The organism is Caulobacter sp. DWR3-1-2, assembly GCF_049896225.1.
GTDB lineage: Bacteria > Pseudomonadota > Alphaproteobacteria > Caulobacterales > Caulobacteraceae > Caulobacter.
This window is the reverse complement of sequence record NZ_JAFCTW010000013.1, coordinates 26,535-80,743: the sequence shown is the minus strand read 5'-3', so window position 1 is coordinate 80,743 and position 54,209 is coordinate 26,535. Positions and strand designations below refer to the sequence as shown.

The following is a 54,209-nucleotide window of genomic DNA, read 5'->3' as shown; positions in this document are numbered from 1 at the left end:
GTCGGTAATGTCGGAAATCACGCAAAGGGTCGAGGTGGTGAGGCGCGCCACCATCACGGCAGGATGCAGCGCGCGGACGCGCGCCCCGACTTCGGTCACCAGTTGAGTGAACAAGGCGTAGCCGATGGCTCCGCGCAATAGAGTGAAGCGGTCCAGGCCCAAGGCGCCGACCACCACCTGCTGGCCGGGTTTGAGGCGGGCCATGCGGGCCTCGATCTCGCGTTCGGCCGCCAGGCGGTTGGGCAGGCCGGTCTCGGCGTCGTGCAGGGCTAGCTCGGTGATCCGGTGCTCGCGCTCGCGAATCTCGGCGGCCATCAGGTTGAAGCTGTCCGACAGGCGGCCGATCTCGTCGCTGGAGCGCACGTCCACATGAACGTCCTCGCCCCGTTGCAAACGCCGGGCGGCGTCGTCCAGGGCGATTAGCGGCTTGGCGATGTCGCGCGACAGGGCCCAGCTGGCGGCGACCACCAGGGCCGCGCTGATCAGACCGGCGATGATCACCGCAGCCATCAAGGGGCGGTAGGGCGCCATGGCCAGGGCCATGGGATAGCGCAGCACCAAGGCGGCCGGGGTCTGGCCATCCAGGGTCTTCAGCCGCTTGATCAACACCAGGTTGTCGCCGGTCGCGGTGCGCAGGCGATGGGGCGAGGCGATGGTCTGGCCCATTTCCCTGGCGACGAAAGCGCTCATCGCGTTGCTGTCGGCGGTCTTGTCGGTGGTCACCCAGGTCTCGCCGCGGCGGTCGAACACCTGAGCCTCCAAGCGGATCGCCGACAGTCGTTCCAGGGCGGTCATCTCGCGATCGTCGAGGCGGGCGCCAAACACGATCCACCCGGTGAGGGTGGGCGACATGACGGGGGCCGAGATCAGCTGGTAGGGCGCGCCGTCAACCACGAACACGCCTTGGGCGCCGTCTTCATGGTCCAGGGCGCTCCACAGTTTCTCGATATCGACCGTGCTCGGGTCGGTCCCGACGACGACGCCATCGACTCCGACCATGAAGGCCAGGTCCAGGCCCATGCGGGCGCGCAGGTTGGTCACCGCCGACTGCACCGTCGGCATGTCCTGGGTCGCTACGGCGGCGCGGAAGCCGAAGTCGCGCGACAGCAATTCCGCGCCATCGTGAAGGCGCTGGGTCCGCAAGGCCCAGACGCTGTCGAACACCGTACCGGTCGAGGCTAGCTCCTTGCGGACCTGCGACTGGGCGTTGCCGGCGATGGTCAGATAGACGCTCACCGCCACAAGGCTCAGGGCCAGGGCGAACAGTCCCGCATAGAGCACGGTCAGCTTGGTCTGGAGGCGGTTGAACATGCCTGGGCTCAGTGTCCCGTTGCGCGCAGTTCGAGGGTGACGGTCTCGCGCGCCACGCCGCGAACGGCGCTTGTGGTCAGCGTCTTCTCGTTCTTCGGCGCGCGCAGATAGGGGTGCCAGACCTTGGCCACGACCGGCCCGTCCGGGATCCCATGGACCACCGCATTGCCGTTGGCGTCGCTCTTGGCGGCGTAGGCGGTGTCGACCACCTTGATAAAGCCGACCATCTGGTCGTGGATGTTGCAGCCGATAGCGGCCACGCCGACCGCGGGCAGCTTGACGTTGCGGTTCTCTTCGCGGCCGTAGAGCTTCAGCTCGAACTTGTTGCCGGCCGAGAACGAATAGACGTGGTGGCGCACCTTGTCGAAGTTGGGGAACGACACCTCGGCTCCCGCCGGCACGATCAGCACGAACGGATTGAACTGGATGTTCTGCTGCGCGACCCGGTAGGGCCAGTCGAACTTGATCGGACCCTTGGTCGGCTGGCCGTTCGGATAGACAGTGACAACGGCATCCGGAATGGGCTTGCCGTCAGCCCCGCGCACCGAAACCGTCAGGTCGGCGGCTTGAGCGGAGCCCGCGAACATTGCAACCAAAAAGAGCACGGGTGCGAATTTCATGGCTCTGCTTAGCGCGGCCGCCGTGAAATCCCTGTTAACACCCGGTGGCCCCCTCTCGGCAAGCACATGCGACAACTTGTCATGGTCAAGGTTCTGTAAAGTCTTGTCAGGGATGCTCTCGCGTGGATTTTGGCGACGTCGTTCGAACGACGTGACGCTAACGGCCAAAGGGGGCGTCATGCGATCGACACTGTTGGGACTGGCTGTCGCCGTTGTGGCGCTTGGCCTAGGCGTCGGCGCGGCGGGCGCCGAGGAGATGGAGCCGGGCGGCAAGCTGCTGCTCACCGGCGGCGTCAGCGCCTTGGAAGGCGGCGCGGGCGGCGGGTTATCGACCTGGGCCCTGATCGGCGGCAACGAGACCTCGCGCGGTGTCGGCGGTAGTGTGCACGCCACCTATGTCAACGTGCCCGACTACGAGCTGCGCTCGGTCGGCGGGGCCGTCGGCCTGTTCGATCGGATCGAGCTGTCGATCGCCCGGCAGGAGTTCGACACCGGCGAGACCGGGGCCAGGTTGGGCCTGGGCAAGGGCTTCACCTTCAAGCAAGACATCATCGGCGTGAAGGTCCGCCTGGTTGGCGACGTGGTCTATGACCAGGACACCTGGCTGCCGCAGATCGCCGTCGGTGTTCAGGCCAAGCAAAACAATCAGGGCGCCATCATCCACGCCATTGGCGGCAAGGACGATGACGGGGTCGACTACTATGTCGCGGCGACCAAGCTGCTGCTGAATTACAGCCTGGTGTTGAACGGCACGGCGCGGCTGACCAAGGCCAACCAGACCGGCCTGCTGGGCTTCGGCGGCGACAGGAACGACAGCTACAAAACTCAGTTCGAGGGCTCGGCCGGCTATCTGGTCAGCAAGCGCCTGCTGGTCGGGGCCGAGTATCGCACCAAGCCCGACAATCTCGGGTTCGCCAAGGAAAACGACTGGGCCGACGTGTTCGTGGCCTATGCGTTCAGCAAGACCCTATCGTTGACGGCGGCCTATGCCGATCTCGGCTCGATTGCCACCTTCAAGAACCAGCGTGGCCTCTATGTCTCGCTGCAGGCCGGCTTTTAGGGATCACATGACCATGCGTCTCATCGCCCTGGCCGCGACGGCCTTTTCGCTCACGCTCTCCAACGCGGCGCTCGCCCAGACCGTCCCGCCCGGCGAGATAGCGGTGGATCCTTACATCCAGTCCAACGCCAACGCCGGCGCGACGCCGATGAAGGACGCCAGCGTCTTCAAGGCGTTCCACGGCAAGGAGGGACTGGTGCGGATCACCAGCGACCTAGTTGATCGCAACCTGGCCGATCCGCGCATCAAGGACGTCTTCGCCACGGCCGACATCGTCCGCCTGAAGCGCACCCTGGCCGAGCAGTTCTGCTACATCCTTGATGGAGGGTGCGACTACACCGGCAAGGACATGAGCGCCTCGCACAAGGACCAGGGCATCACGCCGCGCGACTTCAACGCCCTGGTCGAGAACCTGCAATGGGCGATGGACAAGGAACGCGTGCCCTTCGCTGCCCAGAACAAGCTCCTGGCCAAGCTGGCCCCGATGAGCCGGCAGGCGATCGAGCGGCGGTAGTTTCCTTCTCCCGCAAGGGGAGAAGGAAGGATCTACCCAGCCGGGCCCTTCGCGAAATATTTGAAGAACGCGCTGTCGGGAGACAGCACCAGCGTCGTGTCGCCCTTGCCCAGGGCCGCCTCATAGGCCTGCATAGAGCGGTAGAACGAGGCGAAGCCGGGGTCGCGGCCGAAGCTGGCGGCGAACATCTGGGCGCGCCGGGCGTCGGCGTCGCCACGGATTTTTTCGGCCTCCTCATAGGCGGTCGCGACGATCTCGCGGCGGCGCTGCTCGCCGATGGCGCGCAACTGGGCGGCCTCCTGCTTGCGGGCCGTCTGCATGCGCTCGAACACCGCCTGTTCGTTGGCCGGCGGCAGGTCGGCGCGCTTGATGCGCACGTCGATGATCTGCACGCCGAGATCGGAGGCGGCGACCTGGCGGGCGACCTTGGCGCGGATGGCGGCCATGATCTGCGCCCGCTTGCCTGCGATGACGTCTTCCGAGTTCGAGCGGCCGACCTCCTCGCGCAGGGCGGCGTTGATGATGCTCTCCAGGCGGTCGGTGGCGACGCTTTCCTGGCCGAGGGTGCGGTAGAACTGGCGCGGGTCGGTGATGCGGTAGCGGACGAAGGCGTTGACCACCAGCCGCTCCTGGTCGGCGGCTGTGACCTCTTCCTCGTTGGCGTTGAGGTCGATATTGCGCTTGTCGAACCGCAGCACCGTCTCGAAGGGGCTCTTCATGTGCAGGCCGGGCGTCAGCACCGTGCGCACGGGATCGCCGAAGCGGATCACCAGGGCCTGTTGCCGCTGATCGACCTGGAACAGGACGAAATTGGCCAGGATCAGCGCGGATAAGGCGGCGACGCCAGCGAAGATGGTCGTACCGTTGAGGCGGTTCATCGGACGGCTCCCTCGGCGGCGTTGGCATTGGGCGCGGACGTCCGGGGGCGGAAGGTCTCGGACGGCAGGATCACGGGGGCGTTGGCGCCCTTGCTGTCGATGATCACCTTGTTGGAGTTGGCCAGCACCCGCTGCATGGTCTCGATATAGAGTCGTTCGCGGGTCACGGCCGGCGCCAGCTTGTACTGCTCGTACACCTGGTTGAAGCGCGCCGCGTCGCCCGAGGCTTCGCGCACCACCTGTTCGCGATAGCCGAGCGCCGCCTGGGTAATCTGCGCCGCCTCACCGCCAGCGTTGTTGGCGGCCGACTGGGCGTTCTGGGCGGCGCGCTGGACGTCGCGATAGGCTTCCAGCACCGGGCCGGGCGTCGTGGCGGTCTGGATGTTGACGTTCTGGATCGAGACGCCGATGTCGTAGCGGTCCAGGATTTGCTGCATCAGCCGCTTGGTCTCGTCCTGCACCCGGCCGCGACCGGTGGTGAGGATCGGGGTGAGGGCGGTCTTGCCGACCACTTCGCGCATGGCGCTTTCGGCGACGTCCTTGATCAGGCCATCAGGCTCGCGGACGTTGAAGGTGTATCTCGCCGCGTCCATGACCCGCCACTGCACCGTGAAGCTGAGATCGACGATATTCTCGTCACCGGTCAGCATCAGGCGCTCGTCCGGCACCGGCGCCGCAGCCGTACCGCCGACGTCGAGGGCCTGGGTGGTGGTGAACGGCACCAGTTCCGCTTGCTCGAAAGGGAAGGGCAGGTGGTAGCGCAGGCCGGGGCCGGCGGTGCGGGTATAGGCGCCGAAGGTGGTGATCACCGCCTGCTCCTTGGGCTGCACGACATAGCAGCCTGACAGCGCCCAGAGGCTGGCGACGGCCGCGACCGAGACCACGATGGCGCGCGACCGGCCTGGGCCGTTGAAGGTCTGGCGCAGGCGCTCCGAGACGCGATCGACGATGGCGTTGACGTCGAAAGGCGCGGGTGGGCCGCCGGGGCCCTTGGGACCGCCGCCGGGGCGTGGTCCTTCGATCTTGGGCTTGTCGCCGTCCTTCTTGCCGTCGTTAGGCGGCGGGGATCCCCAGGGACCGGGGCCTGCATTGTCGTTCCAGGGCATGGGCGGCGTCGACTTCCCGTCACTACTTGGGCGGGGTTGTAAAGCTAGCCCCGCACGCGGATATGAGAGCCCTCGCACCACAAGGCAAGACAAACACGTGACCGCAGTGCTTCCCGCCACCCTCGATGACGCCCGCGCGGCGCTGGATCGGGTCGTCGATCCGGTGTCCGGCGAGGGCTTGGTGGCCGCCGGTCTGGTGCAGGGACTGGTGTTACGCGCAGGCCGGGCGGGTTTTATGCTGGAGGTCCCGGCCTCGCAGGCAGCGACCTATGGCCCAGTGCGCGAGGCGGCAGAAAAGATCCTGGCGGCCCTGGCCGGTGTTGAGGTGGCCCAAGTGGTTCTGACGGCCCAGGCCGCCGAAGGCGCGACCCGGGTGCGCAAGGGCGCTTCGGTCAGAGAGGACAAGCAGGCGCGTCTTGTCCCGCCGCCGGAGGCCGAGAAGCCCGTCCATGTGAAGCACGTGATCGCCGTGGCGTCTGGCAAGGGCGGGGTGGGCAAGTCCACTGTCGCCACCAACCTGGCCTGCGCCTTCGCGGCCCAGGGCCTGAGGGTCGGCCTGCTTGACGCCGACGTCTATGGCCCCTCGGCCCCCCGAATGATGGGCGTGGACGGCGAGCCCAGCTTCGAGGACGGCAAGCTGCAGCCTCTGGTCGCCCATGGGATCAGGCTGATGTCGATCGGCTTCCTGGTCGATGAGGGCAAGGCGATGATCTGGCGCGGGCCGATGGCCTCGTCGGCGGTGCGTCAGATGATTCACGACGTGGCCTGGGGCAGCGAAGCCGCGCCGCTGGACGTGCTGGTTGTCGACCTGCCGCCCGGCACCGGCGACATCCAGCTGACCCTGGTGCAGAAGCTGCGGATCGACGGTGTGGTGCTGGTGACGACCCCGCAGGAGATCGCCCTGATCGACGTTCGCCGGGCGGCGGTGATGTTTGGCAAGACGGCGACCCCGATCCTGGGCTTGATCGAGAACATGGCCTTCTTCGCCGATCCGACGACCGGCGCCCCGATCCCGATCTTCGGAACGGGAGGTGGCGTGGCCGAGGCAAAGACGCTGGACGTCGCGTTGCTGGCTCAGATTCCGATCGAGATCGCCGTCCGCGAGGCCGGCGACGCCGGGACGCCGGTGGTGTTGCGTGCGCCCGGCAGCGCGGCGGCCAGGGCGTTCACCGAGGCGGCGCGGGCATTGTGGACCACTGTCGGGCAGGGCTGATCTCCACGTCCCCCTATGGTGGAGGCGGCCGAAGGCCGGTGGGGGGAGTGTTGGGGCGTCACATTATCTGCCGATAGCTCCCCCCTCCGTCGGCTTCGCCGACACCTCCCCCCCCGAGAGGGAGGACTTAGAAAAACGGCCGCCCGGGTTGCTCCGGGCGGCCGCGTTCTAGCCAATCAGGCCAAGCTTAGAAGCTGTAGCGCAAACCGGTCGAGATGACCGCCGCCGAACCGCCGACGTCGCCCCTGAGGTTCAAGGTCGTCGCCGCCGCAGTGCCGGCGAAGATCGTTTCGGTGCGGTTGATCTTGGTGTCTTCGAAGGTGATGTACGACAGGGCCGCATCCCACTTGATGGACGGGGTCGCTTGCCAGGTGGCGCCGGTTGCATAGACCATCCGGTCGCCGTCCGGTACGCGGGCGGTGCGGCCCAGGTCCGGGGTCGGGGTCGGGTCGTACTGCACGCCGGCCCGCAGGGTCAGCTTCGGCGAAGCCTGGTAGTCGACGCCGACCGCCACCGTGGTGGTGTCCTTGTAGTTCTGGGCGCTGACATTGCCGCCGCCCGGATAGCTGACGACGATCTTGTCGAACTCGCTCCAGCCGATGCGCGACACCGACAGGTTCAGGGTCGTCTTGTCGTTTACCGCCCAGCGGGCGCCGACATTGGCCATCCACGGCGTGGTGATCGTGGCCTTACCGTCGGTGTTGACATTGGCGCCGGCCAGCGGACCCACCAAGCCCGAGACCACGACGTGGCCATCCAGCTTGTGATCGATCTTCGAGCGATACGACGCGCCGAAGGTCAGGGCCGGCGAGGCGTGGAACTGGGCGCCGACGTTCCAGCCGTAATCCCAATTGCCATCACCCTTCAGCGATGACGAGCCATCGGCCAGCAGGGGCGACAGGTTCGGCAGCGCCGAGGTCAGTTCGGCGTCGGTATATTGCGCCGAAACACCCATGCCGAGGTCGAGCATGTCATTGAGGCGATAAGCCACCGCACCATTGACGTCGATCGTGGTCAGGCTGGACTTCAGGGCGTCGTAGCGGGTCCAACTGCGGGTGTTGTAGTCGGTGGTGAAGTTGTAGGGCGCGGCCGCGGTCAGGCCGACGGCCAGCTTGTCGGTGATGCGGAAGGCCGCGGCGAAGTTGGGCACGACGCCGTTGTTGATCGGGCCAGGCGAACGCGGCTCGCCGCCGACCGGGGTGGTCAGGCCGCCGGGGATCACGGGACGGGTCAGGGTCGAGCCGCTGTCATTGACGTCGGAATCGACTTGGATCAGGTGCAGACCGCCATAGATCTCGCTCTGTTCGAGACCGGCGATGGCGGCGGGGTTCCACCAGAGGCTGGCGGCGCCGCGGTCGGCGACCTCGCCCGAATAGGCGCGACCGGCGCCACGCACCGATTGTTCCTGGAGATAGAATGCCGAAGCCGAGGCCTGGGAGGCGACAACCATGGCGGCAAGGGCCACGCCGGCGGCGAGGCAAGTACGCGAGAGAGACATGAGACGACCTTCTGGGGAGGAAGAGCCGGCGTCCTTGGATGGCGCCGATTGGCGTCGCTCTAACGCATTTAGTCAAAAACCGTTGCTATTTATTCCTGTAACAATGAATTTTGTGCCCTGCGTTCAAAGAACGCCTGACTTTAAAGCCGTTACTTATTTCGTCGTTATGTCAGAAAGTGCCATAGTTGCCTGGAAAAGGCGCGATGTGGCTAGCCGTAGGGGGCTGTTCCTTGGCCACAATCGCGCCCTATTCAACTTAAGCTCAAGCTAACCTACCCGCCAGCCATCTTGCGGAAGAACTTCTGGCCCTGTTCGCCGCCGTTGAAATAGGCCTTCTGGCCATCCTCTGCGGCGATCTGGCCCCAGCAGTCGCGCACTTCTTCGGCCGACAATCCGCCTTCACCCAGATAGACGCCTTCGGTCTCGTAGATCCGCGACAGGGCGAAGGCGCCGGCGCCGGCGGTCAGGATCGCGCCCGTCGGGGCGTCTTCCGACACCAGATAGACGACACCCGGCGTCACATATTCCGGCTTCAGCTTCTCCAGCACTTCGGGCGGCATCAAGCCTTCGGTCATGCGGGTGGCGGCGACCGGGCTGATGGCGTTGATCTTGATGTTGTTCTTGCCGCCTTCCAGCTTCAGCGTGTTCATCAGGCCCAGAACCGCCATCTTGGCCGCGCCGTAATTGCTCTGGCCGAAATTGCCATACATGCCCGAGGACGAGGTGGTGACGACGATGCGGCCGTAGTTCTGGGCCTTCATGATGTCCCACACGGCCTTGATAGGCTTGAAGGTGCCGAACACATGGACCTGGATCACGGCCTCGAAGTCGGCCAGCTCCATCTTGGTCAGGGTTCGATCGCGAAGGATGCCGGCGTTGGCGACGAGGATGTCGATCCGGCCCCACTTTTCCATCGTGGTCTTCACAAGATCAGCGACGCCGGCGTCGTCGGTAACGGAAGCGCCATGGGCGATGGCCTCGCCGCCCGCGGCTTCGATTTCCTTGACCACGTTCAAGGCCGCGTCAGATGAGCCGCCCGAACCATCGACACTGCCGCCTAGATCATTGATCACGACCTTGGCGCCGCGCCGCGCCAGCTCCAGCGCATGCTGTCGGCCCAGGCCGCCGCCGGCCCCTGTCACGATCGCCACCTGACCGTCGAACCGGATGTCGTCCGCCATGTTCGTATCTCCCTCAAACGCGTGTTTGGTTTGGCGCGTTTGTGCGGCGCGAGAGACAGAGCGTCAAGAGAGGCGTGTCCTCCGAGGGACCGCTGCGCGGGCGCCTCGGGATGGGGAGCGCTGTTGCTCTGGATTCCTCATCCTGAGGTGCGAAGCGAAGCCGAGCCTCGAAGGACGCACCGCGCGCTACGCCTTCTGCTTTTCGCCCCCGGCCACCGGCGGCTTAGGCTGGTCGCGCTTGATGCCGGCCTTTTGGCCCGGCTTCATGAACTTAACCAGCACGCGCTGGCCGACCAACAGCGGGGCGCCGTCGGCGGTGACAACCACCTCGACCACGCGCTCGTCGCTGCGCTGGCTGGGGTCGTCCGAGGACAGCTTGCGCGCCCCGAACACGACGGCTCGTCGCAGCACCTTGCCGACATAGGTTTTGGTGGGGTCGCCCTCGGGCTGGATCTCGATCTCCTGGCCGACGGCGACATTAGGGATGTCTGCCTCGACGATCTCGGCGCGGACGATGCGGGCGGTCTGCGGTTCCAGGTCGAACATCGGAGTGACGTTCAGGGTCGAGACGCCGGCCCCGGGATTGGCGTAGCGGCGGGCGATGCGGCCGTTCGCCGGGGCGCGGATCACCGTCAGTTCCTGGTTGTAGCGGGCCTGGGCCAACTGGGCGGAGGTCACCTGGATGGCGGCCTGTTGGGCGGCGATGTTGGCGTTGGCCGCGGCGATCTGGTCCTGGGCCGCGTCGAGCCGCTGGCCGGCCACGAAATTGGCCGTCGACAGGGTCTGCAGGCGCTTGAATTCGCGCTGGCCGGTGCGCAACTGCACCTGATAGACGGCGATCTGGGCGCGGGCCGAGGCCAGGCCGGCCTCGGCGGTGGCGGCGGCCAGGCGGGCGTCGTCGTCTTCCTGCTTGGCCAAGGGCTGGCCGGCGACCACGTCCTGGCCTTCCTGCACGTACACCTCTCGGACGATGCCCTGGCGGCGCGCGGCCACCTGGATGATTCCGCCCTCAACGTCAGCCTTGCCGTTGGCGATGGCGCCGTAGGGGCTGGGCTCCTCCTGGGCGGCGGCGATCTCGAGCTTCTTCTTCTTCTCTGCCGCCTGGCCCTTCATGAAGAACACGCCGCCGACCACGGCGGCGATGATCACGATGACGATCCAGAAGGCGGGACGACGCAGGAACGCGGGCATTTGGCAGTTTCCCCAGAAAGTCAGTGGCTAAGCGGCGCGGGATTGGCGTCGGGCGTTCTACGCACGTCGTCCAGGATCCGGCCGTCTTCGATGTGGATGACGCGGTCGGCATAGGCCTCGAGGCGCGGGTCGTGGGTGACGCAGATCACGGCCGCGCCGCGATCGGTGGCGGCGGCGCGCAGCAGGCGGATGACGATCTCGCCGCTTTTCCCGTCTAGCGCTGAGGTGGGCTCGTCGGCGAAGATCAGGTTGGGGTTCTTGGCCAGGGCGCGGGCGATGGCGACGCGCTGCTTCTCGCCGCCCGACAGTTCCGACGGCCGCTGGTTGACGCGCGGGCCAAGGCCCACCTCTTCCAGCGCCGCCTGGGCGCGGCGGGCGCATTCGCCCTTGCCGACACCCTGGTACTTCAGGGCCGTCATCACTTGCTGCTTGGCGGTGAGGGCGGGGAACAGGTTGAAGCCCTGAAAGATGAAGCCGCAGTGATCGAGGCGGAACTTGTCGATCTTGCCCGCCGGCAGCTGCCACAGATCCTTGGCCTCTAGCGCCGAGACCTTGCCCTCGTCGGGACGGAGCAGGCCCGACAGGGCGGCCACGAGGGTCGACTTGCCCGAGCCCGACGGCCCCATGACCATGGTCACGTCGCCATGCTTGGCGTCGAAATCCACGCCCTTGAGCACCTCGATGAAGGTGCGGCCGGTCTTGAAGCGCTTGACCAGTTGCGTGGCCGAGAGGGCGCTCTCGCCGCGCTTGTGGCTGTGATCGGCGATCATCGCAGGAGGTCCGCAGGTTGGCTGTTTTTCAGGACGCCCAGCGACAGGAAGCCGGACAGCATGGCGATCAGGATCAGGAACACCGCGACCACGCCGACCAGTACGGGTGGGAAAGACATCGGCACGCCGCCGGCCGTGGCGACCAGCGAAACCAGCCAGGTCAGCAGGGCGGAGGCGAACACGCCGACGATCCCGACCCAGAAGCTGAGCTCCAGGACGATGTTACGCAGGTCGCCGATCGACACCCCCAGAGCGCGAAGCGAGGCGAACTCCTTGATATTGGCCATGATCGCCCCGCGCAGGGTCTGCCAGGTGATGACCACCCCGATCAGCAGTCCCAGGAAGGCCGAGAAGCCCAGGATAATCCCGATGATCTGGTCGTCGAGCATGGCCCCGGAATTGGCGTCGGCCAGTTCCTGGCGGGTCCAGGCGCGAAACTGGCCGTCGCCCTTCTTGTTGAGCTGGGCGGCGACGATCTCGGAGCGGGCCGGATCGCGGATCTGCACCATCAGCGGGCCGACGCGCTGGCCGGTGTCGGCCTCGCCCAACATCCGCAGGGTGTCGCGCGACATCACCAGCGTCGGTTGGATAATGTTGGGATAGCCGGTGGTGACCACGCCTATGGTGACGGTCTTGCCGTTGTAGATGGCCTTGTCGCCCTTCTTGACCCCCAGGCGCTTGAGAGCGGTCTGATCGACCGCAACCGCGAACGGCTGGCGCAGGGCCTCGATCATGGTCTCGCTATAGTCGGTCGGCACGGTGACGAAGCCCGGAATCGCGTCGATCACCGTGACGTTGACGAACTCGCTCTTGCGACCGCCGCCAGCGACCTTGTTGCCGCCCTTGGCGGCCTGCTTGGCGCGGGCGTCGGCCTTGGCCTGGTCCTCGGGCGACAGGATGTTCTGGAACCGGCCGCCGGAGCCGTCGAGGGGCGCGACCTGAACGACCTCGGGGTGGCTGTAGACCAGGGGGATCATCCGCCGAGGCAGGCCAGAAGGGCCGCCGAACAACGCCTTGGCGCCGGGGCCCAACACCATGATGTCGGCGCGGGAGCGGTCGATCTGGGCGGTGAAGCCCTTGCCGATGCCGACGAAGATGCCGACCTGGGCCAACACCAGCAAGCCGGAGAACGCCAGGGCGACAACAGCCGCCATGTATCTACGCCACTCGTACAACAGTGTGGCCAAGGCCAACGACATGCGCGCTACGCTCCACCCCAATCAAGGGTTGCAGCAATGGACGGCGATCTTCAAGCGGCCAAGTTAAATCGAGGTAAGGCGAGCGAAGCGCGTTCCGCGACCGCCGGTTTGCACGATTTGGCGGCCTCGCGCCGAAGCTGTCGATACGCGGCGCCGCGCCCCTTAGGCCGGTTGTCGCGTCGAGGGCGAGCTTTGTATCGGTGGCGTAACAAATTGAAAAACGGCATGTTTTTCGCATATCGAACGACCGCGTCGGCGAATCCGGCGCGGGCGTGCGGCGCAGGGGCCGGCGCTCTCATCGCAAGGAGAGCATGATGACCATCTCCACCGTGGGGTCTTCCTCGCTATTGCAGCAACTGCTGCAGGCCAGAGCGGCCGCGTCCTCCCAAACCGCCAATGACGACGACGCCTCCAGCCCGTTCCAGGCCACCGGGCAGAACATGCCGACCGGCGGCTAGAACGGTTCGCCGCCGCCGGTGCAGGGCTGGTCCTCGTCAAGTCAAGGTTTCAGCGCCGACACATTAGCGTCGTTGCTTTCAACCCAGAAGACCAGCCAGACCGACCGCGCCGCCTCGATGTTCGCCGACGCCGACGCCGACGCCGACGGCGACGGCGACGGCACGGTCACCGCCGATGAACTGTCGATCGCCATGGCCGCCCACGCGCCCAAGGACCTGCCATCGGATGCGCCCAGCGCCACTGACATGGCGGCGAACATGCTCGCCGAGGGCGATTCGGATGGCGATGGCTCGCTTTCGCTCAGCGAGTTCCAGGCCATGAAGCCGCAGGGTGGCCCGCATGGCCCGCACGGTCCGCCGCCCAGCGACGACTCCAGCGCCAGCACACAGGCCTCGACCTCGACCTCGACCGACGCCGCCGACCTGAACGGCGACGGCGTGGTCTCGGCCAGCGAATTGGCCACGAGCCTGACCTCGTCCTTCGACAAGCTGGGCTCGGAGGTCTCCAGCGACGCGTCGGACCTGATGCAGAAACTGTTGGCCCAACTGACCAGCAACCTGAGCAGTTCGACCACCTCCTAAGCGACTTCGGTCGACATCGCCGCCTAAGGCCCCGCGCCCGAGGGGCGAGCAGAACGCTCGGCCCCTACGGTTCTCCGCGCATAGCGCTTGCGCCCCGTCGCTTAATCATAGTCATTTGGCCCCTTGGACGGCGTCGCGGGGGCGTCGCCGCATCAGTTAAGGTCCTCAGTCTTGATCTTCCTTCCCGAGAACGTCCAAGCCCTGGCGGGCGTGGCGCTGATCCTCGGCCTTTGCTGGCTCGTCTCCGAGAACCGCAAGCGCTTCCCGTTCGTGCTGGCTGTCTGCGCCATCGCCATCCAGCTGATCCTGGTCTTCGTACTGTTCAAATTGCCCGCGACCCGCAACGCGCTGCAGGGCGTCAATGGCGCCGTCGAGGGGCTGGCTTCGTCGACCCAGGCCGGCACCAACTTCGTGTTCGGCTATCTGTCGGGCACGACGCCGCCCTATGCCGAGACCAATCCCGGCGCTGGCTTCCTGTTCGCCTTCCGCGTGATGCCGGTGATTCTGGTGGTCTGCGCCCTGTCGGCGCTGCTGTGGCACTGGGGCATTCTGAAGCTGATGGCCAAGGGCCTGGGCTTTCTGTTTCAGAAAACACTGGGCCTGCGCGGCCCGCCGGCCCTGGCCACCGCCGCCACCATCTTCATGGGCCAGATCGAAGGACCCATCTTCATCCGCGCCTATCTGGAGCGTTTGACCCGCTCGGAGCTGTTCATGCTGATCGCGGTCGGCATGGCCTGCGTCTCGGGCTCGACCATGGTGGCCTACGCCACCATCCTGCACGACGTCTTGCCCAACGCCGCCGCCCACGTGTTGGCCGCCTCGCTGATCTCGGCCCCGGCCGGGGTGCTCCTGGCCCGGATCATGGTGCCCGGCGATCCCAGCGAGAAGTCCGAAGACCTGGACCTGGCCGAGGAAGACAAGACCTATGGGAGCTCGATAGACGCGGTGATGAAGGGCACCACCGACGGGCTGCAGATCGCGCTGAACGTTGGCGCCACCCTGATCGTCTTCATCGCCCTGGCCACCATGGTCGACAAGATCCTGTTCGCCCTACCCATGGTGGGGGGCGAGCATCTGAGCATCGCCCGGGTGCTGGGCGTCGTCTTCGCGCCCCTGGCCTGGTCGATGGGCATCCCCTGGAAGGAAGCCGGCAGCGCCGGCGGCCTGCTGGGCGTCAAGCTGATCCTCACTGAGTTTACGGCCTTCATCCAGCTGGCCAAGACCGGGCCGGAACTGCTGGATCCCCGCACGCGGATCATCATGACCTACGCCCTGTGCGGCTTCGCCAACATCGGCTCTGTCGGCATGAACGTCGCCGGCTTCTCGGTGCTGGTGCCAGAGCGTCGACAAGAGGTGCTGGGCCTGGTCTGGAAGGCGATGATGGCCGGCTTCCTGGCCACCTGCCTGACCGGTTCGCTGATCGGCCTGATGCCGCGGGCCTGGTTCGGGTTGTAAGGGCCTTTCCTTCCTAGGCGGAACTAAAGCATCCTCCCGGTCAAAAGCCGGGAGGATTTCTTTTGAAGCTCTATGACAGCCGCCGCGCCCCCAATCCTCGCCGCGTTCGCTGGTTCATGGCCGAGAAGGCCATCGAGGACATCGAGATCGTCGATGTCGATATCTTCGGCGGTCAGCACCGCCAGCCGGAGTACCTGGCCAGGGCCGGACTGCCCAACGTGCCGGCCCTCGAGATGGACAACGGCCAGACGATCACCGAGTCGGTGGCCATCTGCCGCTATCTGGAAAGCGTCTATCCAGAGCCCAATCTGTTCGGCGAGGAAGCCTGCGAGGTCGCCGTCATCGAGATGTGGTCGCGGCGCGCAGAGATGCTGGTCGCCACGCCGTTGATGATGTCCGTGCGCCATGCCCATCCGGCCCTTGCGGCGATCGAGACCCAGGTTCCCGAACTGGCCGCCAACGGCCGCGCCACAGCCGAGAAGGGCCTGAAGATGCTCAACCGTCGCTTGGCGGAGAGCGAATTCATCGCCGGCGATCGGGTGACCATGGCCGACATCCTAGCCGCCACCGGCATCGACTTCGCGCGGATGGTGCGTTTCCGGCCCGATCCAGAGCTGATCAATCTGAACCGCTGGCTGGCGGCGATGATGGCGCGGCCTGCGGCCAAGTCGGGGGTGTAGAGGCTCAGCGCGGCCTGGTCTTCTTGATCACGCCCGAGAAGTTCAGCATCGGCGAACCGCCCGTCGAAATCAGCCCGCGCACGAACAGCAGCGAACCGCCAGCCTTGGTGACCTCTCCTATCGATTCCACCAGGTCGCCGGTCCGCGCCGGGCCGAGGAACTCGCCGTTCAGGCTGACCGTGACGGCCCGCACGTCCTTCAGATGCGCCCAGGATATCGAGAACAGCGAATAGTCGGCGAAGGTCATCATGCAGCCACCGTGCATGAATCCGCCGCCGTTCATGTGGCGGGCCTCGGCGCGGAAGGCGCTGCGGACCACGCCGTTCTTTTCCCTGAAGTAGAAGGGCCCGGTCTGGTCCTCGAAGGCGTCCATGCCGGCCCAGGTGCGCCAGCCGGCCCATTCGCCGTCGGTCACTGGCTTGGGTCCGTCCCAGATCTCGTTGCCGCCGTCCATTGACCGTGCCCCTTGCGTTGTCTTTGAGGACCTAAGGCCGGCCTGGGCCGGAGGCAAGCGGCCACGCTCGCGCTGCTGACAGATTCGTGGCATTCCTCCGCCCATGAGCGATCCGATCCCACCATCCTCCCCGATCCAAGACACCATCCTGTCGCAACTGGCCGCCGTGGCGGCGGGCAAGTCGATAGACCCGATGTCGGTCGCCAAGACCGTCGAGCCCGTGCGCTGGCAGCGCCTACTGGGCCATGTCCGCACCAACGCCATCGAACTGGCCCGCGAGGGCAGGATCGTCATCCTGCGCCACAACAAGCCGGTGAACCCGGAGAAGTTTCGCGGCGTCTATCGCCTGCGGATGCGGATGGAAGGCGATCCCACCAGCTTCGAGGATGTCGTGGACGACGGTGCGATCGACGGCGGCGGCGAGGAATAGGACCCACGCGCCACACGCCCTCGGTCGTCCAGTCGCGCTTGTGCGATGGCGCGGCGCGCCTAACTCCCGTCCATGCCACTAGACGCTCTTCTCGCTGACATCGCCGCCTGCCGGGCCTGTGCGCCGTATCTTCCGCACGCCCCGCGACCCGTGGTGCGGGTTGCCCAGGGCACGCGACTGCTGATCTGCGGCCAGGCTCCGGGGAGGCTGGTGCACGAGACGGGGTTGCCGTTCAACGACCCCTCCGGAAACCGCCTGCGCGACTGGATGGGGATCGACCGCGAGACCTTCTATGGCCGGCCAGAGATCGGCGTCGCGGCCATGGCTTTCTGCTTTCCAGGGACCAGTCCTAAGGGCGGCGACTACCCGCCTCCGGCCCGCTGCGCGGCGTTGTGGCGACCTCAACTGCTGGCGGAGCTGCCCCAGGTCGAGCTGACCCTGCTGGTCGGGAGCCATGCTCAAGCCTGGGAGCTGGGCTCTCGAATGAGGGGAAGCATGACCGATACCGTCGGCGCCTGGCGCGACTATCTCGACGACGGCTTGTTGCCCCTGCCGCATCCGTCGTGGCGCAACAGCGCCTGGCTGAAGCGCAATCCGTGGTTCGACGCCGAGGTGGCGCCCTATCTTCGCCGTCGCGTGGCGGGCATTCTGGCGTCATGAACCGTCGGAACCTGCTCCTCAACGCGGCCTGTGTCGCGGGCCTGGCCGCCTGCGCCCCCATCACGCAACGCGCCGGCCCAGGCTCGTTGGGCTTTCGAGGCCCGCGCCTGTTGGCCGACGGCATGGTCAGCTTCGATGGTCAGACCCTAGGCCTGCAACGCTGGCTGCCGCCGGAAGGGACGCCTGTTAGACAGGTGATCGTCGCCCTCCACGGCATGAACGACTATTCCAACGCCTTCCACCTGGCCGGCCCGTTCTGGGCGGCGCAGGGGATCGCGACCTATGCCTTGGACATTAGGGGCTTTGGCCGCTCGCCCGACCGCGGGGTCTGGGCGCCGATCGCGCTCTCCGTCGAGGATGTGCGCACCGCCGTGGCCCTGGTCCGCGAGGCCCATCCTGAGTCCAAGGTCGCCTTGGCCGGCGTCAGCATGGGCGGCGGGCTCGCCATCGCGGCCATGGTGTCGGATCGGCCGCCCGCCGCCGACCGCCTCCTGCTGTTCGCCCCCGCCGTCTGGGGCTGGTCGGCCCAGCCTCTGCCCTACAAGACCAGCCTGTGGATCACCGCCCACACCACGCGCGGCTGGGTGGTTAAGCCGCCCGAATGGCTGGTCAAGCGCGTTCAGCCCACCGACAATATCGACGAACTGCGCCGGATGAGCCGCGATCCGCTGATGATCTGGGGCGCGCGGTCGGACACCCTCTACGGCCTGGTCGGACTTATGGAGAAGGCTTGGTCGTCGCTCGGCAAGGTGCAGGTCCCGGTCGCCTATTTCTACGGGGCCAAGGACCAGATCATTCCCAAGGAGCCGACCATGGAAGCGGCTCGACGGCTGAAGCCCGACGACCGCTCGGCCTATTACGCCGAAGGCTGGCACCTGCTGTTGGTCGACAAGCAGGCCGAGGTGGTCTGGCGTGACGCCGCCTCCTTCCTGAAGGACCCGCTGGCCGACCTGCCGTCCGGCGCCCCGCCGATCCCCGGCGCGCCGACCGCGCCCAATGTTGTGCGGACGCAGGCTGCGTCCTCGGGCGGCTAGGGCAGGGGTTGTTCCCCCTCGCCCTAAAGCGTACACGCTGCACAAACTTTCTGACTAGGGCAGGACTGACGGCATGACCTTGTTCGATTCCCCGGATTTCGAGGGACACGAAGGCGTTCACGCGTTCTTTGACGAAAAATCCGGCCTCAAGTCGATCATCGCCATCCACTCCACCGCCCGCGGCCCCGCCGCCGGCGGCTGCCGCATGTGGGATTACAGCAGCAGCGAGGCCGCAGTGACCGACGCCCTGCGCCTGTCGCGCGGCATGTCCTACAAGAACGCCATGGCCGACCTGCAGTTTGGCGGCGGCAAGGCCGTGATCATCGGCGACGCCCGCAGCCAGAAAACCCCCGAACTGTTCGAAGCCTTCGGTCGGGCCGTCGACAGCCTGGCCGGCCGCTATTGGACCGCGGAGGACGTCGGCGTCTCGCCCGCCGACCTGGTCAACACCCGCCGGACCACGCGCTATGTCGCCGGCCTCGAAGGCCACACGGGCGCCTCGGGCGATCCGTCCCCGGTCACCGCCGAGGGCGTGTTCCGTGGCGTTCGCCTCTGCGTCCAGCGCGCCCTGGGCCGCGATCTCAAGGGCGTGAGGGTCGCCATCCAAGGCGTCGGCCATGTCGGCGCCTATCTGGCCGAAAAGCTTCACGCTGCGGGGGCTCAACTGATCATCGCCGACGTCAATCAACAGGCTTTGGAGCAGGTCGCCGCCGCGACCGGCGCCCAGATCGTGCCGACCGACGCCATTTTCGACGTCGACGCCGACGTCTTCGCCCCCTGCGCCCTGGGCGGCGCGATCTCGACCACCACCTTGCCGCGCTTGAAGGTCAAGGTGATCGCTGGCGGCGCCAACAACCAACTGGCCGACGCCACCATCGGCCAGGCGGTGTTCGAGCGCGGCATTCTCTACGCGCCTGACTACGTCATCAACGGCGGCGGCATCATCAATGTGGCCGGCGAAATCCGTGCCTTGGAAGCCGGCGTTGCGTTCGACCCACAGTGGGTCGCGACCAAGCTGGACCGCCTGGCCCAGACCCTGGGCGAGGTGCTCGACCACTCCCTGGTCGACAATCGCCCCGCCAATCTGGTGGCCGACGAGATCGCCCGCGCCCGGATCGCTTCTGCGCGGGGCTGACCTTTCCAACGCGGCAAAATTGTCATGGATCAACCGTAGATCGCATGCGATTCTTGTCTTAGGGTTTCTCGGTAGCCGGCGCCCAAGCAAGGCGCCGGGGCGGATCGGGAAAACCAGCCATGAAGTTCGCTCTGCGCGCCCTGCTGCTTGGATTGCTCGTCGCCGCCGCCCAACCCGCCTCGGCGGCCGACCGCTGGCTCAAAGCTGCGACGCAGCACTTCGTGGTCTATGGCGCGATTGACGAGCCGAAATTGCGAGAGGCGGCGTCGGACCTTGAGCGTTATCACCGCCTGCTGGCGGGCGTGATGCACATGGACAGCCAGGCGACCGTGGCCCGTCTCGACATCTATCTTGTGTCTGACCATTCGGATCTCGAAAAGGTCTTGCCGGGCCTGGATCGCAATGTGGTGGGGTTCTACAAAGCCGGCCCTGGCGGACGGTTCGCGTTAGCCACGTGGGACGCCCGCGACCGCGACCAGGCGCGCCATGTCCTGCAGCACGAATATGCTCATCACTTCATGCAGCAGTATTTCACCTATCCCTACCCGACCTGGTTCACAGAGGGTTTCGCCGAGTATTTCGCCACCGCCACGGCGCAGGGCGAAACCATCCAGCTCGGCGCCGCCGCGCCCATGCGCGTGGCGTCACTCGAAAACCGGCCATGGATCACTCTGGACACTCTCCTGGCGCCCAAATCCGGGCAAGCCGCCGGTGAGATGGTCTATGCACAGGGCTGGCTGTTGACCCACTATCTACTGCGCGATCCGGTCCGCGCCGAACAACTGCAAACCTATTTCAGCGCCCTGCGCGGGGGCCAGGCCGAGCCGGAGGCCTTCGCGGCCGCCTTCAAGACCGACAAGCCCACGCTGCAGCGGCAACTTACCAGCTACGCCCGCTCGGGCATGACTTACACCATAATCCCCATCAAGCCGCTCGCCCCCGCTGACATGACGGTGACCGCGCTGTCGCCGGCCGCCAAGGATCTGCTGCTGCCGTCGCTGCGCCTGATGCAGGGGCGACATGGCGAGACCGACGATCAGGCGGCGGCGATCCTGGCCACGATCACCAAGAGCGCCGCCAAATATCCCGGCGATCCCCTGGCGATCCGCACCCAGGCTCACGCCGAGCAGGTGTTCGGTGACCCTTCGACCGCCGTGGCCACGCTGAAAGGCGCGGACATCGTGAAGGACGATCCCTATAGCCAGTATTTGCTGGGGGTTTCCTATCTCTCCGTCGCGCGTCGCGATCCGGCCCAGAAGGCCGGCGCGACCGCTGAAGCCAAGAAAGCCTTCGCCCGTGCGGTCAAGCTCGATCCCAGCTTCTACCCCGCCCTCTATCGCTACGCCCGCACGCTGCCGCCCGAGAGCGAGACCGTAATCGACGTCTTGGTCCAGGCCCATCTGCTGGCCCCCCAGGTCGAGCAAATCCGCATCGACGCTGTGCTCGCCCTGCTGCGAAAGGGCGAGTACGACACCGCAGGCGCGCTGATCGAGCCGCTGGCCCGCTCGCCGCACATGAACCTGAATGTCGCGGCCGCCCAGGTCCTCGCCGAGAGCGCCACCGCGCACAAGGCGCCGCCCAATGATCAAGTTCTCGTCAAGGAAGCCCACGGTCGGATGGAAAAAGCGACGAGCGATAACGAAAAATAAAATCCGGGTAATATTGACTCTCTAAATTATCCGGGTAAAAATCGGTCATGGAAACGAACATGACCGACCGACGGGCGCTGCTGCGAGACTACAAGGACCGCCAAGTACAGGCCGGAATCTACGCCGTCCGTTGCCTGGTGACACGCGAGGCATGGATCGGCAGCACGCCCGATCTCGCCACCCGCCAGAGCGGCGTCTGGTTCAGTCTGAGGATGGGCGGCCATTCCAGCGCCAGCCTGCAGGCGGCGTGGAAAACGCACGGCGAGGCGGCCTTCGGTTTCGACGTGCTGGAGGTGCTCGAAGACGAGGGCCTGGAACGGCTGGGCCGGGCCTCGTTGCTGGTCGAGCGCCGCGAGCATTGGCGGGTCAAGCTGGGCGCCGAGGGGTTGCGGCGATGAGTGGCGCGCCCAACCCCTATGTCGTCTTCGAGGGCGAGCGGCGGCTCGCGGCGGGCTCAAAGCTGGAAGTGGCCGTCGCCGCCCAAGGCCGGTTGGAGGACGCGCCGGCGGAGCCACTGCTGATCTTCGATCCGGAGGGCCGGCAAGTCGATTTCGACCTGCGCGGCGGTCCTTCGGATATCGCTCGGCGACTGGGCGGAGAGACGCCGGAGGCCGCGCCGCGCGGTCGGGGCCGCCCGAAGCTCGGCGTCACCGCCCGCGAGGTGACCCTGCTGCCGCGCCATTGGGAATGGTTGGCCGCGCAGCCGGGCGGCGCCTCGGTGGCGCTGCGCAAGCTGGTCGAGGCCGCCCGTCGCGACACGGAGGGACCCACCCGTCGCCGCGCCGCGCGTGACGCCACCTATCGTTTCGCCTCGGTGATGGCCGGCGACCGTGCGGGCTTCGAGGGCGCCTCTCGAGCGCTGTTCGCGGGCGACGCGCGGGCCTTCTTCGATCTGGCGGCCGCGTGGCCGACGGACATCGTCGAGCACCTTCGGGTCCTGGCGGCGGAGGCGTTCGAGGCGGCTTAACACGCCCATTGGCCTGCAGGCCCGCCGTCACTCAGCCTTGGTCTTGGGTTGCAGCAGGTCCCAGCGGTGGCCATAGACGTGCTCGAACACCGCGACGCTGCCATAGGCCTCATGACGCGGCTCCTCCAGGAAACGCACGCCCGCCGCGGTCAGCCGGGCATGGTCGCCGGCGAAGTCGTCGGTGTGCAGGAAAAGCCAGACCCGTCCGCCGCCCTGGCCGCCAACCATCGCCGCTTGAACCGCGTCGGCCGCCTTGGCCAGCAGGAAGCGCGAACCGCCAAGCCCCGGCGAGACCACGACCCAGCGCTTGCCGCCGCCCATGTCGCTGTCCTCGACCAGGCTGAAACCCAGCTTGCCGACATAGAAGGCCAAGGCCTCGTCATAGTCACGGACGAGCAGGGACAGCAGGGCGAGATGGCGGGCCATGGGAACTCATTGGGTGACGTCCCTGATCTTAGCGCCCAAACAGCGTCAGCAAATACGACGTGCCCGAATTGGCTATGCTCAGCGACTTGTAAGCCAACTGCTGCTTGATCTGCAGGGCCTGAAGCTTGGTGGCCTCCTTGGCCATGTCGGCGTCGACCAGCCGGCCGATCGAGGCGTCGAGCGTGTCCTGCAGCTTGTCGATGAAAGTCATGTGGGTCTGCAGCGCATAGGCGCCCGTGCCGATGTGCGAGAGGGCCGAGGTGACGTTCTCGATTGCCCCGCCCATCGCCTTGATCTCGGCGGTGCTGATCGGCGCGCCCAGCAGGTCGGCGCGCATGCCCGACAGGGCCGAGCCTGTGGTTGACAGGTCCACGTGATCGACATCGACGGTGTCGGAGGCCTGGGCGTTGGCGAGGGCCCGGATCTGGCCGTTCGAGCCTGAGGAGATCAGGTTGACGCCGTTGAAGTCGGCATTGCCGACCGTGCGATCGATCTGACGCTTCAGCGACACGTAGTCGTCGTTCAAGGCCTTGCGGCTGGTGGTGGAGAGGCTGGTGTCCGAAGCCGCCAGCATCTTTTCCTTCATCTGGCCGAGCAAGTCGGTGACGGTGTCGCCGGCCGCGAGGGCGACGTCGGTGATCGATTGGCCCCGTTGCAGCGAGGCGCGCACAGCGTCCAGCGAATGGGATTCCGCGCGCTGGTTCTGGGCGATCGCCCAGACGGCGGGATTGTCCTTGGGGGAGGAAATCGCCCGGCCGGTGGCGATGTGGCGCAAGGTGTCGGACAGGTCGCGGTTGGTCGCAGCCAGCGACTGCAGGGCGATCATCGCGCCGATATTGGTGTTGACGCTATTCAGCGACATCGAAAATTCCGACGGCGCGTTTTGCGCCTGGTTGGCAACCTAGACTGGCGACCTTAGCGGCCCGTTACGGAGCAAGGTAAAGGGCCTCCCCCGGAGAGGGAGGCCCTTAAGGCTACTGACCGAAAGCGGTCTTCAGCTTGCCGGCCGCGAAGTCCTCGGCGTCCTTGGCGTCGGCGACGACCGCGCCCATGCCGAAGAACTCGTGGGTCACGCCGGCATATTCCTTGAGGTCGGTGGCGACACCGGCGGCCTTCAGCTTGTCGGCCAGATTGACGCCGTCGTCGTGCAGCGGGTCGATCTCGGCCAGGATGATCGTGGTCGGCGGCAGGTTCTTCAGGTCGGCGCCCACCAGGTTCACCCGCGGGTCGGTGGCCTGGGCAGGGTTGCCGAGGGTGTGGGTGAAGAACCAGGCCAGCATCGGGGTGTTCAGCGGCTTGGCGGCGGCGTTGGCCACCTTGGAACGGGTGGCCATGTTGCTGTCGGCCACCGGATAGACGGCGATGACCGCCTTGGGCGCCATCCAACCCCTGTCCCGCGCGGCGATGGCGACATTGACGGCCATGTTGCCGCCTGCGCTTTCGCCGACCACGGCCACCTTGGTCGGATCGCCGCCCCACTTCGCGGCATTGGCCAGCAGCCAAGGATAGGCGGCGTTCGCGTCGTCGTGAGCGGCCGGGAACTTGGCTTCCGGCGCGTGGCGATACTCGATCGAGACGACGATGGCGTTGGCCGCCTTGGCCAGGGCGCGCGGCCCGCCGTCATAGACGTCGATATCGGCGATTACCCAGCCGCCGCCGTGGATGTAGAGCACGACGGGCAGGGGACCAGTCGCGCCGGCTGGCGTATAGACCCGCGCCTTCTGGGCGCCGCTGGCCCCAGGATAGGTTATATCCTTTGTTGTCACCGTGGTGTCGGCCCTAAGGCCCTTCTCGGCCATCAGCGCCTTGACCGCGTCGGTCGGGGTTGGCTGCTTGCGGGCCTCTTCGGGTGACAAGGTCTCGATGGGCTTGCCGCCCAGCGAGCCCAGCTTGTCGAGCACGGCCTGCATGTCGGCGTCGGCCTTGCCGGCTTCGGTGGTCTGGGTCGCGGCCGCCGGCGTGTCGCCGGTGGTCTTGGGCGCGCCGGTCTTCGGCGAGCAGGCGGCGGCGGTGAGCGCCAGCACAGAAACCGCGCCAAGCGCGATCAGCGGATGTTTCTTGGTCATGGACATTTCCTGGCTGGCGAAGGCCGCCAGACTTTTTTCTGATTTCGCAACGGGTTAACGCCGCCAGCGGTTCCGCCTAGCCTCCCGTGTAGCCGCCGATGATCGGCAGCACTTCACCGGTGATGTAGCTGGAGGTCTGGGGGGAGGCCAGGAACACGTAGGCGGGCGCGATCTCCTCCGGTTGGGCCGGGCGTTTCATGGGCGTCTTGCCGCCAAACTGCGCCACGTCGGGACCCAGCTTGTCGGCCGGGTTCAGCGGGGTCCAGACAGGACCGGGGGCCACGGCGTTGACCCGAATGCCCTTGTCGATCAGGTGGGTGGCCAGCGAGCGGGTGAAGGCGTGGATGCCGCCCTTGGTCATCGAATAGTCCAACAGGTCCTTGTTACCGAGCAAGCCGGTAACCGAGCCGGTGTTGACGATGGCGCCACCCGGCGGGATCACTTTCACCGCCGCCTGGGCCATGTGGAAATAGCCATAGAGGTTGGTCTTCAGCGTGCGGTCGAAGTGTTCTTCGGTCAGGTCCTCGAAGTCGAGCACGTGCTCCTGGAAGGCGGCGTTGTTGACCAAAATGTCCAACTTGCCCAACTCCGCGACCGTGCGCGCGACGGCGGCCTTGGCATAGGCGGGGTCGGCGACATCGCCGGGCACAAGGATGGCGCGGCGGCCTTCCTGTTCAACGGCCATGCGGGTCAGCTCGGCGTCCTCGTCTTCGTCGAGATAGCCGATGGCGACGTCGGCCCCTTCGCGGGCGAAAAGCACCGCCACGGCCCGGCCAATGCCGCTGTCGGCGCCGGTGATCAGGGCCACCTTGCCCTCTAGCTTGCCCGAGCCCTTGTAGAAGGGCGCGTCGTACATCGGCGCCGGATCGAGCGCGGCCTCGAGGCCGGGCTTCAGCTGGTGCTGTTCGGGGAAGGGCGGCGCGGGATAGGGACGAGCGCCGGCTTGCATGGCGGGCTTCGCGTCCTCGTTCTCCTTGAACGACCGCTTCTCCTTCGCGTCCAGCGGGGCCTGGATGTCGCGTTCGGCCTGCGACGTGCGGTGGGCGGCGGATTCAAATTCCGGGGTTTCGACGTCTGACATCGCGCGCTCCTGAAGGCTGAGACGTCGGAACAGGCGAGCGGTAGCGGATGTTCCAAGCCTCAGCATGGGAAGCGGGGTTGCCCAAAGCGGAGGCATCGGTCATTTTCCCGGCCCTCTTTGAAAGGCCTTTCCATGCCGCCGCTCGCGGCCGCGTCGGCTCCCGACCCGGGGAAGCCGCACGGCGTCATCGTCTCCGACCTGATTGAACTGCTCCGCCTGGCGGGGCCGGTGGTGCTGTCGCGCCTGGGGATCATGGTCATGGGCCTGACCGACGCCATCGTGGTGGGGCACTATTCGGCGACGCAACTTGGCTTCCACGCCATGGCCTGGGCGCCGACCTCGGTGTTCGTCACCGTCACGGTCGGGCTGCTGGTCGGGGTGCAGGTGATGGGCTCGCGGGCCATCGGAGCCGGCAAGCCGCATGAGGCGGGAGCGGTGCTGCGGCGGGGGCTCTCCTACGCCCTGTGGTTGGGCCTGGCTGGCACCTTGCTGCTGGCGGTGCTGGGACCGCCGCTGCTGCACCGCGCGGGCCTGGACAAGGCCCTGGCCGACGGCGCGACCGTGCCGCTGATCGTGTTTTCGCTGTCACTGACCCCCTATGCGCTGAGCGTCGCCCTGAGCTTTTGGTTGGAGGGCCTGGCGCGGCCGGGGGCGGTGACCATCGCCATGTGGATCGCCAACCTGATCAACCTGGCGGTCAATCTGGTTTTGGTGCCGGGAACCTTTGGCTTGCCCGCCTTGGGCGCGACAGGCGCGGCCTGGTCCACCTTCGTGGCGCGGGTGGCCCTGACGGTGATGCTGGTCGTGATCATCCTGCGCCGCAAGGACGCCCGCGACCTGGGCGTGTTCGACAAGCCGGCCCGCGACCGGCCGGCCGAGATCGAGCAACGGCGGGTTGGCTATGGCGCGGGCACGTCGAACTTCTTCGAGGTCTCGGCCTTCGCCGGCATGAGCCTGGTGGCTGGCTGGCTGGGCGGCTATTCGGTGGCCGCCTGGGCTGTGGTGCTGAACGTGGTGGCGGTGATCTTCATGGTCCCGCTGGGCCTGTCGACCGCCACGGCGGTGCAGGTGGGCCGGGCCTATGGCGCGCGCGACCTGCCAGGCATGAGCCGAGCCGGCTGGATCGCCTTTGGCGTCACGGCGGTGTTCGCCCTCCTGGTGTCGGGACTGCTGTATCCGCTGCGCCATCTCGTGGCGGCGGCCTACACGACCGACCCGGCGGCCCTGGCCCTGATCGGGCCGGCGCTGGCGCTCAGCTGCCTGTTCCTGCTGCCCGACGCCGTCCAGGTGGTTTGCGCCCAAGCCCTGAGGGCGCGCGGCGAGGTGTGGATTCCCACCGCCACCCACATGGTGGCCTATGCCCTGATCATGGGCCCCTTGGCCTGGTGGCTGGCCCTGCCGATGAAGCTGGGGGTCAACGGCATCGTCTGGTCGGTGATCATCACCAGCTTCATCGCGGCGGGGCTGCTGCTGGGGCGATATAGAATGCTGGACGTGCGGGACCGGTGATGCAATGGGGACAGGCGCATGCGTCTGTCCCCATCAGGGCGTGCTGACTAGATGGCCGCCCCCAGGATCCAGCCTTCCTGCGTCTCGGCGTCGACCACCACGTCCTCCGGCGCGCCCTTGCTCGGCCCGAACAGCGCGGCCAGCTTGCCCGCCTCGTCCAGCTTGGCGAAGTGCTCGGCCAGAGCGCGCACCTGGGCGGCGTCCTTGACCTCGCCAGCCGCCTGAACGGCCTTGATCAGCGAGGGATAGACCTCGGCGATCACCACCGACACGCCCTCGAGGTCGGCCTCGGTCAGAGCCTTGAAGCCCGTTTCGAACGGCCAGACCCGCGCCGCGTCGCCGCGAGCATCCCGAAGACGGCGCGCCGCCGGAATGCCCATGATCGCCTGGCCACCTACCGAGCCGTTGTAGTAGAGCTTCCAGATCGAATGGGCGCCGCCCCCTTTTGTAGGTTGGGCCGCCACATCCGCGTGGCGGAACTCCGGCAGGTCGTCCGCGCCATGCTCGCGGGTCTTCTTCGGCTGCAGCGTGGTCAGGGTGTCCTTGGGCGGCACGCCCCAAAACGGGAAGGGACCGCCGGTCAGCCGGCGGTTAAGCTCCGAGCCGACGCCGAAGCGGTTGTTGGTGTTGTCGGTCTTGTCCTTGACCATCTTGGCCAGTTGGTCCCAGACCGCGCGCCAGGGTTGCTCGCCCTTCAGGGCCAGGGCCTGGGAGAAGCCGCGCGGGAAGCCCAGCGGGAAGTCGAAACCCACCAGAGCGCGCTCGCCCCGCTTCTTCAGGTCGTCGAGGATCGCCGCCAGCTTGGTCTCGGCTTCGAGACGCGTAGGCGGGTTGAAGGTCTCGTAGGTCAGGCGAAAGCGCACATCGCGCTTGACCACGCCGATCCACACGGAGTCCGCTCCCGTGGTCGGCTTGGCCGCCGCGCTCCAGTCGACGATCACATAGGCGCTGAAGAGGCGCGACACGGCGGAAGCTCCGTTAGGATTGAACGAAGCGCGCTTCTACTCCGGTCGGGGAGGCGGAGCCAGACGCTTAGCGCGCCTGGCTGTAAGATGTCAGGCGGCGTTCTGTTCCGCCGGGTGCTCGGCGACCAAGACGGGATGCTGCTGGCGGCTGAACCAGGCGGCCGGCGGCTCGCAGGCGGGGCCCAAGGCCGCGCGGACGATGGCTGGCGGCCGACGCTCTTCCGGGGTCATGAACAGGCCGTTGGCCTTGACGGCCAGGCCGGCGATCTTGTGTGCGCCCAGCATGGTCAGCGGCACGGCTAAAACCAGGCCGGCCAGGATCGGGGCGGTGGCGGTCAGCAGGTCCGGCGTGAACCAGAACATCACCGACAGGGCCAGGCCCGTGAGGCTGATCCAGCCCATGGCCGCGAAGGCTTCCTTGCCGGTGACCTTGTCGGCGTCGCGGCGCTGGGTGGCCCAGCCGCCGACCTTGCCGGCCAGGATCTCGACCAAGGCGCGGGTCTGGGTGAACATCAGCATCGGGGCGACCAAGGCCGAGAGCAGCATCTCGACGGCGAGGCCGGCCAGGATCCGGCGGCGGCCGCCGAAGCCCCTGATCTCGTGCTTGCGCGAAAAGACCAGGATCGAGCCCAGGATCTTGGGGCCAAACAGCAGGACGAAGGTGATGATCATCGCCCAGGCGGTGGCCTGGATCTCGCGCCAGTCAATCAGGGCGTGGGCTGCGGCCTGCAGGTCGGCCAGGGTGAAGGCGGCCTTCTTCAACTCCGGCATCAGCATGCGCGAGATGATCCCGGCTGACAGGGCTACGAACCAAAGGGGCGACAGCACATAGCTGAGCACGCCGATCACCAGGTGCAGGCGGCTCATCCAGTGCAGGCCGGGCAGGCCGATCAACGGCACGTGCTGCACATTGCCCCGGCACCACCGGCGATCGCGCGTGGCGAAATCCAGCAAATTGGAGGGGCTCTCTTCATACGAGCCACCCAGATAAGGCGCCAGGTGCACGCCCCAGCCGCCGCGGCGCAGCAGGGCGCTTTCCAGGGCGTCGTGGCTCATCACCTCGCCGCCGAACGGCTTGGGGCCGTCCAGGCTGGGCAGGCCGCAGGTCTCGGCGAAGGCGCGGGTGCGGACGATGGCGTTGTGGCCCCAAAAGGAGCTTTCCGAACCCGACCACCAGGCCAGGCCCGTCCAGGCGACGCGGCCGTAGAGGCGCGTGGCGAACTGCAGGGTGCGGGCGAAGATCGTCTGGCCGTTGATGATCATTGGCATGGTTTGGATCAGGCCAATGCGCGGGTGACGCTCCATGGCGTCGGCCAGGCGGACCATGGCCTCGCCGGTCATCAGGCTGTCGGCGTCGAGGATCAGCATGTGCTCGTAGTCGCCGCCCCAGCGGGCGACCCAGTCGGCGACATTGCCAGCCTTGCGGCCCGTGTTCTGGGTGCGCTTGCGATAGAACACGTGGCTATTGGCCTCGCGGCGGAAGCGGGCGAAGCAGGCTTGCTCGGCCAAGGCCACGGCCGCGTCGCGGGTGTCGCTGAGGATGAAGATGTCGAAGGCGCGGCTATTGCCGGTCTCGGCCAGCGAGACGTCCATGGCGCGCAGGCGGGCGAACACCTCGGCGGCGTCCTCGTTGTGCACCGGCATCAGGATCGCGGTGCGGGCCTTGGGTCTGGGCATGGGCGAGGATGCGCTGTCGTCGATGCCCAGCGGATCCTTGGGCTTGCCCAGCAGCACCACAAAGCCAACAACGGCCGTGCAGAACCACAGGGCCAGAGCCAGGAACAGCGGGGCCAACAGGGTGATGCAGACGGCTTCCAGGTGAGTCACGCCGCCCAGGGCGATGGTGTCGAACGTGGCCTTCCAGCCGGCGAAGCCCATCACGGCGGTGCCGATGAACACGCCCCAGCGGCGTAGGTGAAGGTCGCTCTTGGCCGTGTTGGAAGGCTTGGCCCCGCCCTGCCAGAAGGCAAGCGGTTGCACCGGCATGGCCAGGGGTGCGTCGGTGGGAATCTCGACCCGCTCGCTGGCGGACATCACCGTTTCGTAGGCGACGCTGCGCGACGAAGTCAGATCGAAGAAGGCGCCGCGTTCGCTCATGGTCTGTCGTCTCGGGCTGTCCGGAGATAAGCCGGGCCTCTCCGAAGAAGCGTGGCGATGGGCGCGAGGTCAGCTTCACCGGACGCACCGCCTCCGCTAGGAATTGGGCGCGTTCTGCTGCTACTTTGCGTTCACCGACAACCGGCGTGGAGAGCCGCCAGTCTCCCTAGAGTAAAACTTCGATCACGAATTCGCTACCACAATCGCCGCGCTTTTCGCACTTGCGGCAAAAAACATCAAAGCGCGATCGTCCAACAGGCTGTCGCTAGTAACTTGTCACGAGACTATATGATAAAAATCAATGCCTTGAAGATCGTTTTTCTCAGCGGTTTGCTCATCGCCTGCGGCCAGGGGGCACCGCCAAAGGCGCCCGAAAAGGTCGCAGCGGCGCCGAAAGCGGCTGTCCCAAACGGCCCGGAGTACGACTCAACGGGTGTGATCGCGGCGATCGAAGGCCAGACTCTCACGCTCGATCACGACGGCGCGAGCGCGGTTAAGCTCTCCGCCGGGCGCGCGTCGTTCACGGGGTATGCGGACATTTTGGCCGAGGCGCCAATGACGCCTGGCGCGCGGGTGGGCTTCAAGTTCCGCAAGGTGGGCGACGGTTACGCCCTGACGGAGCTCAGGGGACGGTAGGTGTAGTGGGGACAGGCGCATGCGCCTGTCCCCAAAACGGAGCAGGCCGCTAGCCCAGCTTGACCAGCATCTTCCCCAGGTTCTCGCCCTTGAAGAGCTTGATGAACGCGTCGGGCGCGCGCTCTACGCCCTCTTCGATCGTCTCGTTCCACTTCAACTGACCCGAGCCGATCCAGCCGGCGATGTCGGCGATGAATTGCGGCGCGAGGTCGTAGTGGTTGGAGACGATGAAACCTTCCAGCCTAAGGCTCTTGCCGACCGCCTGGATGATGTTGCTTGGGCCGGTCAGGGCGCCGGTTTCGTTATATTGCGAGATCATCCCGCAGAGGGCGAAGCGGGCGAACGGCCGCGCCGAGTTGATGGCCGCCTCAAGGTGAACGCCGCCGACATTCTCGAAATAGACGTCAATGCCCTTGGGCGCGACCCGCGCCAGTTCGGCCACTACGTCGGGCGTGGCCTTGTAATCGATGACCTCGTCGACGCCGATGCTCTTGAGGAACGCCACCTTCTCGGGCCCGCCAGCTGACCCGATCACCGTGTGGCCCTTCAGCTTGGCGATCTGGCAGACGACCTGCCCCACCGCCCCGGCGGCGGCCGAGACGAAGACGATGTCACCATCCTTGAGGGCCGCGATGCGCAAGAGCCCGGCATAGGCGGTCAGGCCCGGCATTCCGGCCACGCCCAGGAAGGTCTGGGGCGGCAGGCCATGGGTGTCGATCTTGGTCACCGCGCCCATGCCGCCGGCCGCTAGCGCCTTGGGCGAGACGTTGAACACCTCGCGCCAGCCAAACATGGTGCTGACGATGTCGCCCACCTTGAAGTCCGAATCATTGGTGGCCGTGACCTCGCCGATCGCCCCGCCCTGCAGGGCCTCGCCCAGCTCGAATGGCGGCACATAGCTTTTGCGGTCGGTCATCCGGCCGCGCATGTAGGGATCAACCGACATCCACAGGTTCTTCACCTGGATTTCGCCATCGCCCGGCGCGCCGACCTCGACCGTGGCCAGTTCGAAGTCGGTGGTGACTGGGACACCCACCGGGCGGCTCTTCAGACGGATTTCGCGCGACGTGACCATGGTCGTTCCTCCAGACCTCGTGATCGAGGTGCGTTGCTTAAACGAACGTTTAACCCGGTCTGGTCCGCGCCTCCAGTCCTTCCCGCGACAAAGCGAACGGTCTAGACAGCAAACCCATGACCCAAGATATCCTCAAGGCTGGCGTTGTCGGCGCGGGCGTGTTCGGCGGCTACCACGCCAAGAAGTACGTCGAGCTCGACGGGGTCGAACTCAAGGCGGTGTTCGACATCGACCTCGCGCGGGCTCAGGCCCTGGCCGAGCCCCTGGGCGCGGAAGCCTTCGATGACATGGCCGCCTTCCTGGCGACGGTTGATGTGGTCACCGTCGCGACCCCGGCCGTGCACCATGCCCCGGCCGTGCTGGCGGCGCTGAAGGCGGGAAAGCCGGTCTATTCCGAAAAGCCCCTGGCCGTGACGCCGCAGGACGCCGACGCTCTGGTCGCCGAGGCCGCCAAGCGACGGCTGCCGCTGGCCTGCGGTCATCAGGAACGGGTTGTGTTCCAGGCCATGGGCCTGCTGGACATTCCCGAGCAGCCGCTGCGCCTTGAGGCCGTGCGTCGTGGCACGCCTTCGGACCGCAATCTCGACGTCTCGGTGGTGCTCGACCTGATGATCCACGACATCGACCTGGCCCTGGCGATCTGCGAAGGCGAGCCGATTGCCGTGGAAGGCGAGGGGGCCACCACCCGCTCGACCTCGCTCGACTGGGTCAAGGCCGAGGCCACCTTCGACAACGGCTTCACCGCCGTGTTCGACAGCTCGCGCGTCGCCGACGCCCGCGAGCGGACCATGAAGGTCGTCTACCCCTCCGGCGAGGTCGAGATCGACTTTCTGGCCCGCACCTTCCGCAACACCACGCCGTTCCCGCTGATCGAGGACTTCACCGAGACCCCGGCCGGCAAGGACCCCCTGGGCCAGAGCGTGGCGGGGTTCCTGAAGGCGGTGCGCGGGGAGGCGCCGCGTCCGGTGGTCACCGGCGAGGAAGCGGCCCGGGCGCTGGACCTGGGCCTGGCGGTGGAGCAGGCGGCGGGGGGCTAACGGCGCGGTTAGCGTGGCGCCACCTTCACCAGCACCACGTCATTGGCCCGCATGGTCACCGCCACCCTCGCCGCGCCCGACTTGCCGACGGTCAGCGCTCGGGTCTCGGGCTTGTCCACCGTCAGCGCCTGCAGGTCGCTTACCTGCGACCCGCGCAGCGTCTTGGGCGAGCCCAGCTCCAGATAGGCCGTGTAGGCGTCGTTGGCCTTGAAGCCGGTGCGGAAGATCTGGACGTCATAGCGGCCCGGCTTCAAGCCCTTGAGGTCAAGGCTGACCGGCTCAATGTCATGAGTGGGCTGCACCTTGGTGTAGTAGGGCCGGTTGCTCTTTTCCTGCACCGGCTGACGGAAGGCCCAGACCAGGGCCTGGACGCCGCCCTTGTCGCCCGTGACATAACTCTCGGCGTCTGCGACCTTTATCGCCTTGTCGCCCAACTGGTTCAGATACTTGTAAGCGAACCAGGCCGGCTTGCGGATGCCCTGCGGGTTCATCAGGCCAAAGCCGCCCTGGAACGGCGCGGTGGGCGGGCCCGGCTCTTCGAACAGGTCGCTATAGGTCCAATAGCTCATGCCCTGCAGCAGGCCCTCGCTGGCCTTCAGCTTGCTGAGGATATAGGGCGCGCTGACATAGGAATCGTGGACCGGATCGCGCGGCGTGTAGCTGGTGCTCCATTCGGTGAAATAGAGCGGCAGGCCGGGCCTGGACGAGGCCTCGATCTCCTGGCGCACCCGCCGCACATCGCCGACGATGGCGTCGGGCGACGTCGATAGCTTGGTGTCGCTCTCGCCCTTCTCGTCCAGGAACCCGCCGTCGACGCCGTAGGTGTGGGTGGTGATGAAGTCGACCGGCGCGCCCGAGGCCTTGGTGTGGGCGATGAATTCCGGCGTCCAGGCCGCGCCCGCCGTCGAGGGCCCCCCGACCTTTAACTGCGGATCGACGGCTTTCAGGGTGCGCGCCGTCAGGTCATAGAGCTCGAAATAGGCCTTCTGGTCGGCGCCTTCCCAGAAGCCGGCCAGGTTGGGCTCGTTCCAGACCTCAAAGTACCACGACCGCACCTCGGCCTGGCCGTAACGCGCCTCGACGTGGCGGGCGAAGGCGTCCACCAGCCCGGCCCAGGCCTTGGGCTCGGGGTGGGACGAGTTGCCCTTCCAGTAAAAGATCGTCTGTTCCGAGGTCTTCATGGCGTCGGGCGTGAAGCCCAGCTCGACGAACGGCTTGATCCCGATCTTCAGCAGGGCGTCGTAGAGCGCGTCGATTTTTATCCAGTCATAGACCGGCTTGCCGTCAACGACGCGGTAGGTCCCCAGCACGTCATGGAAGATGGCGTGGAAGCGGATGTAGCGGAAGCCAAGCTCGTCCTTGGCGGTCTTGAGCTGGGCCAGGCTGTCGTCGCGCAGCAAGGTGCCCGGATAGTCCGAGCCGACCGACAGGTCATAGAAGCGGTCGCGCGGGGTGGTCGGGGCCTGGGCGTCGATGGCGATGTGGCGGACGGCGCTCGGCTCGGCGGCCATTGCGGCCGTCGAGGCCAGCAGTGAGGCCAGGGCCGAGGCGGCGGCGGTCGCGAACCGTGTGTTCCGGACGATCTTCATCACTGGTCAAACTCCGTCTGTTTCCGCCCGGGCCGTCTAAGCGATCTTTGTCGCTCTCTGGCTGATGAGAGCGGTACTATCATTTGTCACACAATGCCTAGAGGGCGCGGCTGCGAAGGGTTTGATCGTGCGTCGAGGGCTGCGACGCCGCTGACCCGTCGCAACGAAATATGCGTGCGGCGCCGGTTTCACGGTAAAAACCAAGCGCGAACCCTTCCGTCGCGCTTGCGCCTGAGCTAACCACACCGCTCTGTTCGAAGGGCATAAGCATGACCAAGAAACCCGACGGGACCTGGGACAAGTCGCAACTCCCCAGCCGGCACGTGACCGAGGGACCGGCCCGCGCGCCGCACCGCTCGTATTACTACGCCATGGGGCTTGGCACCCGCGAGATCGCCCAGCCGTTCGTCGGCGTGGCCTCGTGCTGGAACGAGGCCGCGCCGTGCAACACCGCCCTGATGCGCCAGGCCAACGCCGTCGCCAAGGGCGTCAAGGCGGCCGGCGGTACGCCGCGCGAGTTCTGCACCATCACCGTCACCGATGGCATCGCCATGGGCCATGAGGGCATGCGCTCATCTTTGGTCAGCCGCGACGTGATCGCCGACTCGGTCGAGCTGACCATGCGCGGCCACGGCTATGACGCCCTGGTCGGCGTCGCCGGCTGCGACAAGAGCCTGCCAGGCATGATGATGGCCATGCTACGCCTCAACGTGCCGTCGGTGTTCCTGTACGGCGGCTCGATCCTGCCTGGCCGCTTCCAGGGCCGCGACATCACCGTGATGGACGTGTTCGAGGGCGTCGGAGCCTTCGCCGCCGGCAAGATGTCCGCCGAGACCCTGTGCGAGCTGGAGCAGCACGCCTGTCCGTCGGACGGCGCCTGCGGCGGCCAGTTCACCGCCAACACCATGGCCTGTGTGTCGGAAGCCATCGGCCTGGCCCTGCCGCTGTCGTCGGCCCTGCCGGCCCCCTATCTCGACCGCGACCAATATGCCGTGGCCTCGGGCGAGGCGGTCATGCGGCTGATCGAGCAAAACATCCGCCCCCGCGACATCTGCACCCGCAAGGCCTTCGAGAACGCCGCCGTCGTCGTCGCCGCCACCGGCGGCTCCACCAACGGAGCCCTGCACCTGCCGGCCATGGCCCACGAATGCGGCATCGAGTTCACCCTGAAGGACGTGGCCGAGATCGCCGCCCGCACGCCCTATATCGCCGACCTCAAGCCCGGCGGCCGCTATGTGGCCAAGGACATGGGCGAGGCGGGCGGCGTGCCGATGCTGCTGCGCACCCTGCTCGACGCCGGCCTGCTGCATGGCGACTGCATGACCGTCACCGGCAAGACCCTGGCCGAAAACCTGGCCGACGTGGTTTGGCGCGACGACCAGGACGTCATCCGTCCGGTCTCCAACCCGCTGTCGCCGACCGGCGGCGTCGTGGGTCTGTGGGGGTCGCTGGCTCCGGATGGCGGCATCGTCAAGGTGGCGGGCCTCAAGCATCAGGTGCATCGCGGCCCGGCTCGGGTATTCGACGGCGAGGCGGCCTGTTTCGAGGCGGTGTCGAACCGCGACTACAAGGAAGGCGACGTCCTGGTCATCCGCTACGAAGGACCGCGCGGCGGGCCGGGCATGCGCGAGATGCTGTCGACCACCGCCGCCATCTATGGCCAGGGCGTGGAGAACATCGCCCTGATCACCGACGGCCGCTTCTCAGGCGCCACGCGCGGCCTGTGCGTCGGGCATGTGGGTCCTGAAGCCGCGCTCGGCGGTCCGATCGCCCTGGTCAAGGACGGCGACATCATCAGCATCGACGCCACCAAGGGCACGATCGAGCTGGAGGTGGATCCGATCGAGCTGGAGAACCGCCGCCGCCACTGGGAGCCGCGCAAGCACAACTACAACAGCGGCGCGATCTGGAAGTTCGCCCAACTGGTGGGGCCGGCCTATCTCGGCGCGACGACCCATCCGGGCGCGGCGGAAGAGACGCATATCTACGCGGATCTGTAGGGCGCGCGGGGCATGGTGAGGGACACATACTCATTTCCCCCACCGCCTTATCAGCCGCGAAGCCGTTGCGGAAAATGAGTGTGTGTCCCCAAAGGCACTGACCGCCCCGGTCGGCGGCATCGTCCAGGCGGTGGCGGTGACTACACTCGGCGAGGTGGCCGAGACCGGCAAGCCGATCGTCACCCTGGTGGCCGACGGCGAGGCCCTGGTGGTCGAGGCCCTCGTTTTGGGCCGCGACATCGGCTTCGTCCATGCCGGCGACCGCGCCGTCGTCAAGCTGGAGGCCTATCCGTTCACCCGCTACGGCACGCTGAGCGGCCAGGTCATCCAGGTCTCGCCGGACGCCATCGTCGATGAAAAAAGAGGCTTGGTGTTTCCCGTCAGGGTGAAGCTGTCACGGGCGCGACTTACGGTTGACGGCCGCCAAGCTTTGCTGTCGGCTGGCATGAGCGCTTCGGTGGAGATCGTGACGGGGAAACGGCGGGTGATTGATTTCGTGTGGTCGCCAGTGGCGAAGACGGTGAGTGAGGCGGGGAGAGAACGATGAAGAACAGGATCAGCGCCCGCGCGCGCTTCCGGATTTGCCTGTCGCTGGTCGGCCTGTTCGTCACGATCGTCGATCAGGCCGACGCGGGCGTCAGTCGCGGGACCTGCGCGAACCTGCTGGAGCGGAGTGTCAGGGTAATGGACGACACAAGCCTCGTCCTGGCCGCCGAGGCCGAAATCCGGGATGACATGAATATCTACAGGTCCTCGCAGGCCGCGACCGTGGCGGCGGAGCAGGTGCAGAGGTATCTTCGGACCTGCGCTCCCTCCGAGGCCGGGAAGGCCCGCCTGCGGGCGAGTTCGTCGCATCTATCGAATCTCGCCCTCGACAGATCGTCGGGTTCGTACCGGCTTGATCCGGCCCGAACCTACCTGCCGCTCTACATCGAGATGTTGCTCGGCGATCGTGGACCCATCACCGCCACGCTGCGCGATCGGCCCGAACGCGTCTTCATCGACAACGAGACGCCGGTGACCTGGTCGGCCAGCCGCGCGCCGACCGACGTCGCCAACCTCGACCACAGGGCCATCCTCGCGAACGCCTACGCCGTTTGCGTGGCCTATCCGCGACGGTTCGGCCGGATCATGGCCGACTTCGGATATGCCGACTTCCTCTCCGGGCAAGCCAGACGCGAAGTCCAGGCCCTGCCCAACCGCGCCTTCTCGACCTGCATCGCCACCTTGGTGAAGGGATAGGATCATGGGTTTCAACCGCCTGCCGGACGGCCGCCTGATCGGTTCCTGGAAGGGCACGAACACGACGTGGATCTCGGGAAACATATCCTCGAACTCCGGCGGCGCGTGGACCGGGGTGAGATCGGTCGTGCCGACCTGCACGTCCTACAACGAGTGGGTGACGGGCGTCGTCTTCACCAACGCGGCAGGACAGACGCAGACGGCGAACATCCATGTGGTCGGCTTCAGGACCTCGGGCGTCGCCATCGCCGAGCAGATTATTCGCTCCGTCGCCGCAGGCAGCAACTTCCCCGGGAAATAGGGACAGGAAATAGGGACACACACCCTTTAAAAGCGAGCCCCCAAAGCACCCTTGAGTGGGGCGCTCCACACCGATCGTCTCCAGGTCGCCGTTGCCTGCGCCCTCAGTCCTCCAGATCAAACGGCAACTCGTCCTGGTCGCCCTTGGGCGGGCGGGGTGTGGCCTTGGAGACAGGTTTGTAGGGCTTGTCCATCACTAGAGGCGGCTCGTCGAGGTCGTCGTCCCAAGGCGCTTCAATCGGATCGGCGGTGGTGTCGATCTCGTCGAACAGCGGGGCGGTGGTCGTGGCGGCCACGGCCTCGTGCGCGGGCTGGTAGGGCTTGGGCGACGGAGCGGGTACGGGCCGAGCGATCTCCGGCTCGGCCAGCGGGCGCGACGGCCTGGCCGGCTGCAGTTGGGCCTTCGGGGCCAACGGCCGGCGGACGATGGCGTCGGCGCGCAGCAGCCAGCGGTTGGCTTCCTGGATGGCGTCGGCCGGTGAGCGGGTCTCGCGGCGCGCCTGGTCGCCGTCCAGCCACAGGTCGAGCTCGAAGTCGGGATGGCGCGGATCGTCGAAGATCAGTTTCAGCGTCACCTGTGCAGCCTGTTGCACGATCTGGTCGATGGCGCGGCGCTGCTCGCCCCGGAAAACGCGGCCGATCACCTGGCCATCCACCGCCAGTTCCGCGCCCATCAGTTCGTCGATGCGGTAGATCAGGCACCAGGCGCCGCTGTCCCAGGCAACGGCGGCCTGGTTGGTGGAGAAGTTGAAACCCGCCCCGCGACCGCGCCCCCGCGCGATGATCACCGTCTCCGGCGCGCCCTTCAGCACGTGGCGCAGGGACCGGCGGATGCGGCGGTCCTCGTCAATGAACCAGATCGCGGCGCTGCCCATGAACGTGACGGCCGAGGCCGAGATCGTCACCAACAGCATAAGACGCCAGAGTTCGCTCATGAGATCAGGCTAGCGAGAGTCCGGGTTTGGGAACAGGGCGAAGACTAGAGCGAAAGCTCGACCACGACCGGAACGTGGTCCGAAGGCTTCTCCTTGTCGCGCTCGTCGCGGTGGATCACCACGCCCTGAAGCTTGTCTGCGGCCTGGGGCGACAGCAGTAGGTGGTCGATGCGGATGCCCAGGTTTCGCGGCCAGGCGCCGGCCTGATAGTCCCAGAAGGTGTAGCCGTGCGGCGCGCCGTCGGCCTGCATATAGGCGTCGGTGAAGCCGAGGTTTTTCAGCGCGCGAAAGGCGCCCCGGCTTTCGGGACGAAATAGGGCGTCGTTCACCCAGGCCTCGGGGTTGGCGACGTCCTCGGGCTCGGGGATCACGTTGTAGTCGCCGGCGATAACCAGCGGCTCTTCCAAGGCTAGCAGGCGCTGGGCGTGGGCCTGAAGCCGGCGCATCCAGGCCAGCTTGTAGGTGAACTTCTCGGTATCGACCGGATTGCCGTTGGGCAGGTAGATGCCCGCTACGCGGAACGGGGTCGGCGCGCCGATCACCGCCTCGATATAGCGCGACTGCTCATCGACCTCGTCCTCGTCCTCGTTCCGGAAGGGCAGGCCGCGCCGCACATCCTCCATCGGATATTTCGAGAGCATGGCCACGCCGTTGTAGGTCTTCTGGCCGTGGACGGCCACGTTGTAGCCCAGGCGTTCGAAGCCCTCGACGGGGAACTTCTCGTCGACGCACTTGATCTCCTGCAGCACGGCCACGTCGGGCGAGGCCGATTCGAACCACTCCAGCACTCTTTCCAGGCGGGCGTTGACGGAATTGACGTTCCAGGTGGCGATACGCATTGACGGCTCCAGTCGGCGGCGGGAAGGCTAGGGCCCATGGCGAGCACGCTCAAGTCGGGGTTCCAGATTTCACGACGCGGCCGACTCTTGCTGCTGGTTCTGGCGACCGTGACCTGCTGCGCCTTGGCCGTGGCCGGCGCGGTGGCCGCCGTCTTCACGCCGCTGGTGTTCGACGCCCCGGGCGCCCTGCGCAATCCCATGGCCTGGATCGGTTTCGTGCTGGGGGCGAGCTTCTGGATCGTTTGCCTGCTGGCTCCACTACGCGCTTGGATCGAGTGGGGCAGGGGCCGCGAGCCGATCGCCTGGGCCGCGATGGCCGCGCCGCTGGCCTGGGGCGCGGCGGCGCTGGCGGTGCTGCAGTTCGTGCCGGCCTAGTGGGTCCTCAGCGCGGCGCCGCGCGAGAGGAGCCCACGGCTTGTCCAGCCTGGAAGGCCGATAGCAGATTGGCTTGAACGCTCATAACGAGGGCGGCGGACGCCAGGATGGAGGTGATCATTGTGATGACCACGGTCCATCGCGTGGCCTTGTTGTCGGCCTTGCTTTCAGATCTCAAGGAATTCACCTGCGCGATAAGACCATGGTCGCCGGTGATGATCTCGCCCAGCCGGTCGATCTTACCGATGAGTTCGACGAAACGCGTCTCGCTGCGCGCCTCTGCGGCTTCCAGTCTGGCTTCCGTCTCTTCGCGCGTCATGGCGTTCATCTTGCGACCGGGGCGCCTTGGTTTCAATTGGCTTTTCGATGTGGCCATGCCCTTGCCCGAGATGGGACCGACCTAGCGTTTATGATTTGTTCCAAACTCATAGCGTCACCCGAAGCGGTTCGCAATCGCTTGAGTTGAAGTATTAGATCGAGAAGCTGACGCCGCAGCCGCAGCTGGACTTGGCGTTGGGATTGCGGACCCGGAACTCGGCCCCGGCCAGCTCATCGACGAAATCGATTTCCGAGCCCTTCAACAGGGCCAAGGAGATCACGTCGACCAGGGCCGCCGCCCCGTCGCGCTCGACCCGCAGGTCGTCGGCGTCGGCGGCGTTGACCAGGTCGAACCGATACTGGAAGCCCGAGCACCCGCCGCCGTCGACGGCGACGCGCAGCATCACCGGATGGCCTTCGGCCTCCGAGATCGTATGCAGCCGGCGGGCGGCGTTGGGAGAAAGCGTAACGGAGGTGTCGGTCATGGCTGTGGAAAACCCGTGCTTGACCTATATGAGGGTGTCCGCGCCCCAGGGAAAGGGGGCGATCAGCAAAGGCCGCTCATGTCGTCGTCTCCGTTCATCGTTCCGCGCGCCCCCTATGCCGAGGATCCGTCCAAGTCGCGGGGCCGTCGCTTCCCCGAGGACGAGAGCCGCACGCGCACGTCGTTCGCCCGCGACCGCGACCGCATCATCCACACCTCGGCCTTCCGCCGGCTGAAGGAAAAAACCCAGGTGTTCGTCGCCCACGAGGGCGACAATTTCCGCACCCGTCTAACCCACTCGCTGGAAGTAGCCCAGGTCGCGCGCTCGCTGGCCACGGCCCTCGGGCTCGACAGCGACCTGGCCGAGACCATCGCCCTGGGCCACGACATCGGCCACCCGCCTTTCGGCCACGCCGGCGAGGACGAGCTTCAGGCCAGGATGGAGCCCTATGGCGGCTTCGACCACAACGTCCAGACCTTCCGCGTCGTCACCGAGCTGGAGCGCCGCTATCCGGACTTCGACGGCCTGAACCTGACCTGGGAAACCCTGGAAGGGCTCATCAAACACAACGGCCCCGTCATTGATAAACTCGGCAAGCCGTCGTGGAAGGCGATCGCCGACTATGACGGCGCGTATAATTTGGGCCTCAACACCTGGGCTTCGGCCGAGGCCCAGGTCGCGGCCCTGGCCGACGACATCGCCTATAACAATCACGACGTCGATGACGGGGTCGAGGCGGGGCTGTTCACCTTGGACGAACTGATGGACGTGCCGTTGATCGGTCCGATCCTGGCGGCTGTTCGCAGCGAGCGTCCGGACCTGGACCTGCGCTTGACCCGCCTGGAGGCCGTGCGGCGGATGATCGGCGCCATGGTTGATGACGTGATGGGCGAGACGCTGCAGCGCGCCGGCGCGAGCGGCGTGCAGACCGCCGACGAGGTGCGGGGCCTGGACCATGCCCTGGTGGCCTTCTCGGCCGACATGGCCGAGGATTTGGCGCGGCTTCGTCAGTTCCTGCATGCCCGGATGTACCGTCATTGGCGCGTCAATCGGACTCGTAGCCAGGCGCGCCGTATTCTGGCCGAGATGTTCAGCCTGTTCTTGGCCGAGCCCGACGTTCTGCCGTCGGAATGGTTCGCCCGGTCGCAGAATTGTGACGAGGCCGGCCGCGCCCGCGTGGTCTGCGACTACATCGCGGGCATGACCGACCGTTTCGCCATCGAAGAGCACCGAAAACTGTTCCAGCTGGAAGTCTGGAACTAGCCCGGCGCCTGCTGACGGTTCTGCGTAAGCTCGGGCTTGGTTAGACTATCGAGCGCGCGCGTCTGATTCGCTGTCGGCGATCCGCGCGCTGGAATACTGGAGCTTCGACGCGAATGTCCGATCCCCACCGCGGCGCCTATACGCCGCCTACCGATGCGCCGCTCTCGTTCGACGCGCGCCAGCCGGTTCGCGGTTCGCGGCCCCTGCCCATGACCCTGATCCTCAGCGCCGTGGTCCTGGCCACCCTGGTGGTCGCGGTGCTGCTGATCTATCGCGGCGGAGTCCGGGGCGCCAATGAGCCGCCGCGCACGGTGGGCGAACCGGTGGCGTCGATCAAGACGACCCCGCCAGCCGGGGCCGCCCAGCCCACCGATCCGGCCTCCGGTCTGCAGATCTACAAGAACGAACAGGCCGAGCCTTCGCCGACCTTCGCCGCCGCCCCGGAAGCGCCGATGGCTCGTCCGGCCGCGCCGCCCCCGACCACGCCCGTGCAGGCCGCGACCCTGGCTCCGGCCAAGACCCCTCCGGTCGGCCCCAACGCGCCGGTCTCGGCGACGCCGGCCGCCAAGCCGAGCCGCGCGCCCAGCATCGAGAGCCTGGCCACGGCCGCCGTCGCGCCCAAGGCAGGGTCCGTCGCCGCAAGGCCGGTCCAGGCCGCGTCAGCCAAGCCCGTCACCGCGCCGGCCACGATCACCGCAGCCGGCGGCCCGGCCAGCGTGCAGATCGGCGCCCTGTCCTCGACCGCCTTGGCAGACAAGGCCTGGTCCGACGCCGCACGCATCGCGCCCGGCATGGCGGCCGGCAAGGGCAAGCGGGTGGAAGCGATCGACAAGAACGGCGCGACCCTCTACCGCACCGCCGTCACCGGTTTCGCGAGCCGAGCCGAGGCCAAGGCCTTTTGCGACGCCCTGACCGCCGCCGGCAAATCCTGCTTCGTGAAGTAGGGGAGGCGCGCGCTTGGCCAGCTTTTCCGCCGCCATTCTCGGCTGTGCCGGGACCACCCTGACGACGGAAGAAGCCGCCTTCTTCCGTGACGTGAAGCCCTGGGGCTTCATCCTGTTCAAGCGCAATATCGCCGATCCCGATCAGGTGCGAGCCCTGACCGCCGCCCTCCGCGAGACGGTGGGCCGCCCCGACGCCCCGATCCTGATCGACCAGGAGGGCGGCCGCGTCGCTCGTCTGGGCGCGCCGCACTGGAAAACGTATCCGCCGGGCCGGTCATACGGAGCGCTGGTGGCCAACGATCCGCTGGTGGCGCGTGAGATCACCCGCCTGGGCGCGCGACTGATCGCCCACGACCTGTTGTCGCTGGGCGTCAATGTCGATTGCGTGCCGGTGCTGGACGTGCCCGATCCGCTGGGCCATGAGATCATCGGCGACCGCGCCTATGGCGATACGCCCGAGCAGGTGGCCACCCTGGGCCGCGCCGCAGCCGAGGGCCTGCTGGCCGGCGGCGTGCTGCCGATCATCAAGCACATCCCCGGCCACGGCCGCGCCATGAGCGACAGTCACCTGGAGCTGCCGGTGGTCAAGGCCAAGCTGGCCGAGCTGGACTCCCGCGACTTCGCGCCGTTCCGCGTGTTGTCGGACATGCCGATGGCGATGACCGCCCACGTCGTCTACACGGCCATCGACCGCCGCCGTCCGGCCACCACGTCACGTAAGGCCATCAAGAAGATCATTCGGGAATCCATTGGCTTCGACGGACTTCTGATGAGCGATGACCTGTCGATGAAGGCCCTATCGGGCGACTTCAAGCAGCGGGCCAAGGACAGCCTGTCGGCCGGCTGCGACGTGGTTCTGCACTGCAATGGCGACATGGCCGAGATGCGGGCCGTGATGTCCGGCGTCGGCCGCCCGTCCACCAACGCCAGGCGCCGGATCCAGGCGGTGATGGGCCGGCTGGTCAAGGTTCCCGAGCCGCTGGACGTCGCGCAGGCCCGAGCCCGCTTCGACGCGGCCTTCAACGGCGAATTTGCGTGAACACGGGCTTCCAGCCCACGTTAGACTTCGAGGCCGCCGATCACGCGGCGGAGGACGGCGCGGCCCTGGTCATCGACATCGACGGCTACGAAGGCCCGCTGCACGTGCTGCTGGCCCTGGCGCGCAGCCAGAAGGTCGATCTGCTGCAGCTGTCGATCACCAAGCTGGCCGAGCAATATCTGGCCTTCGTGCAGCAGGCCCGCCGCGTGCGCTTCTCGCTGGCCGCCGACTATCTGGTGATGGCCGCCTGGCTGGCCTATCTCAAGTCCCGCCTGCTGCTGCCCAAGCCCGAACGCCCCAAGGCCGAGGAGCCGCCGGCCGAGGAGATGGCCGCCCAGCTGGCCTTCCGCCTGGCCAAGCTGGATGTCATGCGCCAGGCCGTCGAGGCGCTGAAGGACCGACCGCTGCTGAAGCGCGATGTCTTCATGCGCGGGGATCCGGAGGCTGTGAAGATCGTCTCCTCCACCCGCTTCGAGGGCGACCTCTACGCCCTGATGACCGCCTACATCACCCAGCGCAAACGCGAGCACGGCCGCCATTACGCTCCGCGCCCGCCCCAGGCCTATCCGCTGGAAGACGCCCGCGACCGCCTGCGCCGCCTGCTGCCCGAGATGCAGGACTGGACGACGCTGTCGGGCGTCGCGCCGGTCGATCGGTTCGAGCATGATCCCGAGGGGCCGAGCCCCGCCAGCTACCTGGCCTCGACCCTGGCGGCCAGCCTGGAGCTGGTGAAGGAGGGGATCCTGGAGGCCCGTCAGATGGAAGCATTCTCGGAGGTTTACCTGCGGACGCGGGCCGAGCCGTTGAAGGCCTTGGCGTGAGTGCGATCCGAAAAGTCCTCCCCCCGTGGGCCCCAGTGGGCCCCCGTGGGGGAGGCGGCGCGAAGGCGCCGGTGGGGGGGAGTGATCCCACGCCGGCCGGCTCCCCCCTCCGTCGGCTTCGCCGACACCTCCTCCACAGGGGAAGGACTTAGATGCTCGACCCTCTCCTAACCCAACGCTGCATCGAGGCTCTGCTGTTCGCGGCTGCCGAACCCCTGAGTTTCGACGACCTGGCCAAGCGCTTGCCCGAAGACGCGGACATCGGCGCGGCCTTGGCCGACCTGCACGCGCGCTATGCTGGCCGAGGTATCGAACTGGTCCAGGTGGCCGGCCGCTGGCGGTTCCAGACCGCCACCGACCTGGCCTTCCTGATGACCGAGGAGCGCGAGGAGCCGCGCCGGCTGTCCAAGGCCGCCCAGGAGACCCTGGCGATCATCGCCTATCACCAGCCCGTCACCCGGCCCGAGATCGAGGCCGTGCGCGGGGTCCAGGCCAGCCGCGGCACCCTGGACGTCTTGCTGGAGTTGGGCCTCGTGAAGATGCGGGGCCGTCGGCGTTCGCCGGGCCGGCCCGTGACCTTCGGCACCACGGACGCCTTCCTTGAGCATTATGGATTGGCGAATCTGGCTGACCTGCCGGGCATCGCCGAGATGCGGGCCGCAGGCCTGCTGTCACTGGACCTGCCGCCCGGCTTCTCGGTGCCCGACCCCATGGGCGTGCGTCCCGGCGAGGACGAAGACCCACTCGACGACGGCGACGAAGCGCCGGAATTCGCGCAGGATTTCCTAGGGGAAAGCTGACGGTCCGATTGGATTAGCTCCCCGCCTCGCGACCGCCTATATTGTCTGAAATATTGTGGTATGGCGTGCGGACGGCCCGTAGGGCCGCGTACGCGTAGGAGCACCAGCGATCATGGGTAGTTTGAGCATCTGGCATTGGCTGATCCTGGCCGCCATCGTCGCGATCTTCTTTGCGCGTCCCGGCAAGCTGTCGGGCATCATGGGCGACGCCGCCAAGGGCATCCGCGCCTTCAAGGACGGGCTGAAGGACGAGACCTCCGACGAGGTTGCGGCCAACAAGGCCACCGGCGCGCTGCCGCGCACCGAGGCCGAGAAGGAAGACCTGCGCAAGTCGTAGTCGATTTCCGGCGTGGCGCGACCCGCGTCGCCGCCATGTCGTCGCCCTCGCCTCGCGTTTGCGGGCGCTTTTCTTTGACACAGTCGCGGAGGCCGGGCTTTCCCCAGGCCGGAAACCGCTCTAAGGCCGGCGGCTATGCTTCCTGATATCGGTGGATCCGAACTGCTTGTCATCGCCGCGGTCGCCCTGATCGTGGTCGGGCCGAAGGACTTGCCCATCCTGATGCGCAAGATCGGGCAATTTCTCGCCAAGATGCGCGGCATGGCCTCTGAGTTTCGCGCCAGTTTCGACGAGATGGCTCGCCAGTCGGAACTCGACGAGCTGCGCAAGGAGGTCCAGGCCATGCGCTCGGGCCAATATACCCAGCCCTTCAAGGACGCCGCCGAAGCCGCCCGGGACGTGGGCCTGACCGAGACCTTCGCCGAGATCGACGCCAGCCTGGCTAGCGGGACGATGCAACCCTATCCAGGCGCCGCAGCGCCGCTGTCGCCACCGCCCGAACCGGAGCTGATCGAAGCGCCCAAACCGAGAGCGGTGAAGCCTAGGGCCTTGGCCAAGAGCGCGCCCAAGCCGACCGTCGAGATCAAGGCCAAGGCGGTCAAGGCCGCCGCCAGCGCCGCGCCAAAGCGCGCATCGGCCAAGGCCGTGGCCAAGGCGGCTCCAGCCAGGTCGGCGAAAGCCTCCACCGAGATCACCGCGCCCAAGCGGCCCCGCGCGCCCGTCAAGACATCGGATAGCGCCTCGTGAGCCAGGCCATCGGACACGACCCTGACGACTCCGAGATCGAGGCCTCGCGCGCCCCCCTGCTGGAGCATCTGGTCGAGCTGCGCACCCGCCTGATCATCTGCGTCGGCGCGCTGATCGTCGGCTTCGTCGCCTGTTTTGCCTTTGCTGGTAAGATCTTCCTGTTCCTGATCCATCCATTCGTGGTGGCCGAGACCCTGCGCACCGTGCAGCGGGCGGGCTCGCATCACGGGCCGTTCGACCTGCTGCTGGCCCTGACCGGCATCAAGCCGGTGCCCAAGGGCGCGATCATTCCCGACATCGCCCTGCAGGCCACCGCGCCGCTGGAGCAACTGTTCGCCAACATGAAGCTGGCGGCGTTCGGGGCGATCATCCTGACCTTCCCGATCATCGCCTGGCAGCTGTATCGCTTCGTCGCGCCGGGGCTGTATCGCAAGGAGCGCCATGCGTTCCTGCCGTTCCTGATCGCCTCGCCGGTGCTGTTCATGATGGGCGCGGCGCTGGTCTATTACATCATGCTGCCGTTCGTGCTGTGGTTCTCGCTGAACCAGCAGATCACGGGCGAGGGCGTCAAGGTGCTGCTGCAGCCCAAGGTGTCGGAATATCTGAGCCTGGTGACGACCCTGCTGCTGGCCTTTGGCCTGTCTTTCCAGCTACCGGTGGTGCTGACCCTGGCCGGGCTGGCCGGGTTGGTCAGTTCCAAGCTGCTGCGCACCGGCCGGCGCTACGCGATCGTTGGCGTGTTCCTGATCGCCGCCATCGTCACCCCGCCCGATCCCATCAGCCAGATCACCTTGGCGATCCCGCTGTGCCTGCTCTACGAGGTGTCGATCTGGTGTGTATGGCTGATCGAACGGCGGCGGGCGAAGGACGAGGCGGGTACGGACGTGGTGGCGGTCTAACCGCTCTTCCTGCCTTGCGCGCGGGAAGAGTGTTGGCGCCCCCGCCGACGCGCCTTAGAGAGGTCGTTTCTTAACGACCTGCCTCCGAGCGTTTCCGATGCACGACATCAAGGCCATCCGCGACAATCCCGAACCCTTCGAAGCCGCCTGGTCTGCCAAGGGCCGCTCGGGCGCGGCCGCCGAGGCGGTGGCGCTGGACGCTCAACTGCGGGCCTCGCAGAGGACGCTGCAAGAGGCCCAGGCCAAGCGCAACGACAACTCCAAGCTGATCGGCATGGCCAAGGCCAGGAAGGACGAGGCCGAGGCCGCGCGCCTGATGGCCGAGGTCGAGACGCTGAAGGGCGTGATGGCTGAAGCCGGCGGACGGGAAGGGATTGCTCTTCAACAACTGACGGATTTGCTGGCGGCCCTCCCAAACATCCCTGCCGCCGACGTGCCGCTGGGCGAGGACGAGGCTGGCAATGTCGAGATTCGCCGCTGGGGCGACGCGTCTAAACTGCCCGCCGGTCGCCTGAACAATCCCAAGGACCACGTCGATCTCGGCGCGGCCCTCGGCGGCATGGACTTCGAAGCCGCGGCCCGCATGAGCGGCGCGCGGTTCGTGGTGCTGAAGGGCCAGATCGCGCGGCTGGAACGGGCGCTGGGTCAGTTCATGCTGGATATGCAGACGGAGCAGCATGGCTATGTCGAGGTGTCGCCGCCGCTGCTGGTCAAGGATGAGGCGCTGTTCGGGACCGGGCAACTGCCGAAGTTTGTCGAAGATTTGTTCAAGGCTAGCTATCTAGATTTGGATCGCTTTTGGCCCGACTATGAAGCCGCACGAGATCAACAGTACGACGATTTCAAGAAAACCAACCCTTCAGCTGAAGTTCGTTCCGAAGTGAACTGGGCGCGGCAACAGGAATGGAAGAAGAAACTCTATTCGGACTATGGTGAAACGCGCTGGCTCATCCCCACCGCCGAAGTCTCCCTGACCAACATCGTCCGCGAGCAGATCACCGACGAGGCCGAGCTGCCGCTGCGGATGACCGCCCTGACCCCGTCGTTCCGCTCGGAAGCCGGGGCCAGCGGTCGCGACACGCGTGGCATGATACGCCAGCATCAGTTCTACAAGGTCGAGCTGGTGTCGATCACCACGCCCGACCAGTCCGACGATGAGCACGAGCGCATGGTCGGTTGCGCCGAGGCGGTGCTGAAGGCGCTGGAGCTGCCGTTCCGCACCATGCTGCTGTGCGCCGGCGACATGGGCTTCGGCGCGCGCAAGACCTATGACCTCGAGGTCTGGTTGCCATCGCAAAACACCTATCGCGAGATCAGCTCGTGCTCCAACTGCGGCGACTTCCAGGCTCGCCGCATGGACGCCCGCTTCAAGAAGGCCGGCGAGAAGGGCACGCAATACGTCCACACCCTGAACGGCTCGGGCCTGGCGGTTGGCCGCACCCTGGTGGCCGTGCTGGAGAACTATCAGGACGAGACGGGGCGGATCACCGTGCCGGAGGTGCTGGTGCCGTACATGGGTGGGGTGACACATATTGGGGGCGCTCAATGATTCCGCTCATCCCGGCGAATGCCGGGACCCAGATCCATCCTGAGCGGTTCGCGGGCTTCACCTGGGTCCCGGCATTCGCCGGGATGAGCGGTTTGTAGGAATGCGCATCCTGCTCACCAACGACGACGGCATCCACGCCCCAGGCCTTGAGAGCCTGGAGCGCATCGCGCGCGTGCTGTCGGACGACATCTGGATCTGCGCTCCGGAATACGAGCAGTCCGGCGCCGGCCGGGCCCTGACCCTGTCGGACCCCATCCGCGTGCGCCGCATCGACCCGCGCCGCTTCGCCGTCGAGGGTACGCCGACCGACTGCGTGTCAATGGCCGTGCAGCAGTTGATCGAGGGCGCCAAGCCGGATCTGGTGCTGTCGGGCGTCAACCGCGGCCAGAACCTGGCCGAGGATGTCACCCTGTCGGGCACCGTGGCCGCCGCCATCGAGGGCATGAGCCACGGCATCCGCTCGATCGCCCTGTCCCAGGCCATGACCTATTTCCACGACGAGGTCCTGGCCCACTGGGAGACCGCCGAGCATTTCGGGCCAGGCATCATCCAGCGCCTGCTAGAGATCGGCTGGCCCACCGACGTCATCATGAATGTCAACTTCCCCGCTGTTGCTCCCGAAAGCGTCACCGAGGTGGAGGTCACTCGTCAGGGCTTCCGCGACTCGCACATGCGGAGCATGGAAAAGCGGACCGACCTGCGCGGTCGCGACTATTACTGGACCGGCTTCGTCTCAACGCCGTCCGTCCCGGTGGAGGGCACCGACCTGAAAGCCGTCTATGAGGGCCGCATCTCGGTGACGCCGCTGCATATCGACCTGACCCACAACGTCACCGTCGCGGCGATGAAGGGCCTGCTCGGCGGTTCGCCGCCGCGCTGGGAGCCTACCCCGGCGGAAATGGGCGCGTGATGGTTCAGGCCAAGACCGACACGCCCGAGGCGCGGCTGAAAACCCTGATGGCCGCCTTGCGCGCCCAGGGCGTCACCGATCCCGCCGTGCTGACCGCCATCGAGAAGACCCCGCGCGACCTGTTCACGCCCGACCTGTTCAAGGAACGGTCGTGGGAAGATTCGGCCCTGCCGATCGCCTGCGGCCAGACCATCAGCCAGCCCTTCATCGTCGGCCTGATGACCCAGGCCCTGACGCTTGAGCCCCGCTGCCGGGTGCTGGAGATCGGCACCGGCTCCGGCTATCAGACCGCCGTGCTCAGCCGCGTTTCGCGCCTGGTCTATACGATCGAGCGCTACCGAACCCTGATGAAGGAGGCCGAGGCGCGCTTCGCGGTGCTCGGCCTGACCAATGTCATCACGAAATTTGGGGATGGATGGGACGGTTGGCCCAAGCAGGCTCCGTTTGACCGTATTCTGGTCACGGCCGCCGCTCAAGATGAGCCCGAGACTCTGCTGGCTCAACTGAAGCCCCAGGGCGTCCTGGTGGCGCCGGTGGGCAAGGGGCCGGTGCAGAGCCTTCGCCGCTATGCCGGCGACGGTAAGGGGGGCTTCACCGTTGAAGTCCTGTGCGATGTGCGTTTCGTCCCGATCCTGGACGGCGTCGCCCGCGAATAGCGCGGGGCGATGGTGTCGGGTTCTCGGCGCGGCGCGTGATGTTTAATGGTTGGTTTACCCTTGCGGCGGCGACTGAAGCCTCGCGAGGCAAAGGAGAGGCTATGCGGCAGTTGTGGACGCGCGCGGCGGTGATCGCCCTGACGGCTGGAACCCTCGCGGCCTGCGAAAGCACGGGCGGGGCGCAGTATCCGGTTCGTGACAGCGACGGTCGCGCCACGCCCAATTTCCCGATTGTCCAGGCCCCGATCGCCAACCAGCAGCCCGAGGGCCCGACGCTGGCTCCCGGCCAGGACCAACCCTTGTCCGGCATGTCCGCCCCCTCGCCGAGCGTCGGAGTGTCCAGCCAGTCGCTGCCGCCCGTGCCGTCTTACCAAGCCCCCCAGCCGCCGCCCGTCGAATACCGGCCGGCCCCGACGGCTGCCCGTCCCGTGGTGATCACCACCGTAGGTGGCCCCGTCGTCGCGATTCCTGGCCCGCCCAAGACCTACAAGGTCAAGGCCGGCGACAATATCGACGCCATCGCCCGCGGCCTCGACACCACCCGCGCGGATCTCGCCAAGGACAACGACCTCAAGTCGCCCTACCGCATCAGGCCCGGCCAAGTGCTGAAGGGGCCAGAGGGCAGGGACGTTAAGGCCTATCTGGTCCAGACGGGCGACACGATGTTCGCCATCGCCAAGCGTTTCTCGGTCACGGCCGCCGCCTTGGCCGACGAAAACGACCTGTCCTCCGGCGCCGCGATCAAGAAGGGCCAAAGGCTGCGCCTGCCGTCCGGCTACAAGGACAAGGGCCCGACCCGAACCACGGTGCTGCAGCCGGTCCCGCAAGGCGCGACCTCCACGCCCGGCCCGACCCGCGCGCCGGTCCAGACCAGTGCTCCGACCTATTCGCCTTCGGCCGCGACACCTTCGCGCATGACCGAAACCGTATCGGAGTCCGAGTCCGGGAGCGCGCCCGCTCGTTCGACCACGACCACCACGGTCAGCGTCACCGGGCCTGTCGTCGAGGTCGCCGGCCCGCGCCGCAGCTACACTGTCAAGTCGGGCGATGCGATCGACGCCATCGCCCGCGGCCTGGACACCACACGCGCCGACCTGGTCGAGGACAACAACCTCAAGGCGCCCTACCGCATCCAGCCCGGCCAGAAGCTCAAGGGCCCGGCGACCACGGCCAAGGCCTATGTCGCCAACAGCGGCGACACCCTGAGCAACATCGCCAAGCGCTTCAACGTCAAGCCGGCGGCCCTGGCCGACGAGAACGACATCAAGGTCGGCTCCACGATCAAAAAGGGTCAGAAGCTGCGCCTGCCGTCCGGCTACAAGGACAAGGGCCCGCTGAAGACCGTCGTGAAGACGGCCGCGCCCGCCGCGCCGCGTCCTGTTACGCCGCGCCCGGCCGCGCCGCCTCCGATCTATGTGCCTCCGGCCGCCGCCACGACCACCCCGCAGCCCTACATGCCTTCGGCCCCGCGCCCCTATACGCCGTCGCCCTCGCAGAGCTATCCGCGCCCGAGCGCACCCGTCGCGGCTCAGCCGGTCACCCCGCCGCCGTCGTCGGGCCAGATCATCGGCAGCAGCCCGCCGCCGACCGAGGCCGAGATCACCGCCGCCGGTCGTGGACGCTTCGTCTGGCCGCTGCAGGGCGTGACGATCTCCGACTTCGGCCCCAAGGGGACTGGCCAGCGCAATGACGGCGTCAATATCCGCGCCGCCGCCGGCACGCCGGTTCGCGCCGCCGCCGCCGGCGAGGTGGTCTATGCCGGCAACCAGGTGCCGGGTTTCGGCAATCTCGTCCTGGTCAAGCACAGCGACGGCTGGGTCACGGCCTATGCCCACCTGTCGACCACCGAGGTCAAGATGCGTCAGCAGGTCTCGCAAGGCGCCACCCTGGGCGCGGTCGGCCAGACAGGCGGCGTTACAGAACCGCAGTTGCACTTCGAGGTCCGCTACGCCCCGACGCCCAAGGACAAGGCGCGGCCGGTGGATCCGGGCCTGGTTCTGCCGCGCTAAACCCTTCCTCCGCCTGTGGGGGAGGTGTCGGCGAAGCCGACGGAGGGGGGAGGGATTGGCCGTCGGCTACACGCGCCGAAGATCCTGAAGCTCCCCCCACCGATCGCTGCGCGATCGCCTCCCCCACAGGGGGAGGAACGAGAGCCTCAATCCCCGCCGTTGCGCCACTTCCAGGGTTTGTCGCTCTTGCGCCACGCGATCCAGAGCAGAGGGATCGAAGGCGCGATGATCGCCGCAGCATAGGCCACAGGGTGGCTGACGCTGTAGGCCACGCCGAGCATCGAAATGGCCAGGATCAGGATGAGGAACACGGCCAGAACGGCCCAACCTTCCCAGCTGACCGGCAGGCCAGCGCCGTAGCCGAACCGTTTGACGCGAAACCAGGGCTTGCCCATGACGGGTCTCCGAAGGGGTTACGCGGGCAAGTTTACACCCAGCTCCCCGGCAAGGTCACGAATGAACTGCCACGCGACGCGGCCCGAGCGGGCGCCGCGGAGTTGCGACCACTGCAGGGCGCGGCGGTCGAGATTCTCCACCTTCAGCCCGAAGCGCTCGGCGTAGCCGTGAATGGCCAGCAGATAGGTCGGCTGGTCCATAGGCGGAAAGCCGATCCACAGGCCGAAGCGGTCGGAGACGCTCATCTCCTCCTCGGCATTCTCGGCGGAGGCGATCGCGCCCTGGGCCTCGACATGGTCGCGCGGCATCAGGTGGCGGCGGTTGGAGGTGGCGACGAACAGCACGTTTTCCGGCGGACCGGCCACGCCGCCTTCCAGCGCCGACTTCAAGGCCTTGGCCGCCGCAGCCCCATCCTCGAACGACAGGTCGTCGCACAGAACGACGAAACGCTCCGACCGCGTGCGCAAGGCGTCGAACAGGGGGGGCAGGGCTGTGACCTCGTCGCGATCGACCTCGACCAGCTTCAAGGCCGGATATTCCGCAGCCAGCACCATGAAGGCGGCCTTGGTCAGCGAACTCTTGCCCGTGCCGCGCACGCCCCACAGCAAAACGTGGTTGCACGGCAGGCCCACGGCGAAGCGGCGCAGGTTCTCTACGAAGCGATCCTTCTGCCGTTCCACACCGATCAGCAGGTCCAGCGCCATCGGATAGTCGGGGGCCGGTACGAAGGCGTGCGTCGGCGCCCCGGGGCGGAAAAGCCCCCCCGCGGGGCAGGGAGGCCGCCAGGGGGGGGGGGGGGCCCGGGCCGCCCAAGCCGGG

The 54,209-nt window shown here is 66.9% G+C and carries 58 protein-coding genes (1 of these 58 only partly in view); 34 read left to right on the top strand and 24 right to left on the bottom strand.

Annotated features, from left to right (window positions below; genetic code table 11):
• On the bottom strand, positions 1 to 1,311 hold the 5' portion of the coding sequence (locus ACP696_RS16855; protein WP_426044066.1) for a putative bifunctional diguanylate cyclase/phosphodiesterase. 1,026 nt of this gene lie to the left of the window's left edge; the window shows 1,311 of its 2,337 coding nt (coding positions 1-1,311); the start codon lies at positions 1,309 to 1,311; its stop codon lies off the left edge, out of view.
• An 8-nt stretch (positions 1,312 to 1,319) separates the two neighbouring features.
• Positions 1,320 to 1,931, bottom strand: coding sequence for a methylamine utilization protein (locus tag ACP696_RS16850; RefSeq protein ID WP_426013412.1), 612 nt, complete (start codon positions 1,929 to 1,931; stop codon positions 1,320 to 1,322).
• A 178-nt stretch (positions 1,932 to 2,109) separates the two neighbouring features.
• Here ACP696_RS16850 and ACP696_RS16845 point away from each other — a divergent pair, with 178 nt between their 5' ends.
• A complete protein-coding gene (locus tag ACP696_RS16845) occupies positions 2,110 to 2,991 on the top strand; it encodes a DUF3034 family protein (RefSeq protein WP_426044065.1) in 882 nt (293 codons plus the stop codon).
• A 7-nt stretch (positions 2,992 to 2,998) separates the two neighbouring features.
• Positions 2,999 to 3,505, top strand: coding sequence for a group I truncated hemoglobin (locus tag ACP696_RS16840; RefSeq protein WP_426013408.1), 507 nt, complete (start codon positions 2,999 to 3,001; stop codon positions 3,503 to 3,505).
• Between the two features lie 32 nt (positions 3,506 to 3,537).
• Here the strand turns inward: ACP696_RS16840 and hflC are convergent, their stop codons facing one another.
• A complete protein-coding gene (hflC, locus tag ACP696_RS16835; protein ID WP_426013407.1) occupies positions 3,538 to 4,383 on the bottom strand; it encodes a protease modulator HflC in 846 nt (281 codons plus the stop codon).
• Positions 4,380 to 5,489: an FtsH protease activity modulator HflK gene (gene hflK / locus ACP696_RS16830; protein WP_426013405.1), complete on the bottom strand. Its 1,110-nt coding sequence runs from the start codon at positions 5,487 to 5,489 to the stop codon at positions 4,380 to 4,382. The genes hflC and hflK overlap by 4 nt, the downstream gene beginning before the upstream one ends.
• Before the next feature lie 106 nt (positions 5,490 to 5,595).
• Here hflK and ACP696_RS16825 point away from each other — a divergent pair, with 106 nt between their 5' ends.
• Positions 5,596 to 6,702 carry an Mrp/NBP35 family ATP-binding protein gene (locus ACP696_RS16825; RefSeq protein ID WP_426013789.1) on the top strand — a complete coding sequence of 369 codons (1,107 nt, stop codon included), beginning with the start codon at positions 5,596 to 5,598 and terminating at the stop codon, positions 6,700 to 6,702.
• A 187-nt stretch (positions 6,703 to 6,889) separates the two neighbouring features.
• Here ACP696_RS16825 and ACP696_RS16820 read toward each other — a convergent pair whose 3' ends face one another.
• The 5 genes from ACP696_RS16820 to ACP696_RS16800 all read right to left on the bottom strand — a co-directional run bounded on the left by ACP696_RS16820 (position 6,890) and on the right by ACP696_RS16800 (position 12,541).
• Positions 6,890 to 8,200, bottom strand: coding sequence for an outer membrane protein transport protein (locus tag ACP696_RS16820; protein WP_426013403.1), 1,311 nt, complete (start codon positions 8,198 to 8,200; stop codon positions 6,890 to 6,892).
• Positions 8,201 to 8,472: 272 nt separating this feature from the next.
• Positions 8,473 to 9,381: an SDR family NAD(P)-dependent oxidoreductase gene (locus tag ACP696_RS16815; protein WP_426013402.1), complete on the bottom strand. Its 909-nt coding sequence runs from the start codon at positions 9,379 to 9,381 to the stop codon at positions 8,473 to 8,475.
• Positions 9,382 to 9,567: 186 nt separating this feature from the next.
• A complete protein-coding gene (locus ACP696_RS16810; protein ID WP_426013401.1) occupies positions 9,568 to 10,572 on the bottom strand; it encodes an HlyD family secretion protein in 1,005 nt (334 codons plus the stop codon).
• Positions 10,573 to 10,592: 20 nt separating this feature from the next.
• Positions 10,593 to 11,342, bottom strand: a complete 750-nt coding sequence (locus ACP696_RS16805; protein ID WP_426013399.1) for an ABC transporter ATP-binding protein — start codon at positions 11,340 to 11,342, stop codon at positions 10,593 to 10,595.
• Positions 11,339 to 12,541 (bottom strand): ABC transporter permease, encoded by a 1,203-nt coding sequence (locus ACP696_RS16800; RefSeq protein ID WP_426013397.1) that lies wholly within the window; start codon positions 12,539 to 12,541, stop codon positions 11,339 to 11,341. The genes ACP696_RS16805 and ACP696_RS16800 overlap by 4 nt, the downstream gene beginning before the upstream one ends.
• Positions 12,542 to 12,852: 311 nt before the next feature.
• Here ACP696_RS16800 and ACP696_RS16795 point away from each other — a divergent pair, with 311 nt between their 5' ends.
• From ACP696_RS16795 to ACP696_RS16780, 4 genes are all read left to right on the top strand, one after another.
• Entirely contained in the window at positions 12,853 to 12,999 is a 147-nt protein-coding gene (locus ACP696_RS16795) for a hypothetical protein (protein ID WP_426044064.1), read from the top strand.
• A 72-nt stretch (positions 13,000 to 13,071) separates the two neighbouring features.
• Positions 13,072 to 13,581, top strand: coding sequence for an EF-hand domain-containing protein (locus tag ACP696_RS16790; protein ID WP_426044063.1), 510 nt, complete (start codon positions 13,072 to 13,074; stop codon positions 13,579 to 13,581).
• A gap of 174 nt (positions 13,582 to 13,755) precedes the next feature.
• Entirely contained in the window at positions 13,756 to 15,036 is a 1,281-nt protein-coding gene (locus tag ACP696_RS16785) for a NupC/NupG family nucleoside CNT transporter (RefSeq protein ID WP_426013787.1), read from the top strand.
• A 62-nt stretch (positions 15,037 to 15,098) separates the two neighbouring features.
• On the top strand, positions 15,099 to 15,716 hold the full coding sequence (locus ACP696_RS16780; RefSeq protein WP_426013392.1) for a glutathione S-transferase family protein: 618 nt from the start codon (positions 15,099 to 15,101) through the stop codon (positions 15,714 to 15,716).
• A gap of 4 nt (positions 15,717 to 15,720) precedes the next feature.
• On the opposite strand, the gene ACP696_RS16775 is transcribed toward ACP696_RS16780, so the two are convergent.
• Positions 15,721 to 16,170: a PaaI family thioesterase gene (locus ACP696_RS16775; protein ID WP_426013391.1), complete on the bottom strand. Its 450-nt coding sequence runs from the start codon at positions 16,168 to 16,170 to the stop codon at positions 15,721 to 15,723.
• A 103-nt stretch (positions 16,171 to 16,273) separates the two neighbouring features.
• Here ACP696_RS16775 and ACP696_RS16770 point away from each other — a divergent pair, with 103 nt between their 5' ends.
• The 7 genes from ACP696_RS16770 (at position 16,274) to ACP696_RS16740 (ending at position 22,045) form a co-directional block, all read left to right on the top strand.
• Positions 16,274 to 16,600, top strand: coding sequence for a DUF3253 domain-containing protein (locus ACP696_RS16770; protein WP_426013389.1), 327 nt, complete (start codon positions 16,274 to 16,276; stop codon positions 16,598 to 16,600).
• A gap of 72 nt (positions 16,601 to 16,672) precedes the next feature.
• A complete protein-coding gene (locus tag ACP696_RS16765; protein WP_426013387.1) occupies positions 16,673 to 17,260 on the top strand; it encodes a uracil-DNA glycosylase family protein in 588 nt (195 codons plus the stop codon).
• A complete protein-coding gene (locus ACP696_RS16760; protein WP_426013386.1) occupies positions 17,257 to 18,294 on the top strand; it encodes an alpha/beta fold hydrolase in 1,038 nt (345 codons plus the stop codon). Before ACP696_RS16765 ends, ACP696_RS16760 begins: the two co-directional genes overlap by 4 nt.
• Positions 18,295 to 18,367: 73 nt before the next feature.
• Positions 18,368 to 19,429, top strand: a complete 1,062-nt coding sequence (locus tag ACP696_RS16755) for a Leu/Phe/Val dehydrogenase (RefSeq protein ID WP_426013384.1) — start codon at positions 18,368 to 18,370, stop codon at positions 19,427 to 19,429.
• A 119-nt stretch (positions 19,430 to 19,548) separates the two neighbouring features.
• Positions 19,549 to 21,078 carry a collagenase gene (locus tag ACP696_RS16750; protein ID WP_426013382.1) on the top strand — a complete coding sequence of 510 codons (1,530 nt, stop codon included), beginning with the start codon at positions 19,549 to 19,551 and terminating at the stop codon, positions 21,076 to 21,078.
• 59 nt (positions 21,079 to 21,137) lie between these two features.
• On the top strand, positions 21,138 to 21,476 hold the full coding sequence (locus ACP696_RS16745) for a GIY-YIG nuclease family protein (RefSeq protein WP_426013380.1): 339 nt from the start codon (positions 21,138 to 21,140) through the stop codon (positions 21,474 to 21,476).
• The gene (locus ACP696_RS16740; RefSeq protein ID WP_426013378.1) at positions 21,473 to 22,045 is read left to right on the top strand and encodes a DUF2239 family protein; all 573 of its coding nucleotides are present in this window, start codon (positions 21,473 to 21,475) and stop codon (positions 22,043 to 22,045) included. Before ACP696_RS16745 ends, ACP696_RS16740 begins: the two co-directional genes overlap by 4 nt.
• Before the next feature lie 27 nt (positions 22,046 to 22,072).
• Here the strand turns inward: ACP696_RS16740 and ACP696_RS16735 are convergent, their stop codons facing one another.
• The 4 genes from ACP696_RS16735 to ACP696_RS16720 form a co-directional block, all read right to left on the bottom strand.
• Positions 22,073 to 22,471, bottom strand: a complete 399-nt coding sequence (locus tag ACP696_RS16735; RefSeq protein WP_426013376.1) for a VOC family protein — start codon at positions 22,469 to 22,471, stop codon at positions 22,073 to 22,075.
• 28 nt (positions 22,472 to 22,499) lie between these two features.
• Positions 22,500 to 23,333, bottom strand: a complete 834-nt coding sequence (locus tag ACP696_RS16730) for a flagellin (protein ID WP_426013375.1) — start codon at positions 23,331 to 23,333, stop codon at positions 22,500 to 22,502.
• A 112-nt stretch (positions 23,334 to 23,445) separates the two neighbouring features.
• Positions 23,446 to 24,537: an alpha/beta hydrolase gene (locus ACP696_RS16725; protein ID WP_426013374.1), complete on the bottom strand. Its 1,092-nt coding sequence runs from the start codon at positions 24,535 to 24,537 to the stop codon at positions 23,446 to 23,448.
• Positions 24,538 to 24,613: 76 nt separating this feature from the next.
• The gene (locus tag ACP696_RS16720; protein WP_426013373.1) at positions 24,614 to 25,618 is read right to left on the bottom strand and encodes an SDR family oxidoreductase; all 1,005 of its coding nucleotides are present in this window, start codon (positions 25,616 to 25,618) and stop codon (positions 24,614 to 24,616) included.
• 132 nt (positions 25,619 to 25,750) lie between these two features.
• On the opposite strand from ACP696_RS16720, the gene ACP696_RS16715 reads away from it, so the two are divergent.
• The gene (locus ACP696_RS16715) at positions 25,751 to 27,127 is read left to right on the top strand and encodes an MATE family efflux transporter (protein ID WP_426013372.1); all 1,377 of its coding nucleotides are present in this window, start codon (positions 25,751 to 25,753) and stop codon (positions 27,125 to 27,127) included.
• 47 nt (positions 27,128 to 27,174) lie between these two features.
• Here ACP696_RS16715 and ACP696_RS16710 read toward each other — a convergent pair whose 3' ends face one another.
• Together ACP696_RS16710 and mdoH are read right to left on the bottom strand one after the other, a co-directional pair.
• Positions 27,175 to 28,092: a cobalamin biosynthesis protein CbiG gene (locus tag ACP696_RS16710; RefSeq protein ID WP_426013371.1), complete on the bottom strand. Its 918-nt coding sequence runs from the start codon at positions 28,090 to 28,092 to the stop codon at positions 27,175 to 27,177.
• A 90-nt stretch (positions 28,093 to 28,182) separates the two neighbouring features.
• Positions 28,183 to 30,189, bottom strand: coding sequence for a glucans biosynthesis glucosyltransferase MdoH (mdoH, locus tag ACP696_RS16705; RefSeq protein ID WP_426013369.1), 2,007 nt, complete (start codon positions 30,187 to 30,189; stop codon positions 28,183 to 28,185).
• 288 nt (positions 30,190 to 30,477) lie between these two features.
• On the opposite strand from mdoH, the gene ACP696_RS16700 reads away from it, so the two are divergent.
• Entirely contained in the window at positions 30,478 to 30,825 is a 348-nt protein-coding gene (locus tag ACP696_RS16700; protein WP_426013367.1) for a copper-binding protein, read from the top strand.
• Positions 30,826 to 30,874: 49 nt separating this feature from the next.
• Here ACP696_RS16700 and ACP696_RS16695 read toward each other — a convergent pair whose 3' ends face one another.
• Positions 30,875 to 31,900 carry an NADP-dependent oxidoreductase gene (locus ACP696_RS16695; protein ID WP_426013366.1) on the bottom strand — a complete coding sequence of 342 codons (1,026 nt, stop codon included), beginning with the start codon at positions 31,898 to 31,900 and terminating at the stop codon, positions 30,875 to 30,877.
• Positions 31,901 to 32,016: 116 nt separating this feature from the next.
• Here ACP696_RS16695 and ACP696_RS16690 point away from each other — a divergent pair, with 116 nt between their 5' ends.
• The gene (locus ACP696_RS16690) at positions 32,017 to 32,937 is read left to right on the top strand and encodes a Gfo/Idh/MocA family protein (protein WP_426044062.1); all 921 of its coding nucleotides are present in this window, start codon (positions 32,017 to 32,019) and stop codon (positions 32,935 to 32,937) included.
• A gap of 8 nt (positions 32,938 to 32,945) precedes the next feature.
• On the opposite strand, the gene ACP696_RS16685 is transcribed toward ACP696_RS16690, so the two are convergent.
• The gene (locus ACP696_RS16685; RefSeq protein ID WP_426044091.1) at positions 32,946 to 34,448 is read right to left on the bottom strand and encodes a GH39 family glycosyl hydrolase; all 1,503 of its coding nucleotides are present in this window, start codon (positions 34,446 to 34,448) and stop codon (positions 32,946 to 32,948) included.
• Between the two features lie 347 nt (positions 34,449 to 34,795).
• Between ACP696_RS16685 and ilvD the strand changes: the two genes are divergently transcribed.
• From ilvD to ACP696_RS16665, 4 genes are all read left to right on the top strand, one after another.
• Positions 34,796 to 36,526, top strand: coding sequence for a dihydroxy-acid dehydratase (ilvD, locus tag ACP696_RS16680; protein WP_426044061.1), 1,731 nt, complete (start codon positions 34,796 to 34,798; stop codon positions 36,524 to 36,526).
• Between the two features lie 82 nt (positions 36,527 to 36,608).
• Positions 36,609 to 37,073 (top strand): HlyD family efflux transporter periplasmic adaptor subunit, encoded by a 465-nt coding sequence (locus ACP696_RS16675; RefSeq protein WP_426044060.1) that lies wholly within the window; start codon positions 36,609 to 36,611, stop codon positions 37,071 to 37,073.
• Complete coding sequence (locus ACP696_RS16670; protein WP_426013359.1) at positions 37,070 to 37,768, top strand: hypothetical protein; 699 nt, start codon at positions 37,070 to 37,072, stop codon at positions 37,766 to 37,768. Before ACP696_RS16675 ends, ACP696_RS16670 begins: the two co-directional genes overlap by 4 nt.
• A gap of 4 nt (positions 37,769 to 37,772) precedes the next feature.
• Positions 37,773 to 38,069, top strand: a complete 297-nt coding sequence (locus ACP696_RS16665) for a hypothetical protein (RefSeq protein WP_426044059.1) — start codon at positions 37,773 to 37,775, stop codon at positions 38,067 to 38,069.
• 103 nt (positions 38,070 to 38,172) lie between these two features.
• Here the strand turns inward: ACP696_RS16665 and ACP696_RS16660 are convergent, their stop codons facing one another.
• A complete protein-coding gene (locus tag ACP696_RS16660) occupies positions 38,173 to 39,003 on the bottom strand; it encodes a hypothetical protein (RefSeq protein WP_426044058.1) in 831 nt (276 codons plus the stop codon).
• Positions 39,004 to 39,047: 44 nt separating this feature from the next.
• On the bottom strand, positions 39,048 to 39,842 hold the full coding sequence (gene xth / locus ACP696_RS16655) for an exodeoxyribonuclease III (protein WP_426044057.1): 795 nt from the start codon (positions 39,840 to 39,842) through the stop codon (positions 39,048 to 39,050).
• 36 nt (positions 39,843 to 39,878) lie between these two features.
• Here xth and ACP696_RS16650 point away from each other — a divergent pair, with 36 nt between their 5' ends.
• Complete coding sequence (locus ACP696_RS16650; RefSeq protein ID WP_426044056.1) at positions 39,879 to 40,217, top strand: hypothetical protein; 339 nt, start codon at positions 39,879 to 39,881, stop codon at positions 40,215 to 40,217.
• Between the two features lie 7 nt (positions 40,218 to 40,224).
• Here the strand turns inward: ACP696_RS16650 and ACP696_RS16645 are convergent, their stop codons facing one another.
• Positions 40,225 to 40,536 carry a hypothetical protein gene (locus ACP696_RS16645; protein WP_426031138.1) on the bottom strand — a complete coding sequence of 104 codons (312 nt, stop codon included), beginning with the start codon at positions 40,534 to 40,536 and terminating at the stop codon, positions 40,225 to 40,227.
• A gap of 151 nt (positions 40,537 to 40,687) precedes the next feature.
• Complete coding sequence (locus ACP696_RS16640) at positions 40,688 to 41,020, bottom strand: HesB/IscA family protein (RefSeq protein ID WP_426013350.1); 333 nt, start codon at positions 41,018 to 41,020, stop codon at positions 40,688 to 40,690.
• A gap of 78 nt (positions 41,021 to 41,098) precedes the next feature.
• On the opposite strand from ACP696_RS16640, the gene ACP696_RS16635 reads away from it, so the two are divergent.
• The 12 genes from ACP696_RS16635 to ACP696_RS16580 all read left to right on the top strand — a co-directional run bounded on the left by ACP696_RS16635 (position 41,099) and on the right by ACP696_RS16580 (position 52,994).
• Positions 41,099 to 42,283: a deoxyguanosinetriphosphate triphosphohydrolase gene (locus ACP696_RS16635; RefSeq protein WP_426044055.1), complete on the top strand. Its 1,185-nt coding sequence runs from the start codon at positions 41,099 to 41,101 to the stop codon at positions 42,281 to 42,283.
• A 113-nt stretch (positions 42,284 to 42,396) separates the two neighbouring features.
• A complete protein-coding gene (locus ACP696_RS16630; protein WP_426044054.1) occupies positions 42,397 to 43,227 on the top strand; it encodes an SPOR domain-containing protein in 831 nt (276 codons plus the stop codon).
• A gap of 13 nt (positions 43,228 to 43,240) precedes the next feature.
• Positions 43,241 to 44,266, top strand: a complete 1,026-nt coding sequence (gene nagZ, locus ACP696_RS16625) for a beta-N-acetylhexosaminidase (protein ID WP_426044053.1) — start codon at positions 43,241 to 43,243, stop codon at positions 44,264 to 44,266.
• The gene (locus ACP696_RS16620) at positions 44,263 to 45,087 is read left to right on the top strand and encodes a segregation and condensation protein A (protein WP_426013344.1); all 825 of its coding nucleotides are present in this window, start codon (positions 44,263 to 44,265) and stop codon (positions 45,085 to 45,087) included. The genes nagZ and ACP696_RS16620 overlap by 4 nt, the downstream gene beginning before the upstream one ends.
• A 152-nt stretch (positions 45,088 to 45,239) precedes the next feature.
• Entirely contained in the window at positions 45,240 to 45,887 is a 648-nt protein-coding gene (gene scpB, locus ACP696_RS16615; protein ID WP_426044052.1) for an SMC-Scp complex subunit ScpB, read from the top strand.
• Positions 45,888 to 45,999: 112 nt separating this feature from the next.
• Positions 46,000 to 46,224: a twin-arginine translocase TatA/TatE family subunit gene (locus tag ACP696_RS16610; RefSeq protein ID WP_426013340.1), complete on the top strand. Its 225-nt coding sequence runs from the start codon at positions 46,000 to 46,002 to the stop codon at positions 46,222 to 46,224.
• A gap of 135 nt (positions 46,225 to 46,359) precedes the next feature.
• Positions 46,360 to 46,971 carry a Sec-independent protein translocase protein TatB gene (gene tatB / locus ACP696_RS16605; protein WP_426044051.1) on the top strand — a complete coding sequence of 204 codons (612 nt, stop codon included), beginning with the start codon at positions 46,360 to 46,362 and terminating at the stop codon, positions 46,969 to 46,971.
• Entirely contained in the window at positions 46,968 to 47,870 is a 903-nt protein-coding gene (tatC, locus tag ACP696_RS16600; RefSeq protein WP_426013337.1) for a twin-arginine translocase subunit TatC, read from the top strand. The genes tatB and tatC overlap by 4 nt, the downstream gene beginning before the upstream one ends.
• 97 nt (positions 47,871 to 47,967) lie before the next feature.
• Positions 47,968 to 49,419: a serine--tRNA ligase gene (gene serS, locus ACP696_RS16595; protein WP_426044050.1), complete on the top strand. Its 1,452-nt coding sequence runs from the start codon at positions 47,968 to 47,970 to the stop codon at positions 49,417 to 49,419.
• 100 nt (positions 49,420 to 49,519) lie between these two features.
• Positions 49,520 to 50,329, top strand: a complete 810-nt coding sequence (gene surE / locus ACP696_RS16590; protein ID WP_426044049.1) for a 5'/3'-nucleotidase SurE — start codon at positions 49,520 to 49,522, stop codon at positions 50,327 to 50,329.
• Complete coding sequence (locus ACP696_RS16585; RefSeq protein WP_426013783.1) at positions 50,329 to 50,985, top strand: protein-L-isoaspartate(D-aspartate) O-methyltransferase; 657 nt, start codon at positions 50,329 to 50,331, stop codon at positions 50,983 to 50,985. The genes surE and ACP696_RS16585 overlap by 1 nt, the downstream gene beginning before the upstream one ends.
• Before the next feature lie 101 nt (positions 50,986 to 51,086).
• Positions 51,087 to 52,994 carry a LysM peptidoglycan-binding domain-containing protein gene (locus ACP696_RS16580; RefSeq protein ID WP_426013331.1) on the top strand — a complete coding sequence of 636 codons (1,908 nt, stop codon included), beginning with the start codon at positions 51,087 to 51,089 and terminating at the stop codon, positions 52,992 to 52,994.
• A gap of 146 nt (positions 52,995 to 53,140) precedes the next feature.
• Here the strand turns inward: ACP696_RS16580 and ACP696_RS16575 are convergent, their stop codons facing one another.
• The gene (locus ACP696_RS16575) at positions 53,141 to 53,389 is read right to left on the bottom strand and encodes a hypothetical protein (protein ID WP_426013330.1); all 249 of its coding nucleotides are present in this window, start codon (positions 53,387 to 53,389) and stop codon (positions 53,141 to 53,143) included.
• Positions 53,390 to 53,407: 18 nt separating this feature from the next.
• The coding region (locus tag ACP696_RS16570; RefSeq protein WP_426044048.1) for an ATP-binding protein at positions 53,408 to 54,209 on the bottom strand (802 nt) is incomplete at its 5' end.

What these genes read in the sequence shown, in the direction of transcription:
- ACP696_RS16850 (WP_426013412.1), bottom strand. Translation starts at nt 1,931, where the DNA reads ATGAAATTCGCACCCGTGCTCTTTTTGGTTGCAATGTTCGCGGGCTCC.
- ACP696_RS16845 (WP_426044065.1), top strand. Translation starts at nt 2,110, where the DNA reads ATGCGATCGACACTGTTGGGACTGGCTGTCGCCGTTGTGGCGCTTGGC.
- ACP696_RS16840 (WP_426013408.1), top strand. Translation starts at nt 2,999, where the DNA reads ATGACCATGCGTCTCATCGCCCTGGCCGCGACGGCCTTTTCGCTCACG.
- hflC (WP_426013407.1), bottom strand. Translation starts at nt 4,383, where the DNA reads ATGAACCGCCTCAACGGTACGACCATCTTCGCTGGCGTCGCCGCCTTA.
- hflK (WP_426013405.1), bottom strand. Translation starts at nt 5,489, where the DNA reads ATGCCCTGGAACGACAATGCAGGCCCCGGTCCCTGGGGATCCCCGCCG.
- ACP696_RS16820 (WP_426013403.1), bottom strand. Translation starts at nt 8,200, where the DNA reads ATGTCTCTCTCGCGTACTTGCCTCGCCGCCGGCGTGGCCCTTGCCGCC.
- ACP696_RS16815 (WP_426013402.1), bottom strand. Translation starts at nt 9,381, where the DNA reads ATGGCGGACGACATCCGGTTCGACGGTCAGGTGGCGATCGTGACAGGG.
- ACP696_RS16810 (WP_426013401.1), bottom strand. Translation starts at nt 10,572, where the DNA reads ATGCCCGCGTTCCTGCGTCGTCCCGCCTTCTGGATCGTCATCGTGATC.
- ACP696_RS16805 (WP_426013399.1), bottom strand. Translation starts at nt 11,342, where the DNA reads ATGATCGCCGATCACAGCCACAAGCGCGGCGAGAGCGCCCTCTCGGCC.
- ACP696_RS16800 (WP_426013397.1), bottom strand. Translation starts at nt 12,541, where the DNA reads ATGTCGTTGGCCTTGGCCACACTGTTGTACGAGTGGCGTAGATACATG.
- ACP696_RS16795 (WP_426044064.1), top strand. Translation starts at nt 12,853, where the DNA reads ATGATGACCATCTCCACCGTGGGGTCTTCCTCGCTATTGCAGCAACTG.
- ACP696_RS16775 (WP_426013391.1), bottom strand. Translation starts at nt 16,170, where the DNA reads ATGGACGGCGGCAACGAGATCTGGGACGGACCCAAGCCAGTGACCGAC.
- ACP696_RS16770 (WP_426013389.1), top strand. Translation starts at nt 16,274, where the DNA reads ATGAGCGATCCGATCCCACCATCCTCCCCGATCCAAGACACCATCCTG.
- ACP696_RS16765 (WP_426013387.1), top strand. Translation starts at nt 16,673, where the DNA reads ATGCCACTAGACGCTCTTCTCGCTGACATCGCCGCCTGCCGGGCCTGT.
- ACP696_RS16760 (WP_426013386.1), top strand. Translation starts at nt 17,257, where the DNA reads ATGAACCGTCGGAACCTGCTCCTCAACGCGGCCTGTGTCGCGGGCCTG.
- ACP696_RS16755 (WP_426013384.1), top strand. Translation starts at nt 18,368, where the DNA reads ATGACCTTGTTCGATTCCCCGGATTTCGAGGGACACGAAGGCGTTCAC.
- ACP696_RS16750 (WP_426013382.1), top strand. Translation starts at nt 19,549, where the DNA reads ATGAAGTTCGCTCTGCGCGCCCTGCTGCTTGGATTGCTCGTCGCCGCC.
- ACP696_RS16745 (WP_426013380.1), top strand. Translation starts at nt 21,138, where the DNA reads ATGACCGACCGACGGGCGCTGCTGCGAGACTACAAGGACCGCCAAGTA.
- ACP696_RS16740 (WP_426013378.1), top strand. Translation starts at nt 21,473, where the DNA reads ATGAGTGGCGCGCCCAACCCCTATGTCGTCTTCGAGGGCGAGCGGCGG.
- ACP696_RS16735 (WP_426013376.1), bottom strand. Translation starts at nt 22,471, where the DNA reads ATGGCCCGCCATCTCGCCCTGCTGTCCCTGCTCGTCCGTGACTATGAC.
- ACP696_RS16730 (WP_426013375.1), bottom strand. Translation starts at nt 23,333, where the DNA reads ATGTCGCTGAATAGCGTCAACACCAATATCGGCGCGATGATCGCCCTG.
- ACP696_RS16725 (WP_426013374.1), bottom strand. Translation starts at nt 24,537, where the DNA reads ATGACCAAGAAACATCCGCTGATCGCGCTTGGCGCGGTTTCTGTGCTG.
- ACP696_RS16720 (WP_426013373.1), bottom strand. Translation starts at nt 25,618, where the DNA reads ATGTCAGACGTCGAAACCCCGGAATTTGAATCCGCCGCCCACCGCACG.
- ACP696_RS16715 (WP_426013372.1), top strand. Translation starts at nt 25,751, where the DNA reads ATGCCGCCGCTCGCGGCCGCGTCGGCTCCCGACCCGGGGAAGCCGCAC.
- mdoH (WP_426013369.1), bottom strand. Translation starts at nt 30,189, where the DNA reads ATGAGCGAACGCGGCGCCTTCTTCGATCTGACTTCGTCGCGCAGCGTC.
- ACP696_RS16700 (WP_426013367.1), top strand. Translation starts at nt 30,478, where the DNA reads ATGATAAAAATCAATGCCTTGAAGATCGTTTTTCTCAGCGGTTTGCTC.
- ACP696_RS16695 (WP_426013366.1), bottom strand. Translation starts at nt 31,900, where the DNA reads ATGGTCACGTCGCGCGAAATCCGTCTGAAGAGCCGCCCGGTGGGTGTC.
- ACP696_RS16690 (WP_426044062.1), top strand. Translation starts at nt 32,017, where the DNA reads ATGACCCAAGATATCCTCAAGGCTGGCGTTGTCGGCGCGGGCGTGTTC.
- ACP696_RS16685 (WP_426044091.1), bottom strand. Translation starts at nt 34,448, where the DNA reads ATGGCCGCCGAGCCGAGCGCCGTCCGCCACATCGCCATCGACGCCCAG.
- ilvD (WP_426044061.1), top strand. Translation starts at nt 34,796, where the DNA reads ATGACCAAGAAACCCGACGGGACCTGGGACAAGTCGCAACTCCCCAGC.
- ACP696_RS16670 (WP_426013359.1), top strand. Translation starts at nt 37,070, where the DNA reads ATGAAGAACAGGATCAGCGCCCGCGCGCGCTTCCGGATTTGCCTGTCG.
- ACP696_RS16665 (WP_426044059.1), top strand. Translation starts at nt 37,773, where the DNA reads ATGGGTTTCAACCGCCTGCCGGACGGCCGCCTGATCGGTTCCTGGAAG.
- ACP696_RS16660 (WP_426044058.1), bottom strand. Translation starts at nt 39,003, where the DNA reads ATGAGCGAACTCTGGCGTCTTATGCTGTTGGTGACGATCTCGGCCTCG.
- xth (WP_426044057.1), bottom strand. Translation starts at nt 39,842, where the DNA reads ATGCGTATCGCCACCTGGAACGTCAATTCCGTCAACGCCCGCCTGGAA.
- ACP696_RS16650 (WP_426044056.1), top strand. Translation starts at nt 39,879, where the DNA reads ATGGCGAGCACGCTCAAGTCGGGGTTCCAGATTTCACGACGCGGCCGA.
- ACP696_RS16645 (WP_426031138.1), bottom strand. Translation starts at nt 40,536, where the DNA reads ATGACGCGCGAAGAGACGGAAGCCAGACTGGAAGCCGCAGAGGCGCGC.
- ACP696_RS16640 (WP_426013350.1), bottom strand. Translation starts at nt 41,020, where the DNA reads ATGACCGACACCTCCGTTACGCTTTCTCCCAACGCCGCCCGCCGGCTG.
- ACP696_RS16635 (WP_426044055.1), top strand. Translation starts at nt 41,099, where the DNA reads ATGTCGTCGTCTCCGTTCATCGTTCCGCGCGCCCCCTATGCCGAGGAT.
- ACP696_RS16630 (WP_426044054.1), top strand. Translation starts at nt 42,397, where the DNA reads ATGTCCGATCCCCACCGCGGCGCCTATACGCCGCCTACCGATGCGCCG.
- scpB (WP_426044052.1), top strand. Translation starts at nt 45,240, where the DNA reads ATGCTCGACCCTCTCCTAACCCAACGCTGCATCGAGGCTCTGCTGTTC.
- ACP696_RS16610 (WP_426013340.1), top strand. Translation starts at nt 46,000, where the DNA reads ATGGGTAGTTTGAGCATCTGGCATTGGCTGATCCTGGCCGCCATCGTC.
- tatB (WP_426044051.1), top strand. Translation starts at nt 46,360, where the DNA reads ATGCTTCCTGATATCGGTGGATCCGAACTGCTTGTCATCGCCGCGGTC.
- serS (WP_426044050.1), top strand. Translation starts at nt 47,968, where the DNA reads ATGCACGACATCAAGGCCATCCGCGACAATCCCGAACCCTTCGAAGCC.
- surE (WP_426044049.1), top strand. Translation starts at nt 49,520, where the DNA reads ATGCGCATCCTGCTCACCAACGACGACGGCATCCACGCCCCAGGCCTT.
- ACP696_RS16585 (WP_426013783.1), top strand. Translation starts at nt 50,329, where the DNA reads ATGGTTCAGGCCAAGACCGACACGCCCGAGGCGCGGCTGAAAACCCTG.
- ACP696_RS16580 (WP_426013331.1), top strand. Translation starts at nt 51,087, where the DNA reads ATGCGGCAGTTGTGGACGCGCGCGGCGGTGATCGCCCTGACGGCTGGA.
- ACP696_RS16575 (WP_426013330.1), bottom strand. Translation starts at nt 53,389, where the DNA reads ATGGGCAAGCCCTGGTTTCGCGTCAAACGGTTCGGCTACGGCGCTGGC.